Origin of the sequence: Halotalea alkalilenta DSM 17697 (assembly GCF_000621205.1) — a bacterium.
Taxonomy (GTDB): Bacteria; Pseudomonadota; Gammaproteobacteria; order Pseudomonadales; family Halomonadaceae; genus Halotalea; species Halotalea alkalilenta.
The window spans coordinates 1-56,308 of record NZ_JHYY01000037.1; the positions used below are offsets into that span (position 1 = coordinate 1).

The 56,308-nt window shown below is 66.7% G+C and carries 49 protein-coding genes (1 of these 49 cut by a window edge); 19 read left to right on the plus strand and 30 right to left on the minus strand.

Annotated elements, in window-relative coordinates:
- Window positions 1–200 (plus strand): hypothetical protein (locus Q376_RS25185; RefSeq protein ID WP_211266622.1); only part of this gene is annotated, 200 nt, incomplete at its 5' end.
- 151 nt (window positions 201–351) lie between these two features.
- Here Q376_RS25185 and Q376_RS0107605 read toward each other — a convergent pair.
- A complete protein-coding gene (locus Q376_RS0107605) occupies window positions 352–1,677 on the minus strand; it encodes an ammonium transporter (protein ID WP_027349814.1) in 1,326 nt (441 codons plus the stop codon).
- Window positions 1,678–2,142: 465 nt separating this feature from the next.
- Complete coding sequence (locus Q376_RS0107610; RefSeq protein WP_027349815.1) at window positions 2,143–2,577, minus strand: VOC family protein; 435 nt, start codon at window positions 2,575–2,577, stop codon at window positions 2,143–2,145.
- Window positions 2,578–2,817: 240 nt separating this feature from the next.
- Here Q376_RS0107610 and Q376_RS0107615 point away from each other — a divergent pair, with 240 nt between their 5' ends.
- Both Q376_RS0107615 and Q376_RS0107620 read left to right on the plus strand, forming a co-directional pair.
- Window positions 2,818–3,192: a septal ring lytic transglycosylase RlpA family protein gene (locus Q376_RS0107615; RefSeq protein WP_027349816.1), complete on the plus strand. Its 375-nt coding sequence runs from the start codon at window positions 2,818–2,820 to the stop codon at window positions 3,190–3,192.
- A 124-nt stretch (window positions 3,193–3,316) separates the two neighbouring features.
- Window positions 3,317–3,727 (plus strand): septal ring lytic transglycosylase RlpA family protein, encoded by a 411-nt coding sequence (locus Q376_RS0107620; RefSeq protein ID WP_043446761.1) that lies wholly within the window; start codon window positions 3,317–3,319, stop codon window positions 3,725–3,727.
- A gap of 106 nt (window positions 3,728–3,833) precedes the next feature.
- Here the strand turns inward: Q376_RS0107620 and speA are convergent, their stop codons facing one another.
- The 3 genes from speA to Q376_RS0107635 form a co-directional block, all read right to left on the minus strand.
- A complete protein-coding gene (gene speA / locus Q376_RS0107625) occupies window positions 3,834–5,750 on the minus strand; it encodes a biosynthetic arginine decarboxylase (protein ID WP_027349818.1) in 1,917 nt (638 codons plus the stop codon).
- 52 nt (window positions 5,751–5,802) lie between these two features.
- Window positions 5,803–6,753 (minus strand): homoserine kinase, encoded by a 951-nt coding sequence (locus Q376_RS0107630; protein WP_027349819.1) that lies wholly within the window; start codon window positions 6,751–6,753, stop codon window positions 5,803–5,805.
- A 135-nt stretch (window positions 6,754–6,888) separates the two neighbouring features.
- Window positions 6,889–7,215: a DUF2782 domain-containing protein gene (locus Q376_RS0107635; RefSeq protein ID WP_190295656.1), complete on the minus strand. Its 327-nt coding sequence runs from the start codon at window positions 7,213–7,215 to the stop codon at window positions 6,889–6,891.
- A gap of 186 nt (window positions 7,216–7,401) precedes the next feature.
- Between Q376_RS0107635 and polA the strand changes: the two genes are divergently transcribed.
- Both polA and Q376_RS0107645 read left to right on the plus strand, forming a co-directional pair.
- Window positions 7,402–10,182: a DNA polymerase I gene (polA, locus tag Q376_RS0107640; protein WP_027349821.1), complete on the plus strand. Its 2,781-nt coding sequence runs from the start codon at window positions 7,402–7,404 to the stop codon at window positions 10,180–10,182.
- Between the two features lie 38 nt (window positions 10,183–10,220).
- Window positions 10,221–11,153 carry an alpha/beta hydrolase gene (locus Q376_RS0107645; RefSeq protein ID WP_027349822.1) on the plus strand — a complete coding sequence of 311 codons (933 nt, stop codon included), beginning with the start codon at window positions 10,221–10,223 and terminating at the stop codon, window positions 11,151–11,153.
- Between the two features lie 15 nt (window positions 11,154–11,168).
- Here Q376_RS0107645 and siaD read toward each other — a convergent pair whose 3' ends face one another.
- The 4 genes from siaD to Q376_RS0107665 form a co-directional block, all read right to left on the minus strand.
- On the minus strand, window positions 11,169–11,969 hold the full coding sequence (gene siaD / locus Q376_RS0107650; protein ID WP_027349823.1) for a biofilm regulation diguanylate cyclase SiaD: 801 nt from the start codon (window positions 11,967–11,969) through the stop codon (window positions 11,169–11,171).
- A gap of 8 nt (window positions 11,970–11,977) precedes the next feature.
- Window positions 11,978–12,364 (minus strand): biofilm regulation phosphoprotein SiaC, encoded by a 387-nt coding sequence (gene siaC, locus Q376_RS0107655; RefSeq protein ID WP_027349824.1) that lies wholly within the window; start codon window positions 12,362–12,364, stop codon window positions 11,978–11,980.
- A gap of 14 nt (window positions 12,365–12,378) precedes the next feature.
- On the minus strand, window positions 12,379–12,921 hold the full coding sequence (gene siaB / locus Q376_RS0107660; protein WP_027349825.1) for a biofilm regulation protein kinase SiaB: 543 nt from the start codon (window positions 12,919–12,921) through the stop codon (window positions 12,379–12,381).
- A 180-nt stretch (window positions 12,922–13,101) separates the two neighbouring features.
- Entirely contained in the window at window positions 13,102–15,087 is a 1,986-nt protein-coding gene (locus tag Q376_RS0107665; RefSeq protein ID WP_027349826.1) for a SpoIIE family protein phosphatase, read from the minus strand.
- A gap of 150 nt (window positions 15,088–15,237) precedes the next feature.
- On the opposite strand from Q376_RS0107665, the gene Q376_RS0107670 reads away from it, so the two are divergent.
- Entirely contained in the window at window positions 15,238–16,053 is an 816-nt protein-coding gene (locus Q376_RS0107670) for an HpcH/HpaI aldolase/citrate lyase family protein (RefSeq protein WP_027349827.1), read from the plus strand.
- Between the two features lie 17 nt (window positions 16,054–16,070).
- Here the strand turns inward: Q376_RS0107670 and Q376_RS0107675 are convergent, their stop codons facing one another.
- The 3 genes from Q376_RS0107675 to gabT form a co-directional block, all read right to left on the minus strand.
- On the minus strand, window positions 16,071–16,580 hold the full coding sequence (locus Q376_RS0107675; protein ID WP_027349828.1) for an Lrp/AsnC family transcriptional regulator: 510 nt from the start codon (window positions 16,578–16,580) through the stop codon (window positions 16,071–16,073).
- 198 nt (window positions 16,581–16,778) lie between these two features.
- Window positions 16,779–17,423, minus strand: a complete 645-nt coding sequence (locus tag Q376_RS21805) for a hypothetical protein (RefSeq protein WP_052365052.1) — start codon at window positions 17,421–17,423, stop codon at window positions 16,779–16,781.
- Window positions 17,424–17,509: 86 nt separating this feature from the next.
- A complete protein-coding gene (gene gabT, locus Q376_RS0107685; RefSeq protein ID WP_027349829.1) occupies window positions 17,510–18,796 on the minus strand; it encodes a 4-aminobutyrate--2-oxoglutarate transaminase in 1,287 nt (428 codons plus the stop codon).
- A gap of 288 nt (window positions 18,797–19,084) precedes the next feature.
- On the opposite strand from gabT, the gene Q376_RS0107690 reads away from it, so the two are divergent.
- The gene (locus Q376_RS0107690; RefSeq protein WP_027349830.1) at window positions 19,085–20,011 is read left to right on the plus strand and encodes a 2-hydroxyacid dehydrogenase; all 927 of its coding nucleotides are present in this window, start codon (window positions 19,085–19,087) and stop codon (window positions 20,009–20,011) included.
- 103 nt (window positions 20,012–20,114) lie between these two features.
- On the opposite strand, the gene Q376_RS0107695 is transcribed toward Q376_RS0107690, so the two are convergent.
- The 10 genes from Q376_RS0107695 to Q376_RS0107740 all read right to left on the minus strand — a co-directional run bounded on the left by Q376_RS0107695 (window position 20,115) and on the right by Q376_RS0107740 (window position 33,443).
- Window positions 20,115–21,347 (minus strand): acetyltransferase domain-containing protein, encoded by a 1,233-nt coding sequence (locus Q376_RS0107695; RefSeq protein ID WP_081803447.1) that lies wholly within the window; start codon window positions 21,345–21,347, stop codon window positions 20,115–20,117.
- 170 nt (window positions 21,348–21,517) lie between these two features.
- Window positions 21,518–22,990, minus strand: a complete 1,473-nt coding sequence (locus Q376_RS0107700) for an NAD-dependent succinate-semialdehyde dehydrogenase (protein ID WP_043446767.1) — start codon at window positions 22,988–22,990, stop codon at window positions 21,518–21,520.
- 107 nt (window positions 22,991–23,097) lie between these two features.
- Window positions 23,098–24,750, minus strand: a complete 1,653-nt coding sequence (locus Q376_RS21810; protein WP_043446770.1) for an ABC transporter ATP-binding protein — start codon at window positions 24,748–24,750, stop codon at window positions 23,098–23,100.
- A gap of 3 nt (window positions 24,751–24,753) precedes the next feature.
- Window positions 24,754–25,632: an ABC transporter permease gene (locus Q376_RS0107710; protein ID WP_027349833.1), complete on the minus strand. Its 879-nt coding sequence runs from the start codon at window positions 25,630–25,632 to the stop codon at window positions 24,754–24,756.
- Window positions 25,632–26,585 (minus strand): ABC transporter permease, encoded by a 954-nt coding sequence (locus tag Q376_RS0107715; RefSeq protein ID WP_027349834.1) that lies wholly within the window; start codon window positions 26,583–26,585, stop codon window positions 25,632–25,634. The genes Q376_RS0107710 and Q376_RS0107715 overlap by 1 nt, the downstream gene beginning before the upstream one ends.
- Before the next feature lie 81 nt (window positions 26,586–26,666).
- On the minus strand, window positions 26,667–28,304 hold the full coding sequence (locus Q376_RS0107720; protein ID WP_027349835.1) for an ABC transporter substrate-binding protein: 1,638 nt from the start codon (window positions 28,302–28,304) through the stop codon (window positions 26,667–26,669).
- Between the two features lie 69 nt (window positions 28,305–28,373).
- Window positions 28,374–29,648 carry an NAD(P)/FAD-dependent oxidoreductase gene (locus Q376_RS0107725; RefSeq protein WP_027349836.1) on the minus strand — a complete coding sequence of 425 codons (1,275 nt, stop codon included), beginning with the start codon at window positions 29,646–29,648 and terminating at the stop codon, window positions 28,374–28,376.
- A gap of 22 nt (window positions 29,649–29,670) precedes the next feature.
- Window positions 29,671–30,345 carry a haloacid dehalogenase type II gene (locus Q376_RS0107730; RefSeq protein ID WP_027349837.1) on the minus strand — a complete coding sequence of 225 codons (675 nt, stop codon included), beginning with the start codon at window positions 30,343–30,345 and terminating at the stop codon, window positions 29,671–29,673.
- 222 nt (window positions 30,346–30,567) lie between these two features.
- Complete coding sequence (locus Q376_RS0107735; RefSeq protein WP_027349838.1) at window positions 30,568–31,896, minus strand: NAD(P)/FAD-dependent oxidoreductase; 1,329 nt, start codon at window positions 31,894–31,896, stop codon at window positions 30,568–30,570.
- Window positions 31,897–31,964: 68 nt separating this feature from the next.
- Complete coding sequence (locus Q376_RS0107740; protein ID WP_027349839.1) at window positions 31,965–33,443, minus strand: aldehyde dehydrogenase family protein; 1,479 nt, start codon at window positions 33,441–33,443, stop codon at window positions 31,965–31,967.
- A gap of 222 nt (window positions 33,444–33,665) precedes the next feature.
- On the opposite strand from Q376_RS0107740, the gene Q376_RS0107745 reads away from it, so the two are divergent.
- The 4 genes from Q376_RS0107745 to Q376_RS0107760 all read left to right on the plus strand — a co-directional run bounded on the left by Q376_RS0107745 (window position 33,666) and on the right by Q376_RS0107760 (window position 37,449).
- Window positions 33,666–34,523: a GNAT family N-acetyltransferase gene (locus Q376_RS0107745; RefSeq protein WP_052365053.1), complete on the plus strand. Its 858-nt coding sequence runs from the start codon at window positions 33,666–33,668 to the stop codon at window positions 34,521–34,523.
- A gap of 110 nt (window positions 34,524–34,633) precedes the next feature.
- Window positions 34,634–35,218, plus strand: coding sequence for an ATP-dependent Clp protease proteolytic subunit (locus tag Q376_RS0107750; RefSeq protein WP_027349841.1), 585 nt, complete (start codon window positions 34,634–34,636; stop codon window positions 35,216–35,218).
- A gap of 185 nt (window positions 35,219–35,403) precedes the next feature.
- Complete coding sequence (locus tag Q376_RS0107755) at window positions 35,404–36,108, plus strand: HAD-IA family hydrolase (protein WP_027349842.1); 705 nt, start codon at window positions 35,404–35,406, stop codon at window positions 36,106–36,108.
- A gap of 48 nt (window positions 36,109–36,156) precedes the next feature.
- Window positions 36,157–37,449 (plus strand): NAD(P)/FAD-dependent oxidoreductase, encoded by a 1,293-nt coding sequence (locus Q376_RS0107760; protein ID WP_027349843.1) that lies wholly within the window; start codon window positions 36,157–36,159, stop codon window positions 37,447–37,449.
- A gap of 21 nt (window positions 37,450–37,470) precedes the next feature.
- Here Q376_RS0107760 and Q376_RS0107765 read toward each other — a convergent pair whose 3' ends face one another.
- From Q376_RS0107765 to Q376_RS0107775, 3 genes are all read right to left on the minus strand, one after another.
- Entirely contained in the window at window positions 37,471–38,250 is a 780-nt protein-coding gene (locus Q376_RS0107765) for an SDR family NAD(P)-dependent oxidoreductase (RefSeq protein WP_027349844.1), read from the minus strand.
- Between the two features lie 53 nt (window positions 38,251–38,303).
- The gene (locus Q376_RS0107770) at window positions 38,304–39,335 is read right to left on the minus strand and encodes an L-idonate 5-dehydrogenase (protein WP_027349845.1); all 1,032 of its coding nucleotides are present in this window, start codon (window positions 39,333–39,335) and stop codon (window positions 38,304–38,306) included.
- 159 nt (window positions 39,336–39,494) lie between these two features.
- Complete coding sequence (locus Q376_RS0107775; protein ID WP_027349846.1) at window positions 39,495–40,913, minus strand: MFS transporter; 1,419 nt, start codon at window positions 40,911–40,913, stop codon at window positions 39,495–39,497.
- 286 nt (window positions 40,914–41,199) lie between these two features.
- Between Q376_RS0107775 and Q376_RS21815 the strand changes: the two genes are divergently transcribed.
- The 8 genes from Q376_RS21815 (at window position 41,200) to Q376_RS0107820 (ending at window position 50,952) form a co-directional block, all read left to right on the plus strand.
- Window positions 41,200–42,348, plus strand: coding sequence for an HlyD family secretion protein (locus tag Q376_RS21815; RefSeq protein WP_081803449.1), 1,149 nt, complete (start codon window positions 41,200–41,202; stop codon window positions 42,346–42,348).
- A 3-nt stretch (window positions 42,349–42,351) separates the two neighbouring features.
- A complete protein-coding gene (locus tag Q376_RS0107790) occupies window positions 42,352–43,893 on the plus strand; it encodes a DHA2 family efflux MFS transporter permease subunit (protein WP_027349847.1) in 1,542 nt (513 codons plus the stop codon).
- A 95-nt stretch (window positions 43,894–43,988) separates the two neighbouring features.
- The gene (locus tag Q376_RS0107795) at window positions 43,989–44,903 is read left to right on the plus strand and encodes a class I fructose-bisphosphate aldolase (RefSeq protein WP_027349848.1); all 915 of its coding nucleotides are present in this window, start codon (window positions 43,989–43,991) and stop codon (window positions 44,901–44,903) included.
- A gap of 287 nt (window positions 44,904–45,190) precedes the next feature.
- Complete coding sequence (locus Q376_RS0107800; RefSeq protein ID WP_245598921.1) at window positions 45,191–45,796, plus strand: (2Fe-2S)-binding protein; 606 nt, start codon at window positions 45,191–45,193, stop codon at window positions 45,794–45,796.
- A gap of 10 nt (window positions 45,797–45,806) precedes the next feature.
- Window positions 45,807–46,862 carry an FAD binding domain-containing protein gene (locus tag Q376_RS21820; protein ID WP_052365054.1) on the plus strand — a complete coding sequence of 352 codons (1,056 nt, stop codon included), beginning with the start codon at window positions 45,807–45,809 and terminating at the stop codon, window positions 46,860–46,862.
- Window positions 46,859–49,048: a xanthine dehydrogenase family protein molybdopterin-binding subunit gene (locus Q376_RS0107810; protein ID WP_027349850.1), complete on the plus strand. Its 2,190-nt coding sequence runs from the start codon at window positions 46,859–46,861 to the stop codon at window positions 49,046–49,048. Before Q376_RS21820 ends, Q376_RS0107810 begins: the two co-directional genes overlap by 4 nt.
- A gap of 149 nt (window positions 49,049–49,197) precedes the next feature.
- Window positions 49,198–50,070 (plus strand): DMT family transporter, encoded by an 873-nt coding sequence (locus tag Q376_RS0107815; protein WP_027349851.1) that lies wholly within the window; start codon window positions 49,198–49,200, stop codon window positions 50,068–50,070.
- Between the two features lie 78 nt (window positions 50,071–50,148).
- Window positions 50,149–50,952 (plus strand): SDR family NAD(P)-dependent oxidoreductase, encoded by an 804-nt coding sequence (locus Q376_RS0107820; RefSeq protein WP_027349852.1) that lies wholly within the window; start codon window positions 50,149–50,151, stop codon window positions 50,950–50,952.
- A 14-nt stretch (window positions 50,953–50,966) separates the two neighbouring features.
- On the opposite strand, the gene Q376_RS0107825 is transcribed toward Q376_RS0107820, so the two are convergent.
- The 5 genes in view from Q376_RS0107825 to glcD are tightly spaced (at most 31 nt apart) and all read right to left on the minus strand, a layout consistent with a single transcriptional unit that may run on beyond the window.
- Window positions 50,967–53,129, minus strand: a complete 2,163-nt coding sequence (locus Q376_RS0107825; protein ID WP_027349853.1) for a malate synthase G — start codon at window positions 53,127–53,129, stop codon at window positions 50,967–50,969.
- 31 nt (window positions 53,130–53,160) lie between these two features.
- Window positions 53,161–53,568, minus strand: a complete 408-nt coding sequence (locus Q376_RS0107830) for a GlcG/HbpS family heme-binding protein (protein ID WP_027349854.1) — start codon at window positions 53,566–53,568, stop codon at window positions 53,161–53,163.
- Entirely contained in the window at window positions 53,558–54,841 is a 1,284-nt protein-coding gene (gene glcF, locus Q376_RS21825) for a glycolate oxidase subunit GlcF (protein WP_052365055.1), read from the minus strand. Before glcF ends, Q376_RS0107830 begins: the two co-directional genes overlap by 11 nt.
- 3 nt (window positions 54,842–54,844) lie before the next feature.
- On the minus strand, window positions 54,845–55,906 hold the full coding sequence (gene glcE, locus Q376_RS0107840; RefSeq protein WP_027349855.1) for a glycolate oxidase subunit GlcE: 1,062 nt from the start codon (window positions 55,904–55,906) through the stop codon (window positions 54,845–54,847).
- A gap of 2 nt (window positions 55,907–55,908) precedes the next feature.
- Window positions 55,909–56,308, minus strand: the end of a protein-coding gene (gene glcD, locus Q376_RS0107845; RefSeq protein WP_043446776.1) for a glycolate oxidase subunit GlcD. It continues 1,094 nt past the right edge of the window; only the last 400 of its 1,494 coding nucleotides appear in the window; its start codon lies beyond the right edge, outside the window — the gene reads right to left on this strand; its stop codon occupies window positions 55,909–55,911.

Below are 56,308 nucleotides of genomic sequence, written 5' to 3' on the forward strand. Positions count from 1 at the left end.
CGACATGGATGTCGCAAAAGGCGCGCCCGGACAGGGCGGAAAAACTGCTCCTGCGTTTTCCGCATTCCCGCCATCCATGGCGGTCAGATGTCCATGCGCGCCGACCCGAGGGCAAGCGATTGATCGGCCAGGGTTTCGCGATCTCGTGGCGGCGCGCCCCCTTTCAGGGGGAGCGCGAGGGGTCCGCCCCTCGCATCTAAGCGAGCAAGAGGCGCGTTAGGACCCAAACGGTTCTCGACTCGCCAGGATCGAGAGCGTCGCTGGGTCAAAAGGGGTTTGTCATTAATCTGAAGACCGGGGGAGCCTTTTGGCTCCCCCGGTCTCTTTCGCATCGATGAGTGGCGAAACGGCTCAGAGGTTATAGCCGCGCTCGTTGTGCAGGGACAGATCGAGGCCGTTGCCTTCCTGCTCCTCGGTGACACGCAGGCCGATCGTGGCGTCGATGACCTTGAGCAGGATGTAGCTGATGATCCCGGTATAGACGATGGTGAACAGCACGCCCTTGAGCTGGATCCAGAGCTGCAGGCCGATATCGGTGACCTCGCCGAAGCCGCCCAGGGCCGGTGCGGCGAACGCGCCGGTGAGCAGCGAGCCGATGATCCCGGCTACGCCATGGACGCCGAACACGTCGAAGGAGTCGTCGTAGCCGAGCGCACGCTTGAGCGAGGTGGAGGCGAAGAAGCTGATCACGCCGGCCACGGCGCCGAGGATGATCGCCCCCATCGGACCGCAGGTGCCGGCGGCCGGCGTTACCGCGACCAGGCCTGCGATCGCCCCGGTGATGATTCCGAGCAGGCTCGGTTTGCCGCTCTTGCTCCACTCGGCGAACATCCAGCCCAGGGCCGCGGCGGCGGTGGCGATCTGGGTCACCAGCATGGCCATGCCCGCGCTGCCGTCGGCGGCGCCGGCAGAGCCTGCGTTGAAGCCGAACCAGCCGAGCCACAAGAGGCTTGCACCGATCATCGAGTAGCCGAGGTTGTGCGGCGCCATATGGGTGGTCGGGTAGCCTTTGCGCTTACCGATCACGATGCATGCCACAAGCCCGGCGATCCCGGAGTTGATGTGCACCACGGTGCCGCCGGCGAAGTCGATCACGCCCCATTCGCTGCCCATGAAGGCGCCGGGGCCGCCCCATACCATATGAGCGATCGGGAAGTAGACGAAGGTCACCCAGAGGCCGGTGAACCAGAGCATCGCCGAGAATTTCATTCGTTCGGCGAAGGCGCCGACGATCAGCGCCGGGGTGATGATCGCGAAGGTCATCTGGAAGGTGATCCAGATGCTTTCGGGGAAAGTCAGGTTGAGGCTCGAGGTGTCGAGGCCCGAGAGGAAGGCGCGATCGAAGCCGCCGACGAAGGAGCTGAAATTGGTCACGCCCTCGACCATGCCGGTGGCGTCGAAGGTCAGCGAGTAGCCGTAGACCACCCAGATGATGCTGACCAGCGCGGTGATCGCGAAGCAGTTCATCAGCACTGAAAGCACGTTCTTGGAGCGGGCGAGACCGCCATAGTAGAGCGCGAGACCAGGAATGGTCATCATCAGCACCAGCACGGTGGAAACCAGCATCCAGGCGGTATCGCCGCTATCCGCCACCGGCGGCGCTTCCTGGGCGAAGGCGGAGAGGGGCAGGGCGCCGAACAAACCGGCGGCTGGGATCAGGGCGCTTCTCGCTGACATCGTTTGCTACTCCAGACGCAAGGACAGCCGCCGGGCCATTGGGCAGTGGTCAATGGCACAACAGCTGCTTCGTTAAGTTGGGTTTAAATAAGCATAAAGCCTTCCATTGAGATCTAAGTTAAGCAAAATCAATGACTTGAATTTTCAATCGAGGCCTGTGTTCGTCCCTCCGGTCGAGCGTCCAATTCGTGATTTGGCTTAATCCTTTTCAATCATGGTGCACTGGTTTTGCGTTTGCATTAATTGGGTGCGATTTTTTCTCTCTCGCTGCATCGCGCAAGTACGAGTCGTCGTGGACAGGCTGATATCTGCACCTTTATGTTTCGGTGCAAGCGATGCTCATGCCGCTCTCGGGCCGGAGCTGCCACTTTCGGCCGATTGCCCAGGCTTGAACGAATGGGTCGAAAGATCGTTTGATGAAGATATGCGTCAAATTGGTGCATTGATGTGGCCCGGTCGGTCTGCTCAATAGTTTTTCCAAAGCCCCGGGGTGACCAGCTCGACCAAGTGCCGGTCCGGATCGCGGAAATACAGACTGCGACTGCCGCTTGGCCAGTCGGTGCGACCCTCTATCTCGACCTTTTGGTCCGCAAGCCAGTGCTCCCAGGCGTCGACGCTGGCCGGTTCGATGGCCAGGGCAATGTGCAGCGGACCCGCGCCATCATGGGGAGGGATCCGGCCACCGGGCAGTTCGACCGCTGTGGTAGTGCTGCCGCGCAGGAACAGCAGCAATACGGATGATCCTACCGGGAAGGCGGCCAGTCGACGGTCGTGAAACATGGGTTCGAGGCCCAGCACACGGCGGTAGAAATCGACCGCGCGCGCCAGGTCGTCCACATAGAGCGCGGTTTCGACCACGCGTTGGACGGCTGGCGGAAAAGTAGGGGATGAAGCCGTCATGGGTCCTCCTGATAGGGCGGTTTTCAGGGTTTTTCTGGACTTTTGCGGTGAGTTGTCGTTAATTGTCACGATCCTCGGCAGCTTTGCGAGGCGGGCGGTACAACGCCGGGCGCGGGATCGCGCCGTTTTCCACAGGAATCACCCAGACACTCAAGGCGCCTTTGTCCGGCGAGTCCATCCAGGAAAGAGTTCTCGACCATGCGTCAATGCTTCCCTATTTCGCGTTCGCGTGCTGCGCGAATGAGTCCGCCCCTGGCGGCTCTGGCCCTGCTGTCAGCGCTGTTCTGCGCTCCCTTCTCTTTCGCTTCCCAGGCGGATGCCGTCGGTCCCGAGCAGGGGCGTGCCACTTATTATGGCAACCACTTCGACGGCGCACTTACTGCGAGTGGCGAGCCCTTCAGCAACCAGGCGATGACCGCTGCGCACCGTAGCCTGCCATTCGGTACCAAGGTGCAGGTGACCAACCTAGATAACGGTAAGCAGACCATAGTCAAGATCAACGATCGCGGCCCTTTCGTCTCCCAGCGCATCATCGATCTCTCCCAGAGCGCCGCGGAGCGGCTCGACATGGTGGAACGCGGCGTCGCCCGGGTACGGGTCAGCGTGATCGATTGAGCACAGAGCCCGGCAGCGGCCGGGTGAAGTCTTTACCGTCCGAATCGATCGGTTAACCTGAAGTTGGTAAAGCTTCGCCGCGCAGCGTGCTAAGGTGTCGCGGTTTTCGATTCGAGTTCACCGCATGATGCCCTCGCTGTATTCTTCCTCCCGTGTTCTTCCACGCTACGCACTTTGGCCGCTGCTCTGCCTGCTACTCGTTCTCGGCGGCTGCGCGACCGGGCCATCGGGCGCGCCGAGCGGCCAGGTTCAGACCGGTAAGGCTTCTTACTACGCCGATCGTTTTCATGGCCGTACCACCGCCAGCGGTGAGCGCTTCGACCGCAATGCGATGACCGCAGCGCATCGCCAGCTGCCGTTCGGCACCCGGGTCAAGGTGACCAATCTCTCCAACCAGCGTTCGGTGACGGTGCGGATCAACGACCGCGGCCCCTTCACCCGGGGGCGCATCGTCGATCTCTCTCCTCGCGCCGCCGATCGTCTCGGTATGCTCAGAAGCGGCACTGCGCCGGTGCGCCTGGAGGTGATGCGCTAGGCGGTATCGAGGCGCGCGCGGCTTTCAGGACACGCCGAGAGCGGCACCAAGAAAACGGCGGGCGGCCCCACGAGGAGGCCGCCCGCCGTTTTCGCTAAAGCTGCGCTCATTGCTCGAGATAGGTATAGCCCTCGAGACCGGCCTCGAGTTCGTCGAGGAAGGTGCCGCGATCGCTGGCCGAAAGTTCGCTGCGCAGCAACTGGCGCTTGAACCGCTCGCGCAGCTTGGCGACGTCGAAGTTCACGTAGCCGAGCACCTGGGCGACGCTGTCGCCGTTGACCGGCGCGCCGAGATGCCACTGGCCTTCGGCGTCGACCGCCACGTCGATCGAGTCGGTGTCGCCGAACAGGTTGTGCAGGTCGCCGAGGATCTCCTGGTAGGCGCCGACCAGGAACATGCCGAGCAGTTTTTCACCATCGTCGTCCCAGTCCGGCAGCGGTAGGGTGCTCTCGACTCCCTGGCCGTCGACGTACATCTCGAAGCGGCCGTCGGAGTCGCAGGTGATGTCCTGGACCACCCCGCGCCGGGTCGGCGGCTCGTCGAGATTGGTCAAAGGCAGCACCGGGAAGATCTGGTCGATCCCCCAGGCATCCGGCACCGATTGGAACAGCGAGAAGTTGACGAACAGCTTGTCGGCGAGCTTCTCGTCGAGTTCGTCGAGGATCTCGCGATGCGAGCGGTTACGCGGGTCGAGTCTCCCGCGCAGGCGGTGGCAGGCGGCCATGTAGACCGCCTCGCCCTCGGCGCGCAGCTCGAGCGAAACATCGCCGAACACGAATCGGTCCTGCAGGTCGCTGATCGCCTGGAGCACATCGTGGTAGTACTCGGCCAGCACCCGCGGTTCGGCCGGCTCGGCGAGCCACTCGTAGGAGTTCCACAGGATGTCGAGCTGGACGTCGCCCTGGCTGCGCTCGGGCAGTGTCGGGGCGAGCTGGCGCTCCTCGTCGATCACGTTGGTGATCAGCACCGCATGATGGGCGGTCAGCGCGCGCCCCGACTCCGAGATGATGTGCGGATGGGGCAGGCCATGGGTCTCGCAGAGCTGGTGGAAGGCGGCTACCACGTTGTTGGCGTACTCGGGCATCGAGTAGTTGGTCGAGCAGTGGCTGCGCGAACGGGTACCCTCGTAGTCGACCCCGAGTCCACCGCCGACGTCGACCACCTCGACCGGCGCGCCGGCCTCACGCAGGCTCTGGTAGAAGCGCGCGCATTCGCGCAGGCCGCGCTGGATGTCGCGGATGTTGGCGATCTGCGAGCCAAGGTGGAAGTGGACCAGCTGGAGCGAATCGAGCATCTCCTCGTCACGCAGCCGTTCGACCACCTCGATCACCTGGCGTGCGGTCAGGCCGAACTTCGATTTCTCGCCGCCGGAGTTCTGCCACTTGCCCTTGCCCACCGACATCAGCCGCGCGCGCACGCCGATGCGCGGGGTCACGCCGAGATTGCGCGACTCCTCGATGATCAATGAAAGCTCCGAGCTCTTCTCCACCACCAGGAACACCTTGTGGCCGAGCTTCTCGCCCATCAGCGCCAGGCGCACGTACTCGCGGTCCTTGTAGCCATTGCAGACGATCAGCGACGGCGACTCGGAGGAGAGTGCGAGTACCCCGAGCAGCTCCGGCTTGCTGCCGGCCTCGAGGCCGACCCGGCCGCGCCCGCGCTCGGGCGTGGCGAGCAGCTCCTCGACCACCCGGCGCTGCTGGTTGACCTTGATCGGATAGACCGCGGTATAGCCGCCCTGGTACTCGAGCTCGCCGATCGCGCGGTCGAAGGCGCGGCAGAGGTGCTCGACCCTCGAGTGGAGGATGTTGCTGAAGCGGACCAGCACCGGTAGCCGCAGGCCGACGGCTTCGATCCGCCGGGTGAGCTCGGTCAGCTTGATCGCCGGCGTGCCTGCCTCGCCCTTGGGGCGAACCAGCACATCGCCTTCGGCATCGACGTCGAAATAGCCGCTGCCCCACTGGTCGATGTTATAGGTGCGGCGCGCATCCAGCGGGGCGAAGGTCTGGGCACTGGGGGTCATGATGAGCTCCGGGAAAAGGGAGAGCGCCAGGCCAGGCCCGGCGTGCAGAAGATCAGCGAGGAAGCTCGGGCGCGCCGCGCTCGACGCGGGAACGCAGGATGTCGCGATACTGGGTCGGGTCCTTCGGCGTCAGCGAGTGCGCGGGCGGGTCGACGTAGATGACCAGGAGCCTGGACAACCAGTAGCGCAGGGCCGTGAGCTGGAGCATCTTCGGCCAGGCCCGGCGCTCGTCTTCGCTGAACGGACGCTGCGCCATGTAGCTCTCGAGCACCGCACGATAGCGCGCATCGATGATGTCGCCGTTGTCGTCGCTGCACCAGTCGTTGACCAGGATCGCGAGGTCGAACAGCAAATCGCCCGTACAGCCATTGTAGAAGTCGATCAGCCCGGTGAGCCGATCACCTTCGAACATCGCATTGTCGCGGAACAGATCGCCGTGCAGCGCGCCCTGCGGCAGCTCGCTCGAGTAGCCGAGGTGGCTTTCGAGACTATCGAAGCGATCGAGCATCAGCTGCTGATCCTCGTCGCTGAGATAGGCCATCACCTTCGAGTGGTTGGCGCCGATCCAGCGCAAGTCGCGCGGGTTGGGGCGCGAGCCCGGGAAGCTGCGGGAAAGCGCATGCATCCTGCCGAGCAGTTCACCGATCGCGGCGCACTGGACCAGCGTCGGCGACAGCGGATGGTCGCCCGAAAGCCTGGGGAACAGCAGTGCGGGCCGGTTGGCCAGGGTCTGCAACGCCTTGCCTTCGCGGTCGTGCAACGGGCTCGCCACCGGCAGCTCGTGATTGGCGAGAAAGTCGAGCAGTTCGACGAAAAACGGCAGCTCCTCGCTTTCGCCCTGCTCGAACAGCGTCAGTACCAGCGACTGGCGATCAGTGGTGACGAAGAACGTCGAGTTCTCGGTGCCGCTGGATACTTCGTCCAGCGCGACCAAGCGCCCAGCATCGAAGCGTTCGAGGAAAGCGATGACCTGGGTCTCGCTCAATGGTGTGAAAACCGCCATAGGGTTCCTGGGCGTTCGATCCGTGTCTGGGTGCGCCCCAAGCGCTGGGCTCAGGGCGATGAGGGAGAGATTCTACCATCCGGGGCGGCGTACGCGAGATCGACAGAGGGAGAAGATGCGCGCAACTGCATTCGCTCACCAGCGCAGCAGGGTCCACTGCGGAATCGCGATGCGCTGGGTGTTGTTCGGCGAGCGCTGGAAGTTGCCGTCGCCGTTGGAGTCGACCAGGAAGTAGGAAGGACCGACGTTCGGCACCACTTCGATGGCATAGAGCTGGCCGTTGACTCGGTATTCACGCACCGTGCGGTCGTCTTCCTGGCGAGTGGTGATGTCGGGTGCCGGTGCGTCCTGTTGCTGGTCCTGCGCCTGGGCTTGGGCGATGGTCTCGATGCCGATCATCGGCAGCGCCAGGGGGAGGGCGAACAGGGCGCTCAGGAGCGGGACGGAGAGCGTGCGTTTCATGGCATGGTCCTTCGATGGGGCCTCCAGGCCGGAAAAAATGAGGAGGCGATAGGAGCAGTTTAGGCGTTCGTAACGTCTCAGACCATTGGCACTGCGGGTGCCAAATCGACGCACGCTGCGTATCATGGATGGATCATGGGGCCGCTACGCCGCGCGCCTTGCAAGTTCAGCCATTGGGAGCTCTCGATGCCGTCAAAGGCCGCCCCTCCGATCGTCTTCGTCGACGGTTCCGCCTACCTCTACCGCGCCTTCCATGCCCTGCCTCCGCTCTCCACTTCCGATGGGCGTCCCACCGGCGCGGTGCGCGGAGTGGTGTCGATGCTCAAGAGCCTGATCAAGCAGTATCCCGAAAGCCCGATGGCCGTGGTGTTCGACGCCAAGGGCAAGACCTTCCGCGACGAGCTGTTCGCCGAGTACAAGGCGCATCGTCCGCCGATGCCGGACGAACTGCGGGCCCAGATCGAGCCGCTGCACGCCTGCGTGCGTGCGCTTGGCCTGCCGCTTTTGTGCGTCGAAGGGGTCGAGGCCGACGACGTGATCGGCACGCTCGCGCGTCACGCTACCGAGCAGGGACGTGACGCGGTGATCTCGACCGGCGACAAGGACATGGCCCAGCTGGTCAACAGCCATATCACCCTGGTCAACACGATGAAGGGCGAGACTCTGGATCCCGCCGGGGTGGAGGAGAAGTTCGGCATTCCGCCGGAGCTGATCGTCGACTACCTGGCACTGATGGGGGATTCGGTCGACAACATTCCAGGCGTCCCTGGGGTCGGTCCGAAGACGGCGCTTGCGATGCTCACCGAGTATGGCGCGGGGCTCGAGGCGATCTACGCCGATCTCGACAGGCTCAGCGGGCTTTCGTTTCGCGGCGCCAAGTCGATGGCCAAGAAACTCGAAGAGTATCGCGAGCAGGCGTTTCTCTCCCATCGACTGGCGACGATCCGTACCGATTGCGAACTGCCGGTCGGGCTCGACGATCTCGGGCTGCCGAAACCCGATCGAGAGGCGTTGATCCCGCTCTATCGGGAGCTCGAATTCAACGGCTGGCTCGCCGAGCTGCTCGAGGGCGGCGAGGGCGCGGGTGCCCCTGCCGCCGAGGATGGAGCGAAGCCGGTGGGCGAGGAAGGAGTGGAGGTGCCTTCGGCCTTCGGCGAGGTCGACTACCAGGCGGTGGTCGACCGCGCGACGCTGGATGCCTGGCTCGACCGGCTGGCCGAAAGCGAGGCGTTCTGCTTCGACCTGGAGACCACCAGCCTCGCCTACATGCGCGCCGAGATAGTCGGCATCGGGCTTGCGATCGTACCGGGCGAGGCGATCTACGTGCCGGTCGGCCACAGCTATCTCGGTGTGCCCGAGCAGCTCGATCGTGACGAGGTGCTCGGCCTGCTCGCGCCGCTGCTGGCCAATCCGGCGATCGCCAAGATCGGCCAGAACCTCAAGTACGACATCGAGGTGCTGGCGCGCTACGGTATCGAGGTGCGCGGCCGGCTGATCGACACCATGCTCGAGTCCTACGTGCTCAATTCCACCGCCACCCGTCACGACATGGACTCGCTGGCGCTGACCCACCTGGGCTACCGCACGGTGAGCTTCGAGGAGGTCGCCGGCAAGGGCGCCAAGCAGATCACCTTCGACCAGGTGGCGCTTGAGTCGGCGGTGCCCTATGCCTGCGAGGACGTCGACGTCACCCTGCGCCTGCACCAGGTGCTGCGTCCACGGGTCGAGGCGCAGGGCAGGCTCCATGAGGTGCTCGACCAGCTCGAGACCCCGCTGATCCCGGTACTGGCGCGGATCGAGCGCAATGGGGTGATGATCGATGCCGAGCGCCTGGCGATCCAGAGCCGCGAGCTCGAGAGCCGGATCAAGGAGCTCGAGCTCAAGGCTTTCGAGGTCGCCGGGCGAGAATTCAACCTCGGCTCGCCGAAGCAGCTCGGCGAAATTCTGTTCGATGAGCAGAAGCTGCCGGTGATCAAGAAAACGCCCAAGGGCGCGCCCTCGACCGCCGAGGCGGTGCTCGAGGAGCTGGCCCTGGACTATCCGCTGCCCAAGCTGATCATCGAGCACCGTGGTCTTGCCAAGCTGAAATCGACCTATACCGACAAGCTGCCGCAGTTGATCGACCCCACCTCGCGGCGCATCCACACCAGCTACCACCAGGCGGTGACCGCCACCGGGCGGCTCTCCTCCTCCGACCCGAACCTGCAGAACATCCCGGTGCGTACCGAGGAGGGGCGCAAGATTCGCCGCGCCTTCATCGCGCGCCCCGGCTATCGCATCGTCGCCGCCGACTACTCGCAGATCGAACTGCGGATCATGGCCCATCTGTCTGGTGACGAAGGGCTGCTCACGGCCTTCGCCGAGGGGCGGGACATCCACGCCGCGACCGCCGCCGAGGTATTCGGGGTCGCTCTCGACAAGGTCAGCGCCGACCAGCGCCGCAGCGCCAAGGCGATCAACTTCGGGTTGATCTACGGGATGAGCGCCTGGGGCTTGTCGCGCCAGCTCCACGTCGAGCGCAATCAGGCGCAGATCTACATCGAGCGCTACTTCGACCGTTATCCCGGCGTCGCGCGCTTCATGGAGAACATCCGTGCCCAGGCCGCCGAGCAGGGCTTCGTCGAGACGGTGTTCGGCCGGCGCCTCTACGTGCCGGAGATCACCTCGCGCAACCACGCTCGCCGCCAGGCCGCCGAGCGCACTGCGATCAACGCGCCGATGCAAGGAACCGCGGCGGACATCATCAAACGTGCGATGATCGACGTCGACGGCTGGCTTCGCGATGAAAGCGAGTTCGATGCGCTGATGGTGATGCAGGTCCACGACGAGCTGGTGTTCGAGGTCGAAGACAAGCAGGTCGAGGGCTTCATCGAAGGGGTGCGCGAACGGATGGAAGCCGCTGGTGAACTCGATGTCGCGCTGCTGGTGGAGGCACGCGCCGGCAACAACTGGGATGAGGCGCACTGAGATCTGCGCCTGTAGCACGATGTCCGTAGGAGCGAGCGATGAGCCTCAATGCGCTGTTGATGCGTGAGCTGGTGCGGTTCACCGCCAAGCGGCGGCTTCGCAACAGTGCCGATGTGGCGGCGCTGCGTGCACAGCTCGAGCGCCTGGAGGCGCGCAAGCCCAAGGTGGAGTACGCCTACGACATCTCGACGCTCGACTTCGGCGGCGTCGAGGTCGAGCGCGTCGCGCCATTGGGCCGATCCGACCCGCGCGGGGATGAAGAGGCGCTGCTCTATTTCCACGGCGGTGCCTGGGTGGTCGGTGAGCCGCGCGGCTTTCGCCCGCTCACCACCCGGCTGGTCGAGGCGGCGGGTGCTCCGCTCTACGGCGTCGACTATCGTCTCGCTCCCGAGCACCCCTATCCCTGTGCATTGGACGACTGCGAGCGAGCTTACCGCACGCTCTTGGACCGCGGCTTCGACCCGCGACGCATCGCCCTGATCGGTGACAGCGCCGGAGGCAACCTGGTCTTCGCGCTGGCGCTGCGGCTCAAGCGCCAGGGGATAGCGCTACCGGCGGCGCTGGTCGGGCTCTCGCCGTGTACCGATCTCACTGCGGGAGGAGGCTCGTTCAAGCGCAACTTCCGCCGTGACGCCATGCTGCCCGCCGAGCGTCTCAATGACTGCATCGAAGCCTATTGCCCTCGCGTGGACCTCCGCGACCCGGAGGTGTCTCCGCTGTTCGGGGATCTGGCAGGGCTGCCGCCGACGATGCTGCAGGTCAGCGACAACGAGATCCTACTCGACGATTCGATCCGGCTCGCCGCGCGGCTGCGCGAGGCGGGTGGCGAGGTCGAGCTGGATGTCTGGAAGGGGCTCTGGCATGTCTGGCAGGCGTTTCCCGAGCAGGTGCCCGAGGCGCGCCGGGCGATCGTCCAGATCGGTGCCTTCGTGCGCCAGTGCTTCGACGCTCGAGCCGAACGTGTAGCGTGATCGGCCACTGACGCCTTAGTCGGAGACGAGCTCGACCTCGTAGCGGTCGCGCCCGCGGCGTTTGGCATCGAGCAGCGCGGCATCGGCGCGGTTGAGCGACTGCAGCAGTGAGTCCCCCTCCTTGTGTTCGCTGAGTCCGCAGCTGGCGGTGATCTTCAGTACCTCGTCCTTGACCTTGATGCTCAGCCGCCTGATCGCCTCGAGCAGCCGCTCGATCACTGGAATGGCTTCGCTGACCCCGCTGTTGGGCAGCAGCAGCACGAACTCCTCCCCGCCCCAGCGACCGCAGAGATCCCAACTGCGGGTCTGGTCGCGCAGGGTGGCGGCGATCGCCACCAGCACCCTGTCCCCGGCTTCGTGGCCGTGCTGGTCGTTGATCCGCTTGAAGTGGTCGACGTCGAGCATCGCGATCGCGAAGGGCTCGCGGTGGCGCCTGGCGCGGTCGCTGGCGCTGAGAATTCGATCGGTCAGCATGCGCCGGTTGGCCAGCCCGGTGAGCGGATCGAACAACGATTCCTGGCGAAGTTCCACGTTGCTCTGCTGGATCGCGCGCTGATAGCGGTCAGAAATCCTGGCGACCTTGTCGAGCCGTTTGAGCTGCCGGTGATAGCTATCTATCAGGCTTTGGCGTTCGAGCAGCGAGTAGCGCTGGAAGCCATCGGAGATGTGCACCAAGCGCTCCATCCGGCTCTGCTGGTGCTTGTAGGCATCGAACAGCTCGGCCAGCGCGATGTGTAGCGGATGGTCTCGATTCGAGGAGGAGGCCAGCAGGGAGGAGACACGCTCCTCGATGCCGACTGTCTCGCGGCTGTTCATGTCGAACCTCAATTCCCATTTAGGGGAGTGATGGCGAACGGGAAGCTGCAATCTTCGCGAAACTCCTCCGCGAGCTCGGCCACGCGCTCGTTGCGTGGAGAATAGTGCCAGGTGACCTGGAGGGTGCGGCCGCCGCGATGGGCCTCTTCGAGCAGATCGAAGATGTCCATCATCGATTTCACCGAGCTGGTATTGAGATAAAGCAGGCCGAGCTCGAGTTTCAGCGGTTGGTCGTCTTCGCGCAGCAGGTAGCGTTCGAGCCACGCGATCAGCGGCGCGAACAGCTCGTAGGAATTCTCCGGATAGGAGTCGCCAGCGAGCTGCACCAGGCCCGTGTCCCAGATCGCACTGACCGAAGGGCTCGACGCAGTGGCGGGGATACAAAGGTCATCCATAGAGGTGTCGTTTCCTAAATCGTCGCTTGGAGACTGAAGAAGCAGCGGCCACCGGGCTGCGGCGTCAGTCGCGCGCTGAGCGGCTGGCTAGATTTTCTCGCGATGTCGAGCAGCCCGAGGCCGGCGCCGCTGTGGCCGTCGGTACAGCGGGGCTCACGCAAGCGGCGCTTGTAGCTCTCCTTCAGCGCCGGCTTGTCCAGCCGGGCCAGCGCCTCGATGGTCGCGACCAGTCGTTCGCCGTCCTCTGGATCGACCAGGTTGCCTGCGCTCACCGCGTAGTGGCCATCCTCCTCCCGCGCGATCGCCAGGGTGGCGATAGCCGTGAGATCGCTATCGCCGCGCTTGCGGCTGTAGTGGCGGATGTTCTGGGCCATCTCGATATAGACCGCGAACACGTCCATGGTCGCGTTGGCCGGCGCTAGTTCCGCCTCCATGTAGCCGCGCAGAGCGTTGCCTATATCCTCGATCAGACTCTTGGAGATCGGTCCGTTGAAGCAGAGCAACACCCGGTGCTCGGCGAAGCTGTCGCGTAGTCCGAGCAGATCGATGGTCTTCATCGTTTCTCCTGGAGAATGGCGAGGTAACGCGGCTCAAGCGGGGTGAGCGCGTTTTTCGAGGGTGATGGCGCCACTTTTCCCCATCCCGCCAACGACCGCGGCGCGTGAACGGCCGAAGCTCTCTGGCCGGATGCCGGGCCTCGATGGAGAATCGATCCGCCATTCCGACCCAGGATAATATCAGCGTGGCGAGAAGTCCCCACTCTCTATCACCAGCAGGGTGATATCGTCGCGCTGGGCCAGTCCTGCTCGATAGTCGTCGATCGCGCCCGCGCAGTGGCTCAGGCTTTGCGGCAAGGGCAGTGCGCTCGCCTGTTCGAGCAGCGCGATGAAGCGGTTGACCCCGAATCCGAAGCTATCTTCCCCCCCGGCCTGGTCGAGCAGCCCGTCGCTGGTCATGTAGCAACGTGCCTTGGAGGGGAAGGACAGCTCGACATTGGCATACTCGCCGCGGCGACGGTGGCCGAGCGGCCGGCGCCCGCCCCGATGGCGGATCACCTGGCCGTCGCACTCGAGGAACAGGTCGAGTTTGGCCCCGGCGAACCGGGCCGAGCGTCCGTTGGCGTCGAGCCAGAGCAGCGCGACGTCCATTTCGGTGGCGAGACCGCGGCGTTCATCCAGCAGCAGCCTCACCAGGCGATCCGTCTCGGTCAGCACCGAGGCCGGGTCGGCGCCGCCGGCGAGCAGGATGGCGCGATCGAGCAGGCCGCGCGCGAGCATCGTCATCATCGCCCCGGGTACCCCGTGGCCGGCACAGTCGATGATGCCGACCAGACAGCCCCCCGGCTCCTCATGGAGCAGATAGAAGTCTCCGCCGACGCGATCGCGCGGCCGCCACAGCACCGCACCGTTCACCCGCTGCTCGAGCCGGGCGGGCAGGATGGCGCTCTGGAGCAGGCGGGCGTAGCCGATCGACTCGTCCAGGGTGCGGTGAGCGCGGCGCATCTCTTCGTTGGCATGCTCGAGCGCTTGGGTGCGCTCGCTGACCGTGCGCTCGAGATCCGAGGTGTGGTTGCGGATCCGTTCGGCCATCTGTGCGAACGCCTGGGACAGCTGGCCGAGTTCGTCGCGGCGCTTGAGCGGAGCGTTGGTGCGGAATTCGCCGCGGGCGATCGACTGCGCGGAGGCGGTGAGCAAGCGCAGCGGATTGAGCAGCAGACGGTCGGCGAGCCAACCGAGCATGATCAACAGCATCGCCAGGATCGACAGCGTCGCGAGGCTCAGATAGGCGAACCAAGGCGCATCGGCATCGCTCAGCTCCTGGGGGGCCACCGCACTGACCATCAGCCAGTTGAGTTCGGGCAGCGACTGCACGGAGATCAGCTGGTCGCGCGACTGGAGGTTCAGGGCCCGCACCACCTGGCTACCCGGGTAGCGCCGAGCCTCGATGATCGCCGAGCTGAGCAGGCCACGCTGCTCCGGCGTCACCAAACTGTAGAGGTTGCGACTGAAATCGAAGTAGCCGGGATTGATCCTGTCCGCGACCAACGAGGCGTCGGGATGAGCGCGAAGGTTGCCCTGCGGATCGATCAGCATAGGTGTGATGCCCGGGCGCCTTTCGCGCAGCATCTCCTCGATGAAGCCCGGCAGCTCGATCCCACTGCCGACCTCTCCGACCGGCCGTCCTAGATGGAACACGGGTACGCTGATCCAGATCATCTGGCGTTCGAGGTGTGCATCGAAGATCACCTGGATGCGCTGGTCGGTGCTGGTGTCGAGCAGCCCGAACAGCCAGGCATCCTCGGTGTCCAGCGGATTGGCCTGGTAGAGCGGTGAGATGAGATCGGCGCTAGGGCTTGAGTCGAGCAGGTAGAAGTGCCGGTCGGCGATCCGATAGGCGAACACCATGTCGGCGTCGAAGTCGTTGGCCAGCCGGGTGGCGTCGGCAACGAAAGCATTCGCCGAGGCGGGGTTCTCCGCACTCAACCAAGCACTCGTGGCCGGCTGTGCGGCGAGCTGGCGGGCCAGCTGCCGACGCTCGGCGATACGCGCTCCGACGCGCTGGGCGATCAGCTGGGTCTGCGTACGCGCATAGTCGACGCTCAGCTGGTCGCGGATCTTATCGATCACCAGTGCGCCGATTATCAGTGCCGGTACCAGGGCCAGCAGGCAGCCTCCCAGCAGTACGAGGATCAACTTGATCCTCAGTCCCAGAGCCGTCGTCAAATCCCTTTCCCCAAGGCCTTGCCGCCCGTTTCCGGCCAAGCGTCGTGGCTTGGCGCGGTGCCGGCCTTTGTCGCTAGTATTCGTCGCCTTCGGCCCTGCCTTGCTTGGAATGTATAGTGTTCACTCCGCCTTGTCCCAGGAGAGTTGAGCATGTCCACCTCGTTGTCGCCGCGCAGCGTGCTGTTCGTTCCTGCCTCTCGCCCTGAGCTGTTCGACAAGGCATTGGCCAGCGGTGCCGACCGAATCATCATCGATCTGGAGGACGCGGTCGATGAGTCGGGCAAGTCCAGCGCTCGCCGGTCGATCGAACTCTGGAGCGAGACCCACCCCGATGCGCGCTTCCTGGTCAGGATCAACGCGCCGAGCCATCCCGCCTTCTACGAAGACCTGCGGCTTTGCCGCCGGGTCGAGGGGGTCGAGCGGGTCATGGTGCCCAAGTGCGAGAGCGCGGATGCGCTGCGCCAGGCCGCGCTGGCCGGCAAGCCGCTATGGGCGCTGGTCGAGACCGCCCGGGGCATCGCCGCACTGGACGCGATGGCGGCGGTCGAGGGGCTCGAACGTTTCGCTCTCGGCGAGCTCGATCTCGCCACTGACCTTGGCCTGGCACGCGGTAGCCAAGGCGCACGGAGGGTGATCGACCAGCTGCGCGTCGCCCTGCTGATCGCTTCGCGGGCCAACCGATGCCAGCCGCCGATGGCCGCCGTGTCGCCGGCGATCGACGACCTGGAGCGGCTCGAGGCCCACGCCCGCGAAGCCGAGGAGATGGGCTTCGCCGGTATGCTCTGCATCCATCCCCGCCAGCTGGCGGTGGCCGAGCGCTGGTTCGCACCGAGCGAACGGCGGCTCGCCTGGGCCCGGCGGGTGGTCGAGCGCGCGGCAGGAGGCGAGGCGGTGTTCGAGCTCGAAGGCGAGATGGTCGACCTGCCGGTGATCGAGGCGGCGCGCCGGCTGCTCGCAAGGGCCTAGGGCGTGCCCTGCACGAGCTACTCTCCCTCCGGCTCCCGGCGGGTCGCCAGCAGGGTGCGCAGCGGCAGTTCGTCCTTGACGATCGGCGATTTGATCACGATGTAGCTGAAGTACTTCTCTATTCCGATGTCCTTGTCGATCAGCGCCTCGATCACCTGCTGATAGCGGGCGATGCTGCTGGTGAGAAAGCGCAGCAGGTAGTCGTAGCCGCCGCTGACAAGGTGGCATTCGAGCAGCTCGTCGACCTGGCGGATGTTCTGTTCGAAGCGCATGAAGTCTTCGCGCCGATGGTCCGAAAGCGTCACTTCGGTGAATATCGTCACGCTGTCGGTGATCTTGGCCAGATTGATCCTCGCCTGGAACGAGGTGATGTAGCCCGCTGCCTCCAGTCGCTTCACCCGCTGCAGGCATGGGCTGGGCGAGAGTCCGACGGCGTCGGCCAGGCTGACGTTGGTCATCCTTCCGTCGCGTTGCAGTTGGACCAGGATGTTGATGTCGATACGGTCGAGTTTGACGGCGATGCCCATGATGAAGAGACCTCCTTGACGCCTACTGGTGCGCGCGCAGCGAGGAAGGACCTCCATCCGCCGTTCGATGCGCGAAGAGCGTCTCATCGGCGGCCTTCCATGCGTACCGCCACGGACATTGTCTTTGATCTCGCGGGAGTCGTATGCGCGGCTCTCTCCCCAGGGGGAGCGCGATTCAGCCTGTGGAGAGACGATGAGTCAGACGATATCAGAACGCAAGGCGTTCTGGTGGGCTCTGATGAACGCGCCCAGGGAAACGAAATCCCGTTTCGAATCAATCGTCTCAGCTGAGGAGGTACGCAGGATGCGACGATACCCCGCAGCACCCTGCGGCGGTGGGCCCGCGCACAGCAGCAGCAGTGCGGGATCGGCGCAGAATGCCTTGATCCGCGCCCTTGCGGCGATAAAGCTTCCGGTGGTCAGGCGCTCTTCGGCCGCGAGCCCGAGCCTTTGGTCGAAGGCGGCGAACTCCGCCGCGTCCAAGGTGGTGACCACCCGCAGCCGGTAGAACTTGCGCAGATACTGAAGCGCCCCCGGCGAGTCCTCGTAGAGCGAGCCGACGCCCAAGCGGCTGGCGAACTCGATGCTCTGCTGCCAGCTCGGCGACAGCGCCCATCGATCGGCCAGCGTACGGTGGACGAAGCAGTGCGCGGAGACCGAGTCCATCTCCTCGTCGGCCACCGAGGTGAGCGCCTCGACGTAGTCGGCGATCACCCGGCTCGGCGGCGGCGGGTCTTCGAGCTGCTCGAGCAGCGGCGAAAGCCCGCGCAGGATCGCGCTGTCGCGATCGATCAGCACGCCGTGAGCATCGATGCAGAGGGTTTGGTAGTCGGTCAGGCGCATGCCGTTCTCCTCCAGATACGACGACGCTCGCGATGGCTCGCGAGCGCCGTATCCTGGTCAAGACAAGTCGAGTCGTACCGCCACGGTCAGGCGATGTCGAGCGCGCGATCGAGGATCGTCAGGGCCTCGTCGATCTGCGCATCGGTGGTGGTCAGCGGGGCGAGGAAGCGAATCACGTTACGCTGTACGCCACACTTGATCACCAGCAGGCCCGCTTCGCAACAGCGCTCGATCACCCCCTGGGTCAGCTCGGCGTCGGCGCTGCGCTTGGCATCGTCCTTGACCAGCTCGATCGCGCACATGGGGCCGAGCCCGCGCACCTCGCCGATCGCCGCATGGCGTGCCTGGAGCTGGCGCAGTCCGGCGTCGAGCCGCTCGCCCATCGCCTGTCCACGCTCGATCAAGCGCTCATGATCGAACAGCTCGAGCACCGCCAGCGCCGCGGCGCAAGCCAGCGGGTTGCCGCCATAGGTGCCGCCGAGCCCGCCCGGAAGCGGCGCGTCCATCATCTCGGCGCGACCGACGACGCCGGAGATCGGCATACCGCCGGCGAGGCTCTTGGCCACCGTGACCAGGTCCGGCTGGATGCCCGAGTGCTGGAAGCCGAACAGCTTGCCGGTACGGCCGAAGCCGGTCTGGATCTCATCGGCGATCAGGACGATGCCGTGACGCCTGGTCAGTTCGCGCAGCGCCTGGAGGAACTCCACCGGCGCGGGCAGGAAGCCGCCGTCGCCCTGTACCGGTTCGATGATGATCGCGGCGACCCGGTCGGCGGCGATCTCGGTGGCGAACAGCGTCTCCAGCGCATCGAGCGCATCGACGCTGCCGATCCCGCGGAAGGCGTTGGGGTAGGGGGTATGGAACACTTCCCCGGCGAACGGACCGAAGTTCTGGCGATAGGGCTGGCTCATCCCGGTCAGCGTGGCGCCGAGCAGGGTGCGGCCGTGGAAGCCGCCATTGAAGGCGATCACCCCAGGGCGCCCGGTGTGGGCGCGGGCGATCTTGACTGCGTTTTCCACCGCTTCCGCGCCGCTGGTGAAGAACACGCTCTTGTAGGGCTCGGTGCCGCCGACCAGCTGGTTGAGCCGCTCGGCGAGCTCGATGTAGGGCGTGTAGGCGGCGACCTGGAAACTCATGTGGGTGACGCGTTCGAGCTGTTCGCGCACCGCGGCGACCACCTTGGGATGGTTGTGGCCGACGTTGAGCACTCCGATGCCGCCGACGAAGTCGAGATAGCGTTTGCCATCGACGTCCCATACCTCGCTGCCGAGCGCTTTGTCGATCACCAGCGGATGCGCGTTGATCACGCCTCGTGGAATCGCACGCTCACGCTTGCGCAGCCAGGGTTGGGAAGGACTGACATCGGTATTCATCTTGGGCTCCTGAGCAAAAGGGGGTGACCGTAGAGAGGCGGCGACCGTGATACCAGGGTAAGTCCGCGTCGCGATCAGGTGCTGTCGTGTTGCCGCTTCCTGCATCCCATTAGGGCTGAATTCACCCTCGCAAACGGCATAAATCACTTCAGCGCCGCTGGCCGCGCAATCTATCTCGAGAGCGCCGGATAGGCTGCGGATCGGCGGTAGCGGGAATGTTTTTCAGCACTTCATGCGTCGTGAATCCGGCTAGCATGGAGCTTTCCTTCAGCGATGCGCGAGGCCGTCATGGTTCTTCTCTACAAAGGCGATATCGAGCGTGGGCGCGAATGGCGCGCGCTGTTCGCCCGCCATGCCGCGGATATCGAGGTGCGCCTGTGGCCCGATGTCGGCGACCCGAACGAGATCCGCTACCTGCTGGCGTGGATGCCGCCGGAGGACATCGCCGAGCGGTTTCCAGCATTGGAGGCGGTGTTCGCCACCTCGGCCGGGGTCGATCAATTCGACATCACCCGGCTGCCGGCGAAGCTGCCGCTGGTGCGTATGCTCGATCCCGGCATCGAACAGGGCATGCGCGAGTACGCAAGCTTCGCCACGCTCTACCTGCACCGCCTGATCCCTTTCTACCAGCGCCAGCAGACGCAGCGGCGCTGGTCGCCCCAGCGGCTGGTGCCAGCGGCGCGCCGGCGTGTCGGCATCATGGGCCTCGGCCGGCTCGGCGCGAGCGTCGCCGAGCAGCTGCGCGGGCTCGGTTTCAGCGTTCGCGGCTGGTCGCGCTCGCCGCGAGAGCTCGAAGGCGTGCACTGCTACGCAGGCGAGCAGGCTTTGCCTGAGTTTCTCGCCGATACCGATATCCTGATCTGCCTGCTGCCGTTGACCGACGCCACCCGCGGGATACTCGACGCTCGCTTGTTCCGCGCGCTGCCTGAAGGGGCGGCTTTGATCAACATGGGGCGCGGCGCGCATCTGGTCGAGGACGACCTGATCGAAGCGCTGGACAGCGGCCGGCTCAGCGGCGCGGTGCTCGACGTGCTCAACGAGGAGCCCCCGCCCGATGACCACCCGTTCTGGGCCCGCGAAGAGATTTTACTCACCCCGCACATCGCGGCGATGACCCTTCCTGACAGCGCCTTTCCGGTGCTGCTCGACAATCTTCGCCGGCATCAGCGCGGAGAACCGATGCGGGGTACCGTCGACCGCGGCAGCGGTTACTGAGCGGCTCGACCTCGAGGACGAGCGGCACCGCCATACCGATGGACATGGCGCATCACTCGGCAGGCGGCGCCAGCAGGGCATGCGGCGCCGCCAAGCTTCGCGCTCAGAGATACTTGAGCCAGGCGATGTCGCGGCGACGGGCCTTGAACGAGGCGAAGGCGCACACCGGATAATAGAGCGCCACGGCCAGCGCTATGGTGGTCGCCCAGACCATCCACATGGCGTCGAAGCCGAAGTACTCGCCCTGGTTGGCGCCCCAGACGCCGACGGCGCCTAGATAGAGCACCTTGAGCACGTAGAGGTGGAGCAGATAGAAGAACATCGGTGCCGCGCCGAACGTGACCAGCTGGGCGATCGGCCAGCCAAGCGTGCCGCTGCCCTGGGCGCGTTCTTGCAGTTGTTCGAACCAGCGCAGCAGCAGTGCTCCGATGCCGAGCGTGAGCATGATGAACAAAAGCGAGGGCGGATATTTGGTGATGTTGAAAAAGCTCATCAGCGTCGAGAGCGCGCTCTGGTGCACCGTCCAGGGCGCGTCGCCGTAGACGTTGATCGCGCGCAGCACGACGAAGCCGAGGATCAGTGCGCAGCCGCCCAGCAGCAAGGCCCGCTTGCGTCGCTCGGGCTTCACCTTCGCGCCGAACAGCGGCCCCAGCGCGTAGCCGAGCGCGATGACGCCGATCCAGGGCAGCAGCGGATAGGAGGTGCGCAGCCGCAGGGTGTCGGCGGCTTCGATCCAACCGCGGTCGTGCAGGATGGCCCAGGGGACGTTCAGCAGGTGGCCGGGAGGGAAGTGCACCCCGTCGAGCAGGTTGTGACCGGCGACGATCGCGATGCCGATGGCCGCCACCGCGGCGCGGGGCAGCCAGACCAGGGCGGAGAGCGCGATCATGCTCAGGCCGATGGCCCAGATGACCTGCAGGTAGACCGTGCTGGGCGGGAATTGGAAGGTCCAGGCGAAGTTCACCAGGGTGACTTCCAACAGCACCAGGAAGAGCCCGCGCTTGAATAGAAAGGCCGATACCGCCGCACGTCCGTTGCCGGGCTTGGATGCGTAGAGATAGGCCGAAAGGCCGGTCAGGAAGACGAAGACCGGGGCGCAGACATGGCTGAGCATGCGGCTGAAGAACAAGTCGGGCGTCGTCTTGTCGACGACCATCGGGTCCAGTACCTGGGCGTGCAGGAAGAAGGTTTCACGCACGTGGTCCAGCAGCATGAAGACGATCACCAGGCCGCGCAGGGCGTCGATCGACTTAAGCCGCGTCGAGGCTCGCGTGGCGCTTTTGGCAGCGCTGCTGGCGTGGGTGGTGATCGAAGGCGAAGCGGAGGAGATTCTCATTTCAGCGTCCGGTGTGTTGTCCGAGAAGGCGCGCGATGATCCTCGGGAACGCCGCTACCCGTGGGTTTCGCCTCATGGGATTCGTTGTTCGAAATGCCGGTGCTTGGTGCCTGTTCGGCTGAAACCGGGTCTCGGGGGCTACCCCCGAGACCGGCCGATGGGCCTTGCGTTCACAGCCCGCCGATGTGAAATGCCTTGTTCTCGAGATACTCATCCAACCCGTACTTGGAGCCTTCGCGACCGAGGCCCGACTGCTTGACCCCGCCGAACGGGGCGACCTCCATCGACACCGAGCCGGTGTTGAGCCCGACCATGCCGAATTCGAGCGCCTCAGCGACCCGCCAGGCGCGTTTCATCCCGCCGGTGAAGAAGTAGGCGGCCAGGCCGAAGGGGGTCGCATTGGCGATCGCGACCGCCTCTTCCTCGGCATCGAAGCGGATGATCGGCGCCACCGGGCCGAAAGTCTCCTCGTTGCAGATCAGCATGCCGGTATCGACACCGGTGAGCAGGGTCGGGGCGACGAACTGGTCCTCGCCTTTGGGGGTACCGCCGATCACCGCGCTTGCGCCCTTGGACAGCGCGTCATCGACGTGCCGGGCGACTTTCTCCACTGCCGCATGGTTGATCAGCGGACCGAGCTGGACACCCGGTTCGAAGCCCGCGCCGCATTTGAGGCTGGCGATCTCCTCTTTGAGCCGCGCGACGAAGCGGTCGTGAATGCCGCTCTGCACCAGGATGCGGTTGGCGCAGACGCAGGTTTGCCCGGCATTGCGGAACTTGCTCACCATCGCGCCCGCTACCGCGAGCTCGAGATCGGCGTCGTCGAATACGATCAAGGGGGCGTTGCCGCCGAGCTCCAGGCTCAGGCGCTTGATGTCGTCCGCGCTCTGGCGCATCAGCAGACGGCCGACCTGGGTGGAGCCGGTGAACGACAGTTTGCGTACGGTGGGATTGCCGGTGAGCTCGGCGCCGATGCCCTGCGGCAGCCCGGTGACCACGTTGAAGACGCCGGGCGGGAAGCCGGCGCGATCGGCGAGCTCGGCCAGCGCCAGCGCCGACAGCGGGGTCAGCTCTGAGGGCTTGATCACGATCGGGCAGCCGGCGGCGAGGGCCGGGGCGCACTTGCGGGTGATCATCGCATTGGGGAAGTTCCACGGCGTGATCGCGGCGACGACCCCGACCGGCTGCTTGAGCACCAGGATCCGCCGATCGCTGCTCGGCGATGGAATGGTGTCGCCATAGACGCGGCGCGCCTCCTCGGCGAACCATTTGACGAACGACGCGCCGTAGCGGATCTCACCGCGCGCCTCGTTCAGCGGCTTGCCCTGCTCGAGGGTCATCAGCGTCGCCAGGTCGTCGAGGTGCTCGAGGATCAGCGCGTGCCAGCGCTCGAGCAGCATCGCGCGTTCGGCGGCCGGTCGCGCGCGCCAGGCCGGCCACGCGGCCTCGGCGGCCTCGATCGCACGGCGGGTCTCGACCGCTTGCAGTGCGGCGATCGCGGCGATCGGTCGATTGCTGGCGGGGTCGATCACCTCGAGGGTGGCGCCGTCGTCGGCGTCGCACCATTCGCCGCCGATGAAGGCTTGGGTGCGCAGCAGCCCGGTATCGGCCAGGCGTTCGAGAGGGAAATCGGGATGGGTCATGATGGTCTTCCTGCTGGGTCGGTGCAGAGGGTTTCAGTGAGCGGCCAAAGCGGACTTGCGCGAAACGGCGAGCCGGCGAGCCGCAAGGCCGCGATCGGTATGCGTATTCATGCCAGGGCTTCCAGCGAATCGGTGAAGCTCGGGCGCGACTCGAGCCAGCCGCGCCTGAGTTCTGGCACCGAGCCGATCAGCCGCTGGGTGTAGGAGTGCTGCGGATTCTGGATCACTTCGCGGCAAGGGCCCTGTTCGACGCAGCGCCCCTGGAACAGCACCATCACCTCGTCGCACAGGGCGCGAACGGTGGAGATGTCGTGGCTGATGAACAGGTAGGAGACGCCGAGTTCGCGCCGCAGCTCGACCAGCAGCTCGAGGATCGCCGCACCGACCACGGTGTCGAGTGCCGAGGTGACCTCGTCGCAGAGCAGCAGGTCGGGCTTGGCGGCGAGCGCCCGGGCGAGGTTGACGCGCTGTTTCTGGCCGCCCGAAAGCTCACCGGGACGCCTCTTGAGCAGCGCCTGGGGCAGCTTGACCAGGTCCATCAGCTCGGCCACCCGGCGCTTGCGTTCACGGCCATCGAGCTCGAAATAGGTATCCAGCGGACGCGTCAGGATGCGCTCGATGCTGTGCGAGGGGTTGAGCGCGTTGTCGGCGCTCTGGAACACCATCTGGATACGGCGGAACTGATCCGGCGTGCGGCCCTTGAGCGTCGGCGTCAGCTCGCGGCGGTCGAACTGCACCGCGCCTCGCGATGGGCCGATCAGTCCGGCGACGGCGCGGGCCAGCGTCGACTTGCCCGAGCCGGACTCGCCGATCACGCCGAGCGCCCGGCCGCGGGCGAGATTGAGCTGGATGTGGTCGAGCACTACTTTGGCCGGTACGCCATCGGCATCGCGCGCGCCGTAGCCGACCTGCAGGTCGTCGATGCGCAAAAGCTCCGCGCCCGGCGTGGTCGGTGGCGGGGAGAGCTTCTGGTCGGGGCGGGCGGCCTCGAGCAGGCTCCGGGTATAGGGGTGGGCGGGATGCTCGAGGATCTGGTCGATCTCTCCCTGCTCCTGGATCTCGCCGCCGTTGAGCACCAGCACGCGATCGGCCATCTGGGCGACCACGGCGAGGTCGTGGGAGACGTAGATCGCAGTGGTGCCGCGCTCGCGCACCACGCGCTTGAACGCGCGCAGCACCTCGATCTGGGTGGTCACGTCGAGCGCGGTGGTCGGCTCGTCGAGGATCACCAGCGCCGGATCGGTGATCAGCGCCATCGCCGCCATCAGTCGCTGCAGCTGGCCGCCGGAGACCTGGTGCGGGTAACGCGCGCCGATGCTGTCCGGGTCCGGCAGCGCCAGCTCACGGAACAGCCCGACCGCCTTGGCCTCGGCCTCCTCGCGGCTCATTACCTTGTGGATCAGCGCGGCTTCGATCACCTGCTCCATCAGGGTCTTGGCCGGATTGAACGAGGCCGCTGCGCTCTGTGCGATGTAGGCCACGCGGTGGCCACGCAGGTCGCGTAGCTCCTTCGCCGGCAGCTTCAGCACCTCGGTTGCGCCGAGCCGCACGCTGCCGCCCGAGATCCGGCAGCCGCGCCGGGCATAGCCGAGCAGGGAGAGCGCAATCGTGGTCTTGCCCGAGCCGGATTCGCCGATCAGCGCCAGCACTTCCCCTGCGGCCAGCGAGAAGCCGATCCGTTTGACGATCTCGACCTCTTCCCCGGCGGAATTGACCGCGGTGACCAGCAGGTCTTGCACTTCGATGGGTTCGCCGAGCATGGGTCAGTCTCCCTGTTGGCCGCGGCTTGCGGAGAGGCTGTCGATCAGCAGGTTGGCACCGATGGTGAGCGTGCCGATCGCGACCGCCGGGGCGATCACCGCCAGCGCCCCTTCGCTCAGGCCGCCGATGTTCTCGCGCACCAGCGAGCCGAGATCCGCGATCGGTGGCTGCACGCCGAGGCCGAGGAAGCTCATTCCGCTGAGCAGCAGGACGATGAACACGAAGCGCATGCCCATGTCGGCGAGCACCGGGTGAATCATGTTCGGCAGCAGTTCGGCCCAGGCGATGTAGAGCCGGCCCTCTCCACGGGTACGCGCCACCTGGACGTACTCGAGGGTGGTGAGGTTGGCCGCCAGGCTTCTCGAAATGCGAAACGCACCGGGGGCATAGCTGAGCACCGCGGTGATGATCAGCAGCGGGATCGAGGCGCCGAAGGCGGAGACCATCACCAGCGCAAGCATCTTGCTCGGAATCGAGATCAGCGCATCGTTGAGCCGGCTGACCGTCTCGTCGAGCCACTTGGGCGCGAGGGCGGCGAGAATCCCGAGGCTTGCGCCGATCGAGCTCGCCAGCAGCGCGGCGATCAGTGCCAGGCCCACGGTGTAGCGCGCACCGGTGAGGATCCGGCTGAGCATGTCCCGGCCGAGGTAATCGGTACCGAGCGGGAAGGCCGCGCTCGCGCCGGCGAACATGTCGTCGCCGACCAGCGCACCGACCGGGTGCGGGGCGAGCATCGGGCCGAAGATCGCCACCAGTATCCAGAAGCCGAACAGGCTCGCGCCGATCCAGCGCATGGCGTGGCGCGGCGCGCGGTTGCGTCGGCTGGGCGAGGCGACGGGCAGCTGACTGCCCGCCGCGCGGGGGGAGTTTGCTTGGCTCATCAGGTTCTCAGCCTCGGGTTGGAGAGGATCGCACAGAGATCGGCGGCGATGACCAGTACCAGGTAGGCGCTGCAGAACAGCATTGCGCAGGCCTGTACCAGCGCCAGGTCGCGGTTGGCGACGGCGTCGACCATCAGGCTCGCGATACCGGGGTAGTTGAAGATCGTCTCGACGATGATCACCCCGCCGAGCAGGTAGGAAAGGCTCAGCGCCACCGCGTTGGCGATCGGACCGAGCGAGTTGGGCAGCGCGTGGCGCAGCACCCGCCGCAGCGGGCCTACGCCCTTGAGCTGGGCCATCTCGATGTAGGGGCTGTCGAGCTGGTCGATCAGGGCGGCGCGGGTCATCCGCGCCATCTGGGCGATCAGCACGCAGCAAAGCGTCAGCACCGGCATCGCGTAGATGCGCATGAAGTCGCCGATGTTCTCGACGCTCGAGACGTAGGAGAGCGCCGGCAGCCAGCCGAGGTGGACGGCGAAGATCAGCACCGCGATGGTCGCGACCAGGAATTCAGGCACCGCCACCATCGACAGGGTGAAGACGTTGAGCACCCGGTCGATCGCGCCGCCGCGGCGCATCGCCGAGATGATCCCCAGCGCCAGCGCGATCGGCACCGAGACCGCGGTAGTGACGCCGGCGAGGATCAGCGAGTTGGGCAGCCGGCCGGCCATCAGCGTGGAGACCGGCAAGGCGTTGCTCACCGACTGGCCGAGATCGCCGCTGACCAGGCCGATCAGCCAGTTGAAGTAGCGCAGCAGCGCCGGCTGGTCGAGGCCGAGCTGGGTGCGCAGCGCGGCGACCTGTTCGGGGGTGGCGAACTGGCCGAGGATCTGCTGGGCGGCGTCGCCCGGCAGTAATGAAGTGATCGCGAAGATCACCAGCGAGACGATCAGCAGGGTCAGCACCCCGGAGGCGAGCCGACCGAGCAGCAGACGCAGGATAGGATTACGCATGGCAGGGCTCCTGAGTGGCCTCTGACGGGGCGCCCGTACGACGGGCGCCCCGCGGGGACGAACGATGGACTAGCGTCGGCCTCAGGCTTCCCACCAGACGTGCTCGGGGAACGAATAGCCCATGAACCCACCGAGTGGGATCGAGCGCTCGTAGCCCTTGAGCCTCGTGTCGTAGCCGTCGATGTCGCTGATGAACACCGGGATGCCGATCCCCGCATGGTCATGGATCAGCGTCTGCATGTCGGCGTACATCTGCATGCGCTTGGCTTCGTCCGGCTCCTGGCGCGAGAGCACCAGCAGCTGGTCGAACTGCTCGTTCTGCCAGCCCGACTCGTTCCACGGCGCGCTCGATTGGAAGAACTGCGAGAGCAGGATATTGGCGGTCGGCCGCGGGTTGATGTTGCCGAAGCCGAGCGGGTGCTTCATCCAATGGTTCGACCAGTAGCCGTCCGAGGGCACCCGGTTGACGGTCAGGTTGAGGCCTGCCTGCTGCGCGGACTGCTGGAGCAGCACCGCCATGTCCTCGGAGCCATTGGCCGCCGGTGAGGCGACGATCGGCAGCCTGGCACCCTGGACGCCCGCCTTGGCGAGCAGCGCGCGGGCGCGCTCCGGGTCGTACTCACGCTGCGGCAGGCCGTCGAAGTAGTAGCGATTGCTCTGGGCGATCGGCTGGTCGTTGGCGATCTCGGCGTAGTTGCGAAATACCGCGCGCTTGATCTGCTCGCGGTCGAACAGGTACTTCATCGCCTCGACGAATTCGGGCCGGCTGGTCGGCTCCTGGTCGACGCGCATCACCAGGTCGCTGTAGTTGCCCGAGTTGCTCGCCTTGATCGCATGGGCGCCGGAGTTCTCCACCCGCGACGCGGAGCGGCCGCTGACGTTGTTGACCAGCTGCACGTCGCCGGAGAGCAGCGCGTTGACCCGCGAGGATTCGTCGCCGATCCCGACCATTTCGATCTCGTCGAGATAGGGGCGGCCTTCCTTCCAGTAGTTTTCGTTGCGCACCGCCACCGAACGCACGCCGGGATTGAACTCCTGGCAGCGGAAAGGACCGGTGCCGATCCCCTTGGTGAAATCCGTGGTGCCGGCCTGCACGATCATCATGTGCGATACCGCGAGGATCGAGGGCAGCTCGACGTTGGGCGAGCTCAGCACGATCCGCACCTGGCGGTCACCTACTGCCTCCACGGTGGAGATCTGCTCGGCCAGCGACATCACCTTGGAGCCGGTGTTCGGGTCCTTGTGACGGCCGAGCGAGAAGATCACGTCCGCGGGCTCGAGCGACTTGCCGTCGTGGAAGGTGACCCCTGAGCGCAGGGTGAACAGCCAGGTCGTGCCGCCGTCGGTGGTTTCGAAGTGCTCGGCCAGCGCAGGCTGGGGCGTGAGCGTTTCATCGAACACGGTCAGGCCGTTGTAGAACGTCGCATGGCGGACATAGTCGATCGCGGTCGCGCCCAGGGCGGGGTCGAGGGTATCCGAGGTCGAGGCCGAGTGAGCGGCCACCCGGATGCGGCCGCCGCGGGTGGGGGTGCCCGCGGGTTCGGCGGCATAGCCGAGGCCGCTGCCGAACATCGAGCCCGCGCTCGCGGCGAACAGGCCAGCGGCGCCGAGGGCCTTCAATGCGTCGCGTCGCGACAGGCCACGGTGCATCGCTTCGAACAGCCGAGTGCTTTGTTCTGGGCCGATCAGCCCGGGAATGGAGTTCTTGTGGTCGGTCATTCGGCTTCTCCGTCGTGCGTTGGGATTTTTGTAGTGCCTGGAGGCAGCTTTATCGGCTGGGCGGTGTCGTTAGTGGAGGCGGTCCTGCAGTCGATACCAAGCGCCGACCAGCGGCAGGAACCAGGGCTTGCCGAAGTGGCCTGGAATCGCTGGCCAATCGAAATCCGCCCAGGGGTTGGCGTCGGCGGCGCCCAGCAGCGTGGCGGCCATTCTCTCGCCCATGTGCACCGACATCTGCACGCCGTGACCGCTATAGCCCATCGAATGGTACAGGCCGTCATGGCTGCCGGCGCGTGGTAGCCGGTCGCGGGTCATGTCGACCAGACCGCCCCAGCAGTAGTCGAGCTTCACCCCCGCCAGTTCCGGGAAGGTCGCCTCGAGCCCGGCGCGCAGCAGCGCACCGCTCTTGGCATCCGAGCGGACATTGGACATGGCGAAGCGGGCCCGGCCACCGAACAGCAGGCGGTCGTCCGGGGTGACCCGGAAGTAGTGCCCGATGATCCGGCTGGTGACGTAGGCGCGCCGCTTCGGCAGCAGCCGATCCAGCCGTTCGCGATCGAGCGGCTCGGTGACCACGATGAAGCTGCCGACCGGCGCCATGCGGCGGCGATACCACTGGAGCGGGCCGGTCTGCGAGGCGCCGGTACTGATCAGCACCTGCTTGGCTTCTATCTCTCCGCGCGCGGTGGCGATGCGCACGCCGCTCGCGCGGCGGTCGATCGCGCTGACCGCCGCGTGCTCGAAGATGCTGGCCCCGTGGCGCGCCGCCGCAGTGGCCAGGCCGACACCGAAGCGGCCCATATGCATCTGGCCGCCGTTGCGCTGCAGCAGGCCGCCGTGGAACAGCGGCGAGGCGACCTCCTCACCGATCCGCGAGGCGGGGATCATCTCCACGTCGCGATCCACGTCCTGGCGAATCAGCTCGCAGGTGCGCGCCAGCTGCTCGTAATGCGCAGGCTTGGCCGCCAGCTTGAGCTTGCCGTGCCTGAGGAAGTTGCAGTCGATGCGTTCGTCGCGAATCACCCGCTCGACGCTCTCCACCGCATCGGCATAGGCCCGGTAGCAGCGCTGCGCGCGATCGCGGCCGAGTCGCGCGACCAAGGCGCCATAGTCCTGGGCGACGCCAGTGTTGCACTGGCCGCCGTTGCGCCCCGAGGCCTCGCCGATGATTCGGCCGGCCTCGAACAGTGCCACCGAGGCACCGGCGCGGGACAATGTCCGCGCCGCGGAGAGCCCGGTGAAGCCGCCGCCGACCACCGCGACATCGAAGCGGCCTTCGGGCGGCGCGCTCTCGGCATGCTCGAAGGGTGGGGCGGTATCGAGCCAGTAGGATTCGAATTTCACCGTTGAAGCTCCCCGGAATGGATCAGAGGCCCACCAGCGCAGGCAGGCCGCGGATGTCGGCGATCTCGGTGGCACCGTAGCCGGGCGCATAGGGTTCATGGCTGCGGGCGACGAAGGCCTTGTCCTTGATTCCCATGAAGTGCGCCGACATCAGGTCGTAGCGGAAGCTCGAGGAGACGTGGAGCAAGTCTTCCGGATTGCAGCCGAGGGTGTCGATCATCGCCTCGAAGGCGGTCAGCCGAGGCTTGTAGACCTTGAAGGTGTCGGCGGTGAAGACCTTGTGGAATGGCACCTCGAGCTTGGCGACGTTGGACATGATCTGATCGTCGCAGGCGTTGGAGTAGATCACCAGCGGGATCTTGCCTGCGATCTTCGACAGGCCCTCGATCACGTCGGGATGCGGGCCCCAGGTCGGTACCGCATCGTAGTAGCGCTGGCCGTCGGCATCGATGTAGTCGATGCCCCAGCGCTTGCAGGTGCGCTCGAGCGCGCCCTTGACCACCTCGACGTAAGGCTTCCACGGGCCCAGCACCTCATCGAACCGATAGGCGCTGAAATCGCGGATGAAGCGCTCCATCCGCGCCGGCTCAGGGATCCGTTCGGCGAAGAGCTCACGCGTCATCGTCGCCATCTGGAAGTTGGTCAGCGTGCCGTAGCAGTCGAAGGTGATGAACTTCGGACGCATGATCTCGCTCATGAGGGTGTTGTTCCTTTGTTTTATCGAGTGGTCGAGTGGTCATGGAGGTGGAAGGCTGAATCGCGCCCATGGGTCCATTACAGCATCGCGGCTTTGGAGCAGGACGCTGAAAGCGCGGCTGGTGCGGAACAAAAAGCTTTTTTCCCTGGCCGGGGCAGCAGGAGGTGCGGCTGGGACGAATGGCGATTGGCCGCCTCGCCGTCGCTTCCACCGCCCGGCGGGTCACATCATCTTCGGCTGGCGTATCTCGCTGCCGTCGCTGAAACGCTCGAGCCTGAAGGCGGCGGGGTCGACGATCGGAGTATCGGATACCGCCAGGTCGGCGATCAGCCGTCCCGCGCCCGGGCCGATGCCGAAGCCGTGGCCGCTGAAGCCCGAGGCGATGATGAACCCCGGCAGCTGGTCCACCGGCGAGATCACCGGAATGATGTCCGGCGTGCTATCGATCAGCCCGCCCCAGGCTCGCTCCGCCTTGATCCCGGCCAGTGCCGGGTATTCGCGTACCAGTGAGGTCAGCGCCTCCTCGACCATTTGCTGGTCCGGACGAGGATCGAGCACCCGATGGCGCTCGAACGGCGAGACGGCGTCGAGCGCCCAGCTGCCGAGCGCCTCGGGGCCGGAGAAGAACGAAGGGCCGACCCGGTACTTGAGCTTCGCCAGGCGGCTCTTGAAAGCGACCCGGAACTTGGGTGCGTGACGCAGCCCCTGCGGAGTCAGTTCGAATCGTCCGCGGCCCGAGATCGAGAGCGAATAGGCGCCGTCGAGGCGCCTTCTCAGGGCGAAGCCAGGGGTCGCCAGCCCGCCGGAGATGACCTCCGCGGCTGCGGTGGTCTTCAATGCGGTACCGATCACGTTCAAATTCGGCAGGTCGATGCCGTGCCGCCGGCAGAAGCGTGAGCTCCAGGCGCCGCCGGCGCAGACCACTTTCTGTGCCTTGATCAGGCCGCGTTCGGTCCAGACCCCGGTGACCTTGCCGGCGCTGATGTCCAGCCCGCGCACCGCGCAGTTCTGATGGACGAAGGCGCCGAGATCCCGCGCCGCCGCCGCGAGCGCGGGGCTCGCCAGCGAAGGCTCAGCGCGTCCGTCGCTGGGCGACCACAGCCCGCCGAGCCAGTCGCTGGTGCTGCCGGGAGTGCGCTGCTTGGCTTCGCTGGAGGAGAGCATGTGGCTGACGAAGCCATAGGCACGGGCCTTGTCGATCCAGGCTTCCCAGGTCGCGAGTTCCGCGGCCTTGGTGCTGGCGTAGACCAGCCCGGAGCGGCGAAAGCCGAGCTCGCGCCCGGTCTCCGGGCCGAGCTCCTCCCAGCGCCGAAGGCTGTAGATCGACAGTGGCAGCTCAGGGAAGTCGCGGTTCTGCTGCCGGCACCAGCCCCAGTTGCGGCTCGACTGCTCCGCGCCGATCCGGCCCTTCTCCAAGAGCGCCACCGAGACCCCCTTGCGCGCCAGTTCATAGGCCGCCGCGGTCCCGACGATCCCACCGCCGATCACCACCACGTCGACGCTCTGCGCAAAGGTGGCGCTATCGCGAACGGCTTCTACATGGGCCCCCATTTTTCCACTCCTGTTGTTCGGTTGTTGTGGTCAGGCTGCCAGCGACGCATCCCGCGCGCGCCGGCGCGCTAGCTCGCGGCGATGTCGATCAGCACGCTTTTGTAGCGCAGATTGGCCAGGTAGGCCTCGCGGCCGAGGTCCTTGCCGATGCCGGAGCGCTTGTAGCCGCCGGTCGGCAGGATGTAGTCGTCGCTGCGCCCGTAGCGGTTGATCCACACCGTGCCGGCTTCGATCCGGCGCACCGCGCGCAGCGCGCGGCCCAGATCGGCGGTGTGGACACCGGCGGCGAGGCCGTAGGTTTCGTGCTCGGCCAGGGTAAAGGCCTCTTCCTCGTCGTCGAACGCCTGGATGCTCAGCACCGGGCCGAAAATCTCCTCGCGCACCGCTGGGTTCTCGGCATCGTTCACCGCCAGCAGGGTCGGGCGATAGTAGTGGCCGCCCTCGATCGCGTCGCAGACGCCGCCACCGCTCAGGCACTGCGCGCCGGCGGCGCGGGCACGCGTGACGATCTGGTCGATTCGTTCGAGCTGGCGGGCGGAGACGATCGGCGCGAGGGTGGTGCCGCTTTCCCAGGTGCGGCCAGGGCGCAGTGCGTCGAACAGCCGTCCGATCCGCTCGACCACCGGCTCGAGCAGCGCGCGCTCGACCAGCAGTCGCGAGCCGGCGACGCAGACCTGGCCCGCGTTGGCGGTGATCGACGCCGCTACGGTACGAATGGTGCGATCGAGATCCACCGCGTCGGCGAACACCAACTGCGGGCTCTTGCCGCCGAGCTCGAGCGTCGCGGCCTTCGGCCCCGACTGCGCGCAGGCCTGCATGATCGCGCTGCCGGTAGCGGTCGAGCCGGTGAAGGTCACCTTGCCGATCTTCGGGTGGCGACACAGCGCATCGCCTGTGGTCGGGCCGTCGCCCTGGATGACGTTGAGGATGCCGGGCGGAATACCGGCCTCGACCGCGAGCTGCGCCAGCCTCACCGCAGAGAAGGGCGTGAGTTCGGAGGGCTTGAGCACCACTGCGTTGCCGGCGGCGAGCGCGGGACCGACTTTCCAGCAGGTCTGGCTGAGCGGGAAGTTCCACGGCACGATCGCGCCGATCACCCCGATCGGTTCGGCGACCTGCATGCCGAAGCTGTCGCGTGCGGTGGCGGCCACTTCTCCGCCGTGCTTGTCGGCGAACTCAGCGAAGAAACGGATGCCCTCGGCGGTGTAGGGCACGTCCCAACTGATCGCCTGGTCGATCGGCCGGGTCGAACCGAGCGCTTCGAGCGCCGCCAAGCGCTCGGTCTCGGCCTCGACCAGATCGGCCCAGCGGCGCATCGCCCGCGCGCGTTCGCGCGGCGGCCGGCTGGCCCAGTCGGAGCGCTTGAAAGCGCGCCAGGCACTTTCCACCGCTTCGTCGACCAGCGTGGCATCGCCGAGCGGGAGCCCGGCGTAGACCGCTCCGTCGGAGGGCCGGGCGATATCCAGCACCGCAGCGGCAGGGCGCAGCCGGCCATCGATGAAGTGGGCGCTCGGGACCTGGATGTCGGCGGGGTCGAAACTGGGCATGGGGAGACTCGTTGGGTGACGGTGGTCGATGACTTCCATGCTAGGGAGTTTTCCCCGGCACAGGGTGCCGAGCTTGGTGCCGCCCAGCGCAAATGATGCGTTCCTGGCGCGCGGTTTCATCCGAATCTGCCGAATTCGCGCGTCCTGGGCCTGGGCGGTGGCAAATGCCGGTGGCGGATGCCTAGAGTAGGCGTCCTCCGGAACGACATGGAAATCGTCTAGATGTCCTCGCCCGATGCTTGCTCTAGTCTCGCGCTGCACCCGTTCGCCGCCGCCGATCTCGACGCCGCCCACCAGCTCTCCCTGGCACTCGCCTGGCCGCACCGGCGCGAGGATTGGGCGCAGCTGCTGCGGGCGGGCGAGGGGCTTGCCTTGGTCGACGGCGAGCGGCTGGTCGGCACCGCCTTCTGCCTCTCGCAGGGGCGCTGCGCGAGCGTCGGGCTGGTGATCGTCGCCGACGATCACCAGGGTCGTGGGCTGGGGCGGCGGCTGATGCAGGAGGCGCTGGCGCTCGCGGGTTCCCGTACCGCGCTGCTGGTGGCCACCGAGGCCGGCGCGCCGCTGTATCGCAAGCTCGGCTTCGAGCGGGTCGGAGACGTTCACCAGCACCAGGGCGAGGCGCTTCCTCAGGCGAGCGCCGCGCTCGGTACCAACGGCCTGCGCAGGCTAGAAAAGGCCGATCGCCACGCGCTCGAGCAGCTCGCCGAGGCCGGCAGTGGCCATTGCCGCGCGCCAGTGCTCGGAGTCGCGCTCGACGCCGCCAACGCGGCCGTCGGCATCGAGCGCGACGGCCGATTGGTCGCCTTCGCCCTGCGGCGGCCCTTCGGCCGTGGCGAATCGATCGGGCCGATCTATGCTGAAAACCAGGATCAGGCCGAGCGCCTGGTCGATGCGCTGCTCGAAGACGCAGCCCAGCGCTTCATGCGCCTGGACGCGATCGACGATGCCTTCGACCCCGACTGGCTGGCGGCCCGCGGGCTCGTGCGCGTCGACAGCCCGATCCGGATGGTGCGCGGCGAGGCCCCGAGTCCGAGCGGTGCGACCCGGCAGTTCGGGATGATCACCCAGGCGATGGGATAGCGCATCGGGCGCTCATCGCCGCGCCACGCTTATCGCTCGTGCTTGTCGCCGATCCTCTCCCGGTGCGAGGATGAGTCGAGTCATTGAGTCCTCGATGGAGATCAGCGCAGATGAACGCAGCCGTAGAAGAGAAGGACAAGGAAACCTCGACCAGCGCCAAGCTGCTCGAATGCATGATCAACGCCCGCAAGGTCTTCATCACCGGCGAGATCGACCAGAAGCTTGCCCGCGAGACGGTGCAGCAGCTCCACGCGCTGGACTATCTGAGCCACGAACCGATCCAGGTGTTCATCAGTTCTCCCGGCGGGCACGTCGAGTCCGGCGACATGATCTTCGACGCGATTCGCTTCATCGAGTCGCCGGTGCTCACCATCGGCTCCGGTTGGGTCGCAAGCGCCGGCGCGCTGATCTTCGTCGCGGCGAAAAAGGAGAATCGCTACTCCCTGCCGAACACCCGCTTTTTGCTTCACCAGCCGTCGGGCGGGTTTTCCGGCCAGTCGAGCGACATCGCGATCTACTCCAAGGAGATCCTGCGAATGCGTGAACGGCTCAACCAGATCTTCGCCGAGGCGACCGGCCAGCCGATCGAGCGGATTCGCGAGGATACCGATCGCGACTTCTGGCTCTCGTCCTCCGAAGCGGTGGACTATGGCCTGGTGAGCAAAGTGGTCAGCTCCGCCCGCGAGCTGCATTGAGCGTTGCGTTCGCGCCTCTTCCCGGTTGGAAGGGGCTCGAACGATCCTGCCGAAACCGCCCGCCAATAAAGCATTCCCTCTCGTCGCTGCGACGATTTCCAGCCGCCGTCGTTCGTCCGCGCTCGGCATACTGATGATGAAGCAAGCCATAACGAACAACTTCATCGGAGCTTTGCGAGGCGCATATGTCATTTGAGCAATTCAAGGCACTGACCTTCGACGTGGTCGGTACGCTGATCGATTTCGAGCGCGGTATCCTCGAGCACCTGCGCAAGTCCGTCGGTGACGCTGCCGAGAGCGTCAGCGACGAGGACATCCTCGCGGTCTATCGCGCGTCACGGGAGCGCCACAAGTGCGCGCGCTATCCCGATGACCTCGAGCGTACCTACTACGACATCATCTCCGCCTTCGGCTGGCCCGAGTCGCCGGGCGGCGCGCGTGGTTTGATCGAGTCGGTGAAGGATTGGCCCGCGTTCCCCGATTCGGTCGACGCGCTCAAGCGGCTGAGACGGCACTTCAAGCTGGTGGCGATGACCAACGCTCGCCACTGGGCGCTCGACCATATGGCCCGTACGCTGGACCAGCCGTTCGACGACAAGATTTCGGTCGACGACGTGCGCTTCGAGAAGCCCGACCCGCAGTTCTTCGCCTATGCGCGCGGTCGCCTCTCCACCCAGGGCATCGTCTTCGAGCAGATCCTCCACGTCGCCCAGAGCCAGTATCACGACATCGGCGTCGCCAAGCGGCTCGGCTACCAGGTGTGCTGGATCGAGCGGCGCCATGGCCTGCCGGGGCCGGGCGGCACCCAGGCGTCCGAGTACACCGAGCCGCACCTGCACTTCACCACGCTTGCTCAGCTGGCCGACGCTGTCGAAGCCGAGCTCGGTTGACTCCTCCGCGCCCGCGCTTGTGCGGGCGCTTGGTTCTAAGGCACTGCAATGTCTACCAATGGTATCGATTCGCTCTGGGCGGCGACCGCCTCGGCCGCGCCGCAAACTCCGGCGCTGCGTGGCACCCATCAGTGCGACGTAGCGATCATCGGCGGCGGCTTCACCGGGCTGTGCGCTGCGCACCATATCGCCGCCGGCGGCCGCGCTCCGCTGCTGCTCGAGGCCCGGGAGCTGGGCTTCGGCGCCAGTGGGCGCAATGGCGGGGTGGTCACCGCCAAGTTCCGGGTCTCGTTTCGCGAGCTGGAGCGCCAGCATGGCCTCGAGATCGCGCGGCGGATGTACCAGATGGGCTATGCCGCGATCGACCACCTGGAGACGATGACCCAGCAGCTCTCGCTGACCGCGGCGGACTTCCAGCGCCGCGGCCACTTGGCGCTCGCCCATACGCCGCGGGCATTGCAGGGGCTCGCTGCGGAAGTGGCGTGGATCGAACGCGAGTTCGGCAAGGGCGCCGCGCGGCTGCTGTCGAAGGAAGAGATCGAGCGCGAAGTCGCGGTGACGGGCTTCCATGGCGGGCTGTTGAGCCCCAAGGCGGGGGGCGTCCATCCGCTCGAATACCTGCGCGGCATCGCCCGCGCCCTGGTGGACAAGGGCGTCGCCGTGCACGGCGATTCGCCGGTGAAGCGGATCGAGCAGCTTGGCGACCGGGTGGTGGTCGAGACCGAACACGGGCGGGTCGAGGCGGGGCGGCTGATCATCGCCACCAACGGCTATTCCGACCTGACCCCGGCGACCCGCGCGATGCATCGGCAATTGATCCCGTTTCGCAGCGCGATCATCAGCACCGCGCCGCTGCCTGCCGCGCTGATCGAGCGGATCATGCCCGGTCGGCGGCTGTGCGGCGATACCAAACGGATGCTGCGTTGGTTCCGGCTGGTCGGCGACCGGCTGATCTTCGGCGGCCGCGGCGCCTTCGGGCGTGAGGATTCGAAGCAGGCCTTCGATGAGCTCGAGCGCAGCATGCGCGCGCTGTTCCCGGCGCTCGAGGGTATCGCGGTCGAGCATCGCTGGTCCGGTCTGGTGGCGATGACGCTGGACTACCTGCCCCACGTCGGCCGGATCGGCGAGCGGGTGTTCTATTCGGTCGGCTACAACGGCTCGGGTGTGGCGCTGAGCGGCTACATGGGCAAACAGCTCGCCGCGCTCAGCGCAGGCGAGCCGGTATGGCTGGGGCCGCTCGAACGCCAGACGGCGCAGGAGATCCCGCTGCATGCCCTGCGCGCGCCCGGCGTGCGCTTGGCCGCCGGTTGGCAGCAGCTGCTCGATGCGCTCGGCCGCTAGCGGCCGAGCGCATCGACGCATTCAGACGGTGCTGGTCAGGCCGCCATCGACATAGACGATCTGGCCGTTGACGAAGCTTGAGGCGGGGCCGGCGAGGAAGATCGCCGCCCCTTGGAGCTCTTCGACCTTGCCCCAGCGGCCGGTCGGGGTGCGGTTGCACAGCCAGGTGGAGAACTCCTGGTTCTCGACCAGCGCCTTGTTCAACTCGGTCTCGAAGTAGCCCGGGGCCAGGCCGTTGACCTGGATGTCGTAGCGCGCCCAGTCGGCGCACATGCCCTTGGTCAGCATCTTCACCGCGCCCTTGGTGGCGGTATAGGGCGCGATGGTCTGGCGGCCGAGCTCGCTTTGTACCGAGCAGATGTTGATGATCTTGCCGGCGCGCCGCTCGATCATTCCCCGTACCACTCGCTTGGCGACGTAGAACACGCTGGTGAGGTTGGCGAGCAGCAGCTCGTCCCAGGCGCTCTCGGTGAACTCGTGCAGCGGCGCGCGGCGCTGGATGCCTGCGTTGTTGATCAGGATATCGATCGGACCCTCTTCCTCCAGCGCGCTGATCCCCCTGTCGACCGCATGGGTGTCGGTGACGTCGAACGCCGCGGTCTCGACCTTGATGTCCAGCGCCGCGAGCCGGTCGGCGGCTGCTTCCAGCCTGCGCGGGTCGCGGCCATTGATGATCACCGTAGCGCCTGCGCCGCCGAGGCCCTCGGCGAGGGCGAAGCCGATGCCTTGGCTGGCACCGGTGATCAGCGCGCGCTTGCCGGTAAGATCGAAGAGTTTCAGTGAGGGTAACGCGTCGTGCATGGTATCGATTCCTCGAAACGTTGAACGAAGCCCAGGCTGCGCCCGGGCCGGGATCAGAAACTCAGCTGGACCTTCATCGAACGACGCTTGTCGCCGGCCAGTTCGAAGGCTTCGACCGCTCGTTCGACCGGCAGCACCTGGGTCAACAGCGGGGCGACATCGAAATCGTCGCGGCCGAGGGTGGCCACCGCCGCCTCGAACTCCTCGATGAAGCGGAAGGTGCCGCGCAGGGATATTTCCTTCACCACCAGCATCGACAGCGGCACCTGTACGTCATTGCCCATCCCGATTTGGACGATGGTGGCGCGGGGCCGAGCGACCTCGAGCGCGGTGGCAAGCCCAGGGGCGGATCCGGAGCACTCGAACACCACGTCGAAATGGCCCTTGTCGCGCTTGTACTCGTCGAGTTTGCTGGCTGCGTCCATCACATTGATCGTGCGGGTGGCGCCGAGCTCGGCGACGGTGGCGAGCGGTGCGTCGAGCAGGTCGGTGACCACCAGCTCGCGGGCGCCGGCGAGCTTCGCCACCATGGTGGTCAGCGCACCGATCGGCCCGGCACCGGAGACCAGCACCCGCTTGCCGAGCAGGTCGCCGGCCTGGCGAGCGGCGTGCAGGCACACCGCCAGCGGCTCGGCGAACGCCGCCTTCTCGAAGCCGAGGCCTTCGGGCAGCGGCACGATCTGGGCCCGCTCGCACACCAGTCGTTGGCGAAAGCCGCCGTGCACATGGGGCATGCGCATGGCGCTGCCGTAGAAGCGCATGTCGAGCGCGTGGTTGGTCAATCCTTCACGGCTGTACTTGCACGGCGTCGGCACGAAGCCTGGGTTGATCGCGACCGGCGTGCCCGGCGTGAGGTCGTCGACGTGCTCGCCGCAGGCAAGCACTTCGCCGACGATTTCGTGGCCGAGGATCATCGGTTGCTTGATCCTCACCGCGCCGAAGCCGCCATGCTGGTAGTAGTGGAGATCCGAGCCGCAGATGCCGCCGTTGCGGATGCGCACCTCCACCTGGCCGGGGCCGGGGGAGCCGGCTTCGATGTCGTCGACGCGAAGATCGCGTGGGGCGTGGATGGTGACCGCCTTCATGGGAGTGTCCTGGTTCGCGGGGGTGCATGGAGAGATGCATGGAGAGATGCACGGAGAAGTTCGCACAGAACTACGCCGATGGCGCGGGCTCGGCAACCGGTCCCAAAGCGTTGAAAGCGTTTTTGCGACCAAGGTATAAGCCGGTCTCGCCGTATGCATTCAGCGCCCCCTGCGTGCGACTTCGGCACCTGCCTCGGCGGCCAGGCGCAAAGGGCCGAAAGTCGCCGCCAGCGCGATCGCTGCGCCGGCGAGCAGGGCGAAGTGAAAATCCTCGATCAGCGGCTGGTCGTGCCCGGCCAGGGCCTGGAACAGCTGAAGCGCCAGCGCGGCGATGGCGATCCCGAGTCCGGTCGAGAGCTGGTCGCTGGTGCTGAACAGTGTGCTGGCGGAGCCCATTCTCGCGCTCGGCATCTCGCTGAAGGCAAGCGTATTGAAGGCGGTGAACTGCATCGAACGGCTCATGCCGCTCAAGAACAGGATCACGATCAGCAGCGTCAGCGGCACTTCGGGGGTGAACAGCGCGCAGGCGGCTATCGAGGCGGCCTGGATCACGCCGTTGATGATCAGCACGCGGCGAAAGCCGATCGCCGACAGCACGCGCGAGGTCAGCGGCTTCATGCACAGGTTGCCGGCGAACAGTGCGAGCAGCATCAGCCCGGCCTGAAAGGCGTCCATCCCGAAGCTAAGCTGGAACATCAGCGGCAGCAGGAACGGCAGGGTGTTGATCGAGAGGCGAAACAGTCCGCCGCTGAACAGCGCGACACGAAAGCTTGGATGCTCGAGCGGGGTCAGCGCGATCAGCGGGTGGGGATGGCGTTCGAGATGGCGCACCGCAAGGATGCCGACCGCGACGCCGCCGGCGCCGATGGCGAGCATCGTAAGACGGCCGCCATCGAGGTGTGCCAGGCCCTCCACCGCGCTCATCAGCAGCAGGCAGGCGAAGGCGCAGAGGATGAATCCCGGCAGATCGAACGGGGCGGCGGTGCTTTCGCTCGTGCGCGCCGGCATCAGCCGCAGGCTGAGGCAAATACCGACCGCAGCGATCGGCAGGTTGATCAGAAAGATCCAATGCCAGGAAAGGTGCAGGGTGATCAGTCCGCCAAGCGGTGGACCCAGCACCGGCGCGGTGAGCCCCGGCCAGGTGATGATCGCGATCGCCTTCATCAGGTCGCGTTTGGGGTAGCGCCTCAGCACGGTGAGCCGCCCGACCGGCACCATCAGCGCGCCGCCGATGCCTTGCAGGATTCGGGCGAGGGTGAACTGGGTGAGACTCTGGCTCAGGGCGCAGGCCAGCGAGGCGAGCGCGAACAAGGCGAGTGCCAGGGTGAACACTCGGCGAGCGCCGAAGCGCTCGGCTACCCAGGCGCTCAGCGGGATGAACGTCGCGACGGTGACCAGGTAGGCGGAGATGCCGATGCTCAGGCTGACGGGAGGCACGTCGAAGCTCGCCGCGATGTGGGGAATCGCGGTGATGATGATGGTGGCGTCGAGCATCTCCATGAAGAACGCCGCAGCGACCAGCAGCGCAAGCGCGGGAGAGGGCGAATCAGCGACCGCGGAAGTGGTCGAGGGAGGCATGTCGACTCCATGATTGGCAGCGCACGCCTGAGCTTGCGCCACTTACCCCCGGACCTTCAAGCGGTTATCCTCTCGGAGGTCGTGCGTTGGGACGTTCGACGCGTCTGAATTGAGCTTGAAGTCGCCTTCGCGTACCCTTCCTTGCTTGCCCGCTCAGGTGGCGATCGGGAGGCTGCCGGAGCGGAAGGCGATCTTCGCCGCAGGGCGCTTGGCCCCGGGATTCTTTTGTCTGCACGCGAGCGGGGTCCTTTCCCATCGCCGCGCGATTTCCATCATGGGACCTTGCATGCACGCGCTAACCAAGAAGTGGCTCAAACGCCTGATCCTTGCCCTGCTGTCGATGATTCTGCTGGTCGCCGCGATCATCTGGGGCCTGTATTGGTTACAGACGGGCCGTTTCTTCCAGACCACCGACAATGCCTATCTGCGCGGTGACGGCGTTGCGATACGCTCCGAGCTCAGCGCCAAGGTGGTGGCGCTCGGGGTCGCCCACAACCAGCGGGTGAGCAAAGGCCAGCTGCTGGTGACCCTCGATGACCGCGACTATCGCGACCAGCTCCGCCAGGCCGAGGCGCAGCTGCTCGAGGCCAATGCCCAGGTGGTCCAGGCGGAGCGCAACGTCGATGCGAGCCGCGCCCAGATCGAGCAGTATCAGGCCCAGGTGGCCGCCGCCGAGGCGCGCGACGACCAGGCGCTGACCACCCTCAACCGTACCCTGATGCTCAGCGATCGCGGCGTGGTGCCGCGCCAGCAGCTCGACGACGCTCACTCCGAGCGCGCGGTGACCCGTGCCGATCTCGCCTCCAGCCGAGCGCAGTTGACCACCGCTCGCCGCCAGCTGGCGGTGCAGCAGGCCGCGCTCGAGGCCGCCAAGGCCAGCGTGCAGTCGGCCGAGGCCGACGTCGAGACGGCGCGCACCCAGCTCGGTCGTACCCATATCTACGCGCCCGCCGATGGCGTGGTCGGCAACGTCACGATCGAGGTCGGCAGCTACGCCCAGCCGCAGCTGACCCTGATGCAGCTGGTCCCGGTCGATGCGCTCTACGTGATCGCCAACTACAAGGAAACCCAGATCGGGCGGATGCGCATCGGCCAGCCGGTATCGATCAGCGTCGACGCCTATTCCGATATCGGCTACGAAGGGGTGGTCGAGAGCATCGCACCGGCCACCGGCGCCGAGTTCAGCCTGCTGCCGGTCGACAACGCCACCGGCAACTTCAACAAGATCGTCCAGCGGGTGCCGGTGCGGATTCGCTTGATCGGCCCGCAGGACCAGCTCGGCCGGCTCCAGGCCGGTCTCTCGGTGGAGCCGACCGTCGATACCCGCCGGCTCGAGGGTAATGCGCTCTACGTAGTGCCGGCCCCCAACCTGATGCTCGACGACGAGCGTCCGGTGATTCCGGTCCACGTGCCCGAGCCGGTCGACGGCCGCTGATCGATGAGCGACCACGGCTACCAGGGCCCGCAGCGGATGCCATCGCGCCGCCAGCAGCTCGGCTTCCTGGCGGCGGTGGTGGGGATGTTCATGGCGATCCTCGACATCCAGATCGTCGCCAGTTCGCTCAACGAGATCCAGGCCGGGGTTTCCGCCAGCCGCGATGAGATTTCCTGGGTCCAGACTTCCTACCTGATCGCCGAGATCGTGATGATCCCGCTGGCCGGTACGCTGGCGCGGATATTCTCGACCCGGGCGGTATTCGTCTTCTCCTGCGCGGGCTTCACCCTCGCCAGCATCGGCTGCGCGATGGCGTCGAGCATCGGCGAGCTGATAGTGCTGCGGGCCATCCAGGGCTTCATGGGCGGGGCGATGATCCCGCTGACCCAGGCGGTCAGCTTCACCATCTTCCCGCGGGCCAGGATGGGCTCGGTGCAGGCGGTGATCGGCCTGGTGGCGACACTGGCGCCGTCGATCGGTCCGACGCTCGGCGGCTACATCACCGAGCACCTCTCCTGGCACTGGCTGTTCCTGATCAACGTGATTCCCGGCGCTCTGGTCTGCATCGGGGTATGGACGCTGCTCGACATCGACCGCGGCGACCGCAGGGTGCTGGCGCGGCTGGACGTGATCGGGCTGATCTTGATGGCGGTGTTCCTCGGCACGCTGGAGTTCGTGCTCGAGGAAGGCCATGACGACGACTGGTTCTCCAGCCGCCTGATTGCATCGATGGCGATCGTCTGCGGCATTTCAGGGCTATTGTTCGTCTGGCGGGTGTTCAGCACCGACCACCCGATCATCGATCTGAGGCTGTTCCGCGACCGCGATTTCGCCATCGGCATCGTGGTGATCTTCGTGCTCGGCATCGCGCTCTACGGGCTGGTCTACCTGATGCCGCTGTTCTTCGGCGGCGTGCGCGGCTATTCGAGCCTGCAGATCGGCGAAGTGATGTTCGTCACCGGGGCGACGATGTTCGTCGCCGCTCCCTTGATCGGCCTGTTCGGCGATAGGTTCTCCCACCGTACGCTGATCCTGTCCGGGCTTGCGATGGTGGCGATCGGTACCCTGCTCAACGTCAATCTCACCGATCAGTCGGGCTTCCACGAGTTCTTCTGGCCCCAGGTGATCCGTGGCGTCGGCTTCATCACTTGCATGATTCCCGCCTCGCGGATCACCTTGGGCCACCTGACGCCCGAGCAGGTGGGCCAGGGGGCGGGTATGTTCAGCGTGATGCGCAACCTCGGCGGGGCCATGGGCCTTGCATTGATCGACACCACGCTGAGCTATCGCGAGCAGTACCACTGGCAGCAGCTGATCCCGGCGATCAACGAGGGGCGCGATGCGGTGGTCGAGGCCCTGGCCCAGTACCAGCAGCAGTTCGAAGGGATGGTCGCCGATCCCCAGGCGGCGGCGATCCAGATGATCGCCGACCGGGTGATCCAGCAGGCCAACGTGCTCGCCTTCAACGATCTGTTCCTCTGGCTCGGGATGATCTATCTGCTGATACTGCCGCTGGCGCTGCTGGTGCGCCGCCCGCGGGGCTGAACATGACAGGCGAGTGCCAAGTGTTCTAACCTCGGAACGTCGATCGAGTTCCATTTTCGATCAGTAGTGAAATAAATATTCCGAGAGAGAACCACATGGCAACCACATCACGGGTCAAAGAGATCCTCGGCTGGTACGAAAGCGATAATCCAGGCACCAAGGCCAACCTCGCGCGCTTCCTCAACCAGGGCAAGCTCGCCGGCACCGGCAAGCTGGTGATCCTCCCGGTCGACCAGGGCTTCGAACATGGCCCCGCGCGCTCCTTCGCCGCCAACCCTGCCGCCTACGATCCTCACTACCATTTCCAGCTGGCGATAGACGCCGGGCTTTCCGGCTACGCGGCACCGCTCGGCATGATCGAGGCCGGTGCCGACACCTTCGCCGGGCAGATTCCGCTGATCCTCAAGATGAACAGCGCCAACAGCCTGGCGGTGCAGAAGGACCAGGCGATCACCGCAAGCGTCGAGGATGCGCTGCGGCTCGGCTGCTCGGCGATCGGCTTCACCATCTACCCGAGCTCCGACTACGCCTTCGAGCAGTTCGAGGAGATCAGCGAGCTCACCCGCGAGGCCAAGGCGGCGGGGCTGGCGGTGGTGGTGTGGAGCTATCCGCGCGGCCCCGAGCTCGACAAGGCCGGAGAAACCGCGATCGATATCTGCGCCTACGCTGCCCACATCGCGGCGCTGCTCGGTGCCCACATCATCAAGGTCAAGCCGCCCACCGAGCATTTGAGCCTGCCGGCGGCGAAGAAGGTCTATGAGGAGCAGAAGATCGATGTCTCGACCCTGCCTGCGCGGATCCGCCATGTGGTCCAGTCGTCGTTCGACGGCAAGCGGATCGTGATCTTCTCCGGTGGCGAGGCGACCACCAAGGAGAACCTGCTGACCACCATTCGCGGGCTCGCCGAAGGAGGCGCCTTCGGCAGCATCATCGGGCGCAACACCTTCCAGCGTCCGCGCGAGGAAGCGCTGGCGCTGCTCGACGAGATCATCACCATCTTCAAGGGCTGAACCCTGCATCCAGCGGGGGCGAAGGCCCCCGCCCACTTCCTCATCCCGCCAGGCCATCCCCTCCCCAACTTTTCGACATCTCGTCTACGCTGAAACCAGAGCGCGCCACCTGACCATGACCGCGCGCTCTTCACGCGCAAGCGGCCGCAGAGCCGAATCCATCTAACCATCCGCGTGAGACCGATGACGATACGTCGGGGCGCAGCCGTCGAGCGCCTCTCCCCAGGCAACCGCATGGAAGCGCTGTGCCTGCGCTGTTCTCTGCGGTGAACGCGATGAGGAAGACCATGGCAGAATCCTCCCGGTGCGCGGTGTTCGACCCGCGCGAGGCGCCGCCGTCGGCGCCCCATCTCGACAGTCGCACGGACTACATGCTGTCCGAGGGCGACCGATCTCCACCCGGTACCCTGCGGGTCGGCTTCACCTTGAACGGCCATCCGGCGAGCATCGACGTCGAGCCCAATGTGGTGCTGCTCGATGCGCTGCGCGATCGGTTTTCACTTACCGGCACGCACAAGGGCTGCGACCACGGCCAGTGCGGCGCCTGCACGGTGCACCTCGACGGCCGCGCGGTGAACGCCTGCCTGATCCTCGCCGCCAGCGTCGATGGCGCCCGGGTGACCACCATCGAGGGACTGGCCGCCAGCCACGAGGGGGAGGGGCTGCATCCGCTGCAGCGCGCCTTCCACCAGTGCGACGCTTACCAGTGCGGCTACTGCACCTCCGGGCAGATCATGAGCGCCGCTGCGCTGATCGACGATGAGCGAGTGCCCAGCGACGATGCCTCGGTGCGTGAAGCGATGAGTGGCAACATCTGCCGCTGCGGCGCTTACAAGAACATCCTCCGCGCGATCCGAACGGCCCGCGCCGAGCTTGGCGTGGACCGCGCCTGAGGAGGCCATGATGAGAAACTTTTCCTATCAGGCCGTCGAGCGGGTGGACAGCGCGGTGGCGCGTCATACCGAATTCGCCACCAGCGCCTTCCTGGCCGGGGGAACCACGCTGATCGACTTGATCAAGCTCGACGTGATGCGTCCCGAGCAGGTGGTCGACGTCAACCGTCTGCCGCTCAAGCGGATCGATCTCTTGGATGATGGACGAATCAGGATCGGTGCGCTGGTCAGCAATACCGAACTCGCCCACCACCCGCTGATACGTGCCCGCCATCCGCTGCTGTCAGCTGCGCTGCTCTCCGGCGCCTCGACCCAGCTGCGCAACATGGCGACCACCGCGGGCAACCTGATGCAGCGCACCCGCTGCGCCTACTTTCGCGATCCGACCGTGCCCGAGTGCAACAAACGCGAACCGGGCAGCGGCTGCGCCGCGCTCACCGGGATCAACCGGCTCCACGCGGTGCTCGGCACCAGCGAGCACTGCGTCGCCACGCATCCCTCCGACATGTGCGTGGCGTTGGCGGCGATCGAGGGCGCCGTCGAGGTCGAGGGGCCGGCCGGCAAGCGCGAGGTCGCGCTGCTCGATTTCCACCTTCTGCCCGGCGACACGCCGGAGCGCGAGCATGCGCTCGAGGCCGATGAATTGATCACCTCGGTGGTGCTCGCCCCCCACCTGGACAGCGCCGGCGCCCATTACCTCAAGCTGCGCGACCGCGCCTCCTATGAGTTCGCACTGGCCTCCTGCGGTGTGATCCTGGCGCTCGATGGGCAGCGGATCGGGCAGGTGCGCATCGCCCTGGGCGGCGTCGCGACCAAGCCGTGGCGCGCATTCGAGGCCGAAGCCTCGCTGGTGGGCGTGGTGCCCGGCCGCGAATCCTTCGAGCAGGCGGCCCGGCTCGCGCTCGCCCACGCCCGGGCGCTCGAACACAACGCGTTCAAACTGCCACTCGCCCGCCAGGCGATCGTCCGCGCGCTTGAAACCGCGCTCGACGACGCCCAGGGCGGGATGAGTCCGCCGGCGCGCTCCGATACCGGCGCCGGTTCACCCGCAGGAGACTCGCCATGACCGTCGAAGCCTTGAACCAGCGCACCGCGCGTATCGATGGCGAGCTCAAGGTCTCCGGCGGCGCCGACTACGCCGGTGATCACCAGCTACCGGGCATGCTCCACGGCTATCCGGTGGTCAGCCCGGTCGCCAGCGGCCGGCTCGAGCGGCTCGACTTCGATGCGGCGATGGGCGCGCCGGGGGTGGTCGAGATCATCCATGGCGGCAACTTCCCCCGGCTCAACCGCTCGCCGGATTCGATGGCCGAGGAGAACAAGGTCGGCGAGGTCCGTCTGCCGTTCGAGGACGATCAGATCCACTACCATGGACAGTATCTCGCCCTGGTGGTCGCCGACAGCTTCGAGCACGCCCGCGCCGCCGCTCGTCTGGTCAGCATCGAATTCAGCTGCGCGCCGGCGGTGGCTGGACTCTCGAGCGCGGGGGAGGGACGAGAAGTGGACGACGAGGCGGTGACCCTCGGCGAGCCGGCGCGCGCGCTCGCCGCCGCCGAAGTGAGGATCGATGCCGAGTACCGCATCGCCACCGAGGCCCACGCGGTGATGGAGACCCATGCGACGCTCGCGAGCTGGCAGGACGACCGGCTGACGGTGTACGAGTCGACCCAGGGCGTAGTGTTCCACCGCAATGCCCTGGCGCAGGTCTTCGCCATGGCACCCGAGCAGGTCGAGGTGATCGCCCACTACATCGGTTCGGGCTTCGGTTCGAAGCTCTTCATGTGGCCGCATTCGGTGATCACCTGCGCTGCCGCGCGTCTCCTCGGCCGCCCGGTGAGGACGGTACTGCCGCGGCAGTGGAACTTCGCCAATACAGGCCATCGGCCGGCCTCGCTGCAGCGGGTGCGCCTCGGCGCCGACCGCGACGGCAAGCTCCAGGCGATCCTCCACGACGCGCTCAACGAGACCTCCCCGGTCGAGGCCTACAGCGACTCCTGCGCCTCGGCCACCCCGAGCATGTACGCCTGCGACCATGTCGCGGTGACCCAGCGTATCGCCGAGGTCAACCACGGCACCCCGACCTCGATGCGTGCGCCGGGGGAGGCGAGCGGCAATTTCGCCCTCGAGACCGCGCTCGATGAGCTAGCCGTCGAGCTCGGGGTCTGCCCGGTCGAGCTGCGCAGGCGCAACTTCACCGTGCGCGACCCGGCGAGCGGCCTGCCGTGGTCGAGCAACCACCTGCTCGAATGCTTCGACGATGCCGCGGGGCGCTTCGGCTGGGAGCGACGCGACCCCACCCCGCGTTCGATGCGCGATGGCCATGAGCTGATCGGCTACGGGATGGCGACCCAGAGCTGGAGCGCGATGCGCAAGCACTGCACCGCGCGGGCCTCGTTTCTCGCCGATGGACGGCTCTCGATCGCCACCGGTACCCAGGACATCGGCACCGGCACCTATACCATCGTCGCCCAGACTGCCAGCCAGCTCAGCGGCGTGCCGCTCGATCGGGTCGAGGTCAAGCTCGGCGACTCGCAGCTGCCCGCCGGCCCGCTATCCGGCGGCTCGATGGCCACCGCCTCGACCCTGCCGGCGGTGGCGGGTGCGGTGCGCGAGGCGATCGCCACACTCCAACGGCTCTCGATCGGCGAGGGGGGACGCTTCGAGGACGCCGCGCCGTCGGCGCTCGAGTTCCGCGATGGCCGGCTGTGGCACGGCGACGAATCGGCGAGCGTGGCGGAGCTGCTCCAGACGCTCGAGCGCGGCAGCGTGGATGCGGTGGTGAGCACCGCGCCGGGCGACGAGCAAAAGCGCGCGAGCTTTCGCTCGTTCGGCGCGGTGTTCGTCGAGGTGCGCTGGGACCCGGGCATCTCGCGGCTCAGGGTGGCGCGGGTGGTCTCGACCATCGACGGTGGACGGATGATCAATCCGCTCACCGCGCACAACCAGCTCGAGGGGGGCGTGGTGATGGGGCTCGGCATGGCGCTGTTCGAGCGGCTCGAATACGAGCGCGATGGCCGGCTGCACAACCATAACTTCGCCGACTACATCGTGCCGGTGCACGCCGACATGCCGGAGATCGAACTGGTGACCCTCGACTACCCGGACCTGGCGTTCAACGAATTCGGCGCTCGGGGTGTCGGTGAGATCGGCCTGACCGGGGTCGGCGCGGCGGTATCGAACGCGGTCTTCCATGCCACCGGCAAGCGGATCCGCGAACTGCCGATCCGCCTCGAGGCGCTGCTGGAGGAGTGAGCCCGCGGAGGTTCCCTATTTCGATCGCCCCGGTGAAGCCGCAGCGATGCGGCTTCACCGTCTTCGGTTACACTGCCGGATCGCCGCTCGTCGGGTCGATTCGACCCGGCGGCGGCAGCTCGGGCGTGCGGACCGGTTGGGGAGCGACGATGGGTAGTACCGGCAAAGGGATCCTGGCGATGTGCGGCGGTGTGTTCTGCATGGCGGCGGGGGATGCGGTGACCAAGGGGCTCGGCGCCGACCATTCGGCGGTGCAGATCGTCTTCTTTCGCAGCCTGGTCTCGCTGCCGCTGGTGGTTCTGATCGCCCATCGCTTCGGCGGCATCCATAAGCTCTCCACCCGGCGCCCCGGCGTCCATCTGCTTCGCGGGCTGTTCGCCACCGGCAGCGTCTACTGCTTCGTCATTGGCCTTGGCATGCTGCCGCTTGCCGATCTGACCGCGATCGGCTTCGTCGCGCCGCTGCTGGTGACGCTGCTCTCCTGGCCGCTGCTCGGCGAGCGGGTCGCCACCATACCGCTGGTCGCGGTACTGCTCGGCTTCATCGGCGTGCTGGTGGTGGCGCGGCCGAGCGGCGGGCTCGAGCCGGGGGTGCTGGTGGTGCTGTGCGCCGCGGCCTGCTACGCGATGACGATGATCACCACGCGCCGCTATGGGCTGCGCGAGTATCTGTGGGCGATGGTGTTCTACGCGCTGCTGATGCCATTCCTGGTCAGCCTGGTGCTGCTGCCGTTCTTCTGGACTACGCCGAGCCTGTACGCGCTGCCCGGCTTCGCACTCAGCGGGGTGCTCGGCATCGGCGCGATGCTGCTTTTGACGCTGGCTTTCAGGCAGGCACCGGCGGCGCTGGCGGCGCCGTTCGACTACACCGCGCTGATCTGGGCGGTGCTGTTCGGCTGGCTGTTCTGGAACGAGGTGCCCGACCTGATCGCGCTCGCCGGCACGGTGCTGATCATTGGTTCCGGCCTGCTCGTCGCCTATCACGATCGCCGCACCAGCCTGAAGCGACGGCCAAGTTCGTAGCGCCCAGGCCGAGAACGGGCCTGACGATCGCCTTGGTGATCGCTATGCTTGAGAACCCACCGGTTCTGGAGTGAGCGCATGTCCACCGTCCGCCTGGTCACGCTGATCACCGGTGCTTCAGCGGGTATCGGTGCCGCTTTCGCCGAGACCCTGGCCGAGCGCGGCCACCATCTAGTGCTGGTCGCCCGCCGTGGCGAGCGGCTCGAGGCGTTGGCCGAGCGCCTGCGCGGTCTCTATGGCGCGCGGGTCGACTGGGTCGCGCTGGATCTCGCCGAGCCCGGCGCGGCCGAGCGTCTGATCGCTTGGTGCGATGAGCGCGAGTTCTCGATCGACTGGCTGATCAACAACGCGGGCCTCGGCATGCCGGGGCGCCTGCACGACAGCGAATGGCGCGAGCACGCCGCTTGCCTGCGGCTGATGGTCGAAGCGCCGACCGAGCTGGTCGCCCGGGCGCTGCCGATGATGCGCCGCCGCGGCTGCGGTACGGTGATCAACGTCGCCTCGCTCGCCGCCTACCTGCCCGGCACCGAGGGCCACACCCTCTATGCCGGGATCAAGGCCTATCTGCTGCGCTTCTCCGAGTCCCTGGCGCTTGAGAACCGCGCCGCCGGCGTGCGGGTCTGCGCGCTCTGCCCGGGGCTTACGCTGTCCGAGTTCCACGACGTCACCGGCACTAGGGAGCTGATGGCGAAGCTGCCCGGGTTCATGTGGCAGCGCGCCGATCAGGTGGTCGAGGCGGCGCTCGATGGGCTCGCGCGCGACCGAACCATCGTCGTTCCCGGGCGCTTCAACCGCCTGACCAAGCGGCTCGCCCGGCTGATCCCCGAGCGCCTGGCGCTATGGCTGGCGGCGCGGGAGTCGAAGCGCTACCGCCAGCTTTGAGCCAGGCCGAGGAGTCAGAACGTAGCCTTGAAGCGCCGGCGCCAGGCATGGAGCAGCGGCTCGGTATAGCCGTTGGGCTGGTCGCGGCCTTCGAGGATCAGCGCCCGGGCGGCCTGGAACGCGTGCGAGGTCTCGAAGTCCGTCGCCATCGGCCGGTAGGCGGGGTCCGCTGCGTTCTGGCCGTCGACTACTCGCGCCATGCGCTCGAGCGATGCCTGGATCCGCGGGCCGTCGATCACTCCGTGATGCAGCCAGTTAGCCAGCAGCTGGCTCGAGATGCGCAGCGTCGCGCGGTCCTCCATCAGTGCCACGTCGTGGATGTCGGGCACCTTGGAGCAGCCGATCCCCTGTTCGACCCAGCGCACCACATAGCCGAGGATGCTCTGGCAGTTGTTGTCGAGCTCCTCCTGGATCTCCTCCTCGCCCCAGGCGCCGCGTGGGTCGACCGGCACCTCGAGCAGGCCTTCGAGCAGCGCTTGGCCGTCGGCACCGCGGGTCTCGAGTTCGCGCTGCACGGCTTGCACCTCGACTTGGTGATAGTGCAGCGCATGCAGCGTGGCGGCGGTGGGCGAGGGTACCCAGGCGGTATTGGCGCCCGCGCGCGGGTGGCCGATCTTCTGCTCGAGCATCGCGGCCATCAGATCGGGCATCGCCCACATCCCCTTGCCGATCTGCGCCCGCCCGCGCAGCCCGCAGTCGAGACCGACCGCGACGTTGTTGCGCTCGTAGGCATCGATCCAGGCGGTGCCCTTCATCTCGCCCTTGCGCAGCATCGGGCCTGCTTCGATCGAGGTGTGGATCTCATCGCCGGTACGGTCGAGGAAGCCCGTGTTGATGAACACCACCCGGCTGCTCGCCGCCGCGATGCAGGCCTTGAGGTTAACGCTGGTACGGCGCTCTTCGTCCATGATCCCGATCTTGAGCGTCTCGGGCGGCAGTTCGACCAGCGCCTCGACGCGCTCGAACAGGGTATTGGCGAAGGCTACCTCGTCGGGACCGTGCATCTTGGGCTTGACGATGTAGACGCTGCCGCTGCGCGAATTGCCACGCCGGGCAAGATCGTACTTGGCGATCAGGGCGGTGGTCACGGCGTCGAGGATGCCCTCGAACACCTCCTCGCCATCGGCGTCGAGCAGCGTAGGGTTGGTCATCAGGTGGCCTACGTTGCGCACCAGCAGCAGCGAGCGTCCGGGCAGGGTGAGGCTGCCGCCTTCGGGGCGCTGATAGTCGCGATCCTCGGCCAGCCGGCGGGTGAAGCTGCGCCCCCCTTTGTCGATCCGCTCGCTGAGGTCGCCCTTCATCAGCCCCAGCCAGTTGCGATAGATCCCGACCTTGTCCTCGGCGTCGACCGCGGCGACCGAATCCTCGCAGTCGACGATCGTCGATAGCGCGGCTTCGAGCAGCAAGTCCTTGACCCCGGCCGGGTCGTGCGCGCCGATCGGATGGTCGCGCTCGATCTGCAGCTCGGCGTGCAGGCCGTGATGGGTGAACAGCAGCGCCGAGGGCGCCTGCGGCTCGCCGCGAAAGCCGGCCAGCGCCTTGGCGTCGGCGAGGGTGGCGACGGCGCCGCCCTCGAGCTCACCATGCAGCCGGCCGTCGTCGATCGCATAGCCCAGGACCTGCGCATGGCTGCCGCGGTCGAGCGGGGCGATGGTATCGAGCAGGGCCTTGGCGTAGGCCACCACCTTGGCACCGCGCTGGGGATTGTACTCATTGCCCGGCGCGAGCTCGCCGTCGAGGGGAATCGCATCGGTACCGTAGAGCGCATCGAACAGCGAGCCCCAGCGGGCATTGGCGGCGTTCAACGTGTAGCGGGCGTTGCTCAGCGGCACGACCAGCTGGGGCCCGGCGAGCTCGGCGAGCTCGCGGTCGACGTTGGTGGTGCTCACCGTGACCTCGCGGGGCGCCTCGACCAGGTAGCCGATCTCGCTGAGGAATCGACGGTAGCCCTGTGGGTCCTCGATCCGTCCGGGATGTGAGCGGTGCCAGTCGTCGATGGTGCGGGCGAGCTCGTCGCGGCGCTCGAGCAGTGCGCGATTGATCGGCGTCAGCTGGTGGACGAGTTCGTCAAGCCCGCGCCAGAACGGTTCGGCTTCGAGTTCGAGCCCGGGCAGGACTTCTTCTTCGATGAAGCGCTGGTAGAGCGGGTCGATTCGCAACTGCAGGGATGTACTCATGGCTGGGCTCCAGGTCGAAAGGTGATGGAATTCAATGCTCGAGGGCGGCGATCGCGGCGAGGGCGACACGCTCGTCCTGGTCGGGCAGTACCCCGGAGACGCCGACCGCGCCGATCACCCAGTCGTCGATCTTGATCGGCACTCCGCCGGTAAGCGTGGCCTTGAGCACCGGTGCGGAGAGGAAGGCGCTGCGGCCGGAGTTGATCATCTCCTCGTACTGGCGTGAGGCGCGCCGGCCCAGCGCCGCGGTGCGGGCTTTCTGCTCGGCGATGTAGGCGCCGATCGGCGCGCTGCCGTCGAGGCGGGCCAGCGCCAGTGGATGGCCGCCTTCGTCGACCACCGCGATGGCCACCGCCCAGCCCTGGGCTTCGGCCTCCTGGCGGGCCGCCGCGACGAGTCGTTCCACATCGGCGTAGTCGAGCATCGGTCTAGTGTGCATGGGTCTCTCCTTGGCTAGGGGATAGGGAATGAGGTGTGGGTGTTTGCGCTGGCGCGGGAATGGCAAAGGCCTCGTCGACCACTTCCAGCCAGTGGCGCACCGGCGTTCGCCCGGCGCTGTCCAGGTGGGTCTGGCAGCCGATGTTGGCAGTGACGATCAGCGCTGGCGCGCCCTGCTCCAGCGCTCGCATCCGCTCGTCGCGCAGCCGCTTGGAGAGCGCGGGCTGGGTGATCGAGTAGCTGCCGGCGGAGCCGCAGCAGAGGTGCCCATCGGCGACCGGCGAGAGCTCGAAGCCGAGCCGCTTGAGCAGCGCGTCGAGCGCACCGCCAAGGCGTTGGGCATGGGTCAGCGAGCAGGGTGAATGCACTGCCAGCCGCGGCGGCGAATGCGGCTGGCCTAGGCGCTCGAGCGGCGCCTCCTTGAAGACCTCGACCGGGTCGCGGGCAAGCTGGCTGACCCGCAGTGCCTTGTCGGCATAGTCGGGATCGCGGGCGAGCAGCTTGCCGTACTCCTTGACGAAGGCGCCACAGCCGCTGGCGCTGACCAGGATCGCCTCGACCCCGCGCTCGATCGCGGGCCACCAGGCATCGATGTTGCGTCGCGCCCGGTCGAGCCCTTGGCGCTGGGCATCGAGATGGAAGTCGATCGCACCGCAGCAGCCGGCGGCGGGCTCGAGGCTGATGTCGAGGCGGTCGAGCAGGCGCGCGGCGGCGGCGTTGGTGTTGGGCGACAGACCCGGCTGCACGCAGCCCGAAAGCGCCAGCATCCGCCGTGGATGACGCGGCGCCGGCCAGTGCCCGGATGCGGCTATCCGTCTTGGCAGGTGGTCGGCGAGCGCGGCCGGCAGCCAGCGGCGCATCCGGGTCGCGCCGGTCGCCAGTGGAGTGAACAGCCAAGCGCGCGGTACCAAGGTGCGCAGCCCCAGGCGCAGCGCGCGCTGTTTGATCGGTCGCGACTGCTGCTGGTCGAGGGCTTCGCGCCCGATATCGAGCAGGCGGTGGTAGTCGACCCCCGAGGGGCAGGTGGTTTCGCAGTTGCGACAGCTCAGGCAGCGGTCGAGGTGCGCGCGGGTAGCGGGACCTGCCTTGTCTTCCTCGAGGAAGGTCTTGATCAGGTAGATTCGCCCGCGAGGACCATCGAGCTCGTTACCCAGCTGCTGGTAGGTCGGGCAGGTGGCGTTGCAGAAGCCGCAGTGCACGCAGCTGCGCAGGATGCGCTCGGCTTCGGCGGCATCGGGCAGGCGCAGGGCGCTGGGACTCAAATGGGTTCGCATCGCTCAGAGCTCCGGGTAGAGGCGGCCAGGGTTGAAGATCCCCAACGGGTCGAGCTGGGCCTTGAGCCGCTGGTGGTAGCGCAGCATGACCGCGTCGAGCGGTGTGAACGGCAGCTCCACCTGGGCACCGTCGAAACAGCAGGCGTGGCCACCGCAGCGCCGGGCCTCGGCGTGGATCCTCGTCGCCGGCGCATCGCTCTTCAGCCAGTGCTGGGCGCCGCCCCAGTCGAGCAGCGCTTCGCCTTCGATCGGCAGCCGCGCAGTGCCGGGCGGCAGCGACAGTCGCCACAGCGGACGCGGATCGTCGAACAGCTCGAGCTCGAAGCGTCGAAGCCGTTGCCACCACTGGTCATCGAACCGCTCGCCGCCGAGCCGGGCGTGGGTCGCGGCAACCGCCGCCTCGCCTCCCTCGAGCCGCAGCCGCAGCGCCTTGCCATCGTGGCAGGCACCGGCGAGCGGCAGCGGCTGGGCCCGCCACTTGGCCAGCCGCCGGGCGGCCTCCTCCCAGCCGAGTTCGAAACGCAGACTGAGTTGGGCACGCGGTTTCGGCAGCACCTTGAGCGATACCTCGGTGATCACACCAAGGCAGCCGTGGCTGCCGGTCATCAGCCGGGAGAGGTCGTAGCCGGCGACGTTCTTCATCACTTCGCCACCGAAGCGCAGTGCCTGGCCCTTGGCATCGATCACCCGCACGCCGAGGACGAAGTCGCGCAGCGCCCCGGCCCAAGGGCGGCGCGGACCGGAGAGCCCGCTCGCCACCGCGCCGCCGAGGGTGCAGGCGGGGCCGGTGAGCAGAGGTTCATAGGGCAGCATCTGGCCCGCCTGGTTGAGCCGCGCTTCGAGCTCGGCAAGCGGAGTGCCGGCGCGGGCGGTGACCACCAGTTCGCTCGGTTCGAAGCTCACCACCCCGCGGTGCCCAGCGAGGCTCAGCGGCTCGCCGACCACCGCGCGGCCGAGCCCGCGCTTGGTGTCGCCGCCGATGATGCGCAGCGCGTATCGCCCGGCGGCGGCTTCACGCACCTGGGCGCAGAGCGATTCGGTCAGATCGGGATGCTCGGTATCCATGATCAGAATCGCTCCAGCTCGGCGAACGCGAGGTTCGACGCATGGACGTGCATCGCGCCATATTCGGCGCAGCGCGCAAGCGTCGGCACCTGCTTTCCGGGATTGAGCAGCCCCTCGGGATCGAAGGCGGCCTTCACCGCGCGGAAGTGCTCGAGCTCGGGGGCGCGAAACTGCACGCACATCTGGTTGATCTTCTCCCGGCCGACGCCGTGCTCACCGGTGATGCTGCCGCCGACCTCGACGCAGAGCTCGAGGATCCTCGCGCCGAGCCGCTCGGCGCGTTCCAGCTGCTCGGCCTGGTTAGCATCGAACAGGATCAGCGGATGGAGGTTGCCGTCGCCGGCATGGAACACGTTGGCGACGCGCAGCTGGTGCTCGTCGGCGAGCGAGGCGATGCGCTCG

Excerpts from the sequence above, each read along its gene's own strand:
- Q376_RS0107825 (WP_027349853.1), bottom strand. The coding sequence starts at position 53,129 with ATGAGTACATCCCTGCAGTTGCGAATCGACCCGCTCTACCAGCGCTTC.
- glcE (WP_027349855.1), bottom strand. The coding sequence starts at position 55,906 with ATGGATACCGAGCATCCCGATCTGACCGAATCGCTCTGCGCCCAGGTG.
- Q376_RS0107635 (WP_190295656.1), bottom strand. The coding sequence starts at position 7,215 with ATGAAACGCACGCTCTCCGTCCCGCTCCTGAGCGCCCTGTTCGCCCTC.
- Q376_RS0107800 (WP_245598921.1), top strand. The coding sequence starts at position 45,191 with ATGGCAGAATCCTCCCGGTGCGCGGTGTTCGACCCGCGCGAGGCGCCG.
- Q376_RS0107760 (WP_027349843.1), top strand. The coding sequence starts at position 36,157 with ATGTCTACCAATGGTATCGATTCGCTCTGGGCGGCGACCGCCTCGGCC.
- Q376_RS0107710 (WP_027349833.1), bottom strand. The coding sequence starts at position 25,632 with ATGAGCCAAGCAAACTCCCCCCGCGCGGCGGGCAGTCAGCTGCCCGTC.
- Q376_RS0107735 (WP_027349838.1), bottom strand. The coding sequence starts at position 31,896 with ATGGGGGCCCATGTAGAAGCCGTTCGCGATAGCGCCACCTTTGCGCAG.
- glcF (WP_052365055.1), bottom strand. The coding sequence starts at position 54,841 with ATGCGAACCCATTTGAGTCCCAGCGCCCTGCGCCTGCCCGATGCCGCC.
- Q376_RS0107730 (WP_027349837.1), bottom strand. The coding sequence starts at position 30,345 with ATGAGCGAGATCATGCGTCCGAAGTTCATCACCTTCGACTGCTACGGC.
- Q376_RS0107720 (WP_027349835.1), bottom strand. The coding sequence starts at position 28,304 with ATGACCGACCACAAGAACTCCATTCCCGGGCTGATCGGCCCAGAACAA.
- speA (WP_027349818.1), bottom strand. The coding sequence starts at position 5,750 with ATGACCCCCAGTGCCCAGACCTTCGCCCCGCTGGATGCGCGCCGCACC.
- Q376_RS0107605 (WP_027349814.1), bottom strand. The coding sequence starts at position 1,677 with ATGTCAGCGAGAAGCGCCCTGATCCCAGCCGCCGGTTTGTTCGGCGCC.
- Q376_RS0107755 (WP_027349842.1), top strand. The coding sequence starts at position 35,404 with ATGTCATTTGAGCAATTCAAGGCACTGACCTTCGACGTGGTCGGTACG.
- Q376_RS0107620 (WP_043446761.1), top strand. The coding sequence starts at position 3,317 with ATGATGCCCTCGCTGTATTCTTCCTCCCGTGTTCTTCCACGCTACGCA.
- Q376_RS21805 (WP_052365052.1), bottom strand. The coding sequence starts at position 17,423 with ATGCGCCTGACCGACTACCAAACCCTCTGCATCGATGCTCACGGCGTG.
- Q376_RS0107810 (WP_027349850.1), top strand. The coding sequence starts at position 46,859 with ATGACCGTCGAAGCCTTGAACCAGCGCACCGCGCGTATCGATGGCGAG.
- Q376_RS0107830 (WP_027349854.1), bottom strand. The coding sequence starts at position 53,568 with ATGCACACTAGACCGATGCTCGACTACGCCGATGTGGAACGACTCGTC.
- Q376_RS0107670 (WP_027349827.1), top strand. The coding sequence starts at position 15,238 with ATGTCCACCTCGTTGTCGCCGCGCAGCGTGCTGTTCGTTCCTGCCTCT.
- Q376_RS0107630 (WP_027349819.1), bottom strand. The coding sequence starts at position 6,753 with ATGGCGGTTTTCACACCATTGAGCGAGACCCAGGTCATCGCTTTCCTC.
- Q376_RS0107820 (WP_027349852.1), top strand. The coding sequence starts at position 50,149 with ATGTCCACCGTCCGCCTGGTCACGCTGATCACCGGTGCTTCAGCGGGT.
- Q376_RS0107750 (WP_027349841.1), top strand. The coding sequence starts at position 34,634 with ATGAACGCAGCCGTAGAAGAGAAGGACAAGGAAACCTCGACCAGCGCC.
- Q376_RS0107815 (WP_027349851.1), top strand. The coding sequence starts at position 49,198 with ATGGGTAGTACCGGCAAAGGGATCCTGGCGATGTGCGGCGGTGTGTTC.
- gabT (WP_027349829.1), bottom strand. The coding sequence starts at position 18,796 with ATGAATACCGATGTCAGTCCTTCCCAACCCTGGCTGCGCAAGCGTGAG.
- Q376_RS0107790 (WP_027349847.1), top strand. The coding sequence starts at position 42,352 with ATGAGCGACCACGGCTACCAGGGCCCGCAGCGGATGCCATCGCGCCGC.
- Q376_RS0107615 (WP_027349816.1), top strand. The coding sequence starts at position 2,818 with ATGAGTCCGCCCCTGGCGGCTCTGGCCCTGCTGTCAGCGCTGTTCTGC.
- Q376_RS0107795 (WP_027349848.1), top strand. The coding sequence starts at position 43,989 with ATGGCAACCACATCACGGGTCAAAGAGATCCTCGGCTGGTACGAAAGC.
- Q376_RS0107715 (WP_027349834.1), bottom strand. The coding sequence starts at position 26,585 with ATGCGTAATCCTATCCTGCGTCTGCTGCTCGGTCGGCTCGCCTCCGGG.
- polA (WP_027349821.1), top strand. The coding sequence starts at position 7,402 with ATGCCGTCAAAGGCCGCCCCTCCGATCGTCTTCGTCGACGGTTCCGCC.
- Q376_RS0107740 (WP_027349839.1), bottom strand. The coding sequence starts at position 33,443 with ATGCCCAGTTTCGACCCCGCCGACATCCAGGTCCCGAGCGCCCACTTC.
- Q376_RS0107690 (WP_027349830.1), top strand. The coding sequence starts at position 19,085 with ATGGTTCTTCTCTACAAAGGCGATATCGAGCGTGGGCGCGAATGGCGC.
- Q376_RS0107675 (WP_027349828.1), bottom strand. The coding sequence starts at position 16,580 with ATGGGCATCGCCGTCAAACTCGACCGTATCGACATCAACATCCTGGTC.
- Q376_RS0107700 (WP_043446767.1), bottom strand. The coding sequence starts at position 22,990 with ATGACCCATCCCGATTTCCCTCTCGAACGCCTGGCCGATACCGGGCTG.
- Q376_RS0107645 (WP_027349822.1), top strand. The coding sequence starts at position 10,221 with ATGAGCCTCAATGCGCTGTTGATGCGTGAGCTGGTGCGGTTCACCGCC.
- Q376_RS0107765 (WP_027349844.1), bottom strand. The coding sequence starts at position 38,250 with ATGCACGACGCGTTACCCTCACTGAAACTCTTCGATCTTACCGGCAAG.
- siaC (WP_027349824.1), bottom strand. The coding sequence starts at position 12,364 with ATGGATGACCTTTGTATCCCCGCCACTGCGTCGAGCCCTTCGGTCAGT.
- Q376_RS0107745 (WP_052365053.1), top strand. The coding sequence starts at position 33,666 with ATGTCCTCGCCCGATGCTTGCTCTAGTCTCGCGCTGCACCCGTTCGCC.
- Q376_RS0107775 (WP_027349846.1), bottom strand. The coding sequence starts at position 40,913 with ATGCCTCCCTCGACCACTTCCGCGGTCGCTGATTCGCCCTCTCCCGCG.
- Q376_RS21810 (WP_043446770.1), bottom strand. The coding sequence starts at position 24,750 with ATGCTCGGCGAACCCATCGAAGTGCAAGACCTGCTGGTCACCGCGGTC.
- Q376_RS21815 (WP_081803449.1), top strand. The coding sequence starts at position 41,200 with ATGCACGCGCTAACCAAGAAGTGGCTCAAACGCCTGATCCTTGCCCTG.
- Q376_RS0107770 (WP_027349845.1), bottom strand. The coding sequence starts at position 39,335 with ATGAAGGCGGTCACCATCCACGCCCCACGCGATCTTCGCGTCGACGAC.
- Q376_RS0107610 (WP_027349815.1), bottom strand. The coding sequence starts at position 2,577 with ATGACGGCTTCATCCCCTACTTTTCCGCCAGCCGTCCAACGCGTGGTC.
- siaD (WP_027349823.1), bottom strand. The coding sequence starts at position 11,969 with ATGAACAGCCGCGAGACAGTCGGCATCGAGGAGCGTGTCTCCTCCCTG.
- siaB (WP_027349825.1), bottom strand. The coding sequence starts at position 12,921 with ATGAAGACCATCGATCTGCTCGGACTACGCGACAGCTTCGCCGAGCAC.
- Q376_RS21820 (WP_052365054.1), top strand. The coding sequence starts at position 45,807 with ATGAGAAACTTTTCCTATCAGGCCGTCGAGCGGGTGGACAGCGCGGTG.
- Q376_RS0107695 (WP_081803447.1), bottom strand. The coding sequence starts at position 21,347 with ATGAGAATCTCCTCCGCTTCGCCTTCGATCACCACCCACGCCAGCAGC.